Annotated in this window: 50 protein-coding genes and 1 pseudogene (1 of these 51 running past the window's edge); 43 read left to right on the top strand and 8 right to left on the bottom strand. The window is 37.1% G+C overall.

Annotated features, from left to right (window positions below):
* The 22 genes and pseudogenes from CYP51_RS03535 to CYP51_RS03640 form a co-directional block, all read left to right on the top strand.
* Window positions 1–252: pseudogene (locus CYP51_RS03535) on the top strand (UDP-2,3-diacylglucosamine diphosphatase); the annotation flags it as partial.
* Window positions 252–1,205, top strand: coding sequence for a chemotaxis protein (locus CYP51_RS03540; RefSeq protein ID WP_021091802.1), 954 nt, complete (start codon window positions 252–254; stop codon window positions 1,203–1,205). The pseudogene CYP51_RS03535 and the gene CYP51_RS03540, both read left to right, overlap by 1 nt.
* Window positions 1,206–1,213: 8 nt before the next feature.
* Window positions 1,214–3,568, top strand: a complete 2,355-nt coding sequence (locus CYP51_RS03545) for a hybrid sensor histidine kinase/response regulator (protein ID WP_103624410.1) — start codon at window positions 1,214–1,216, stop codon at window positions 3,566–3,568.
* Window positions 3,569–3,577: 9 nt separating this feature from the next.
* Window positions 3,578–4,075 carry a chemotaxis protein CheW gene (locus tag CYP51_RS03550; RefSeq protein ID WP_085658145.1) on the top strand — a complete coding sequence of 166 codons (498 nt, stop codon included), beginning with the start codon at window positions 3,578–3,580 and terminating at the stop codon, window positions 4,073–4,075.
* 8 nt (window positions 4,076–4,083) lie between these two features.
* Complete coding sequence (gene serB, locus CYP51_RS03555; protein ID WP_103624411.1) at window positions 4,084–4,710, top strand: phosphoserine phosphatase SerB; 627 nt, start codon at window positions 4,084–4,086, stop codon at window positions 4,708–4,710.
* 6 nt (window positions 4,711–4,716) lie between these two features.
* Entirely contained in the window at window positions 4,717–5,709 is a 993-nt protein-coding gene (locus CYP51_RS03560) for a transaldolase (protein ID WP_103624412.1), read from the top strand.
* 116 nt (window positions 5,710–5,825) lie between these two features.
* Window positions 5,826–6,362, top strand: coding sequence for a 50S ribosomal protein L25/general stress protein Ctc (locus CYP51_RS03565; RefSeq protein ID WP_021091684.1), 537 nt, complete (start codon window positions 5,826–5,828; stop codon window positions 6,360–6,362).
* An 11-nt stretch (window positions 6,363–6,373) separates the two neighbouring features.
* On the top strand, window positions 6,374–6,922 hold the full coding sequence (gene pth, locus CYP51_RS03570; protein ID WP_103624413.1) for an aminoacyl-tRNA hydrolase: 549 nt from the start codon (window positions 6,374–6,376) through the stop codon (window positions 6,920–6,922).
* Entirely contained in the window at window positions 6,919–7,983 is a 1,065-nt protein-coding gene (locus CYP51_RS03575; protein WP_103624414.1) for an LptF/LptG family permease, read from the top strand. The genes pth and CYP51_RS03575 overlap by 4 nt, the downstream gene beginning before the upstream one ends.
* 55 nt (window positions 7,984–8,038) lie before the next feature.
* Window positions 8,039–9,262, top strand: a complete 1,224-nt coding sequence (gene lysA, locus CYP51_RS03580; RefSeq protein WP_103624415.1) for a diaminopimelate decarboxylase — start codon at window positions 8,039–8,041, stop codon at window positions 9,260–9,262.
* On the top strand, window positions 9,246–10,325 hold the full coding sequence (gene pheA / locus CYP51_RS03585; RefSeq protein WP_103624416.1) for a prephenate dehydratase: 1,080 nt from the start codon (window positions 9,246–9,248) through the stop codon (window positions 10,323–10,325). The genes lysA and pheA overlap by 17 nt, the downstream gene beginning before the upstream one ends.
* On the top strand, window positions 10,325–11,422 hold the full coding sequence (gene hisC / locus CYP51_RS03590; RefSeq protein WP_103624417.1) for a histidinol-phosphate transaminase: 1,098 nt from the start codon (window positions 10,325–10,327) through the stop codon (window positions 11,420–11,422). Before pheA ends, hisC begins: the two co-directional genes overlap by 1 nt.
* 4 nt (window positions 11,423–11,426) lie before the next feature.
* A complete protein-coding gene (fliF, locus tag CYP51_RS03595; protein WP_103624418.1) occupies window positions 11,427–13,124 on the top strand; it encodes a flagellar basal-body MS-ring/collar protein FliF in 1,698 nt (565 codons plus the stop codon).
* A complete protein-coding gene (gene fliG / locus CYP51_RS03600) occupies window positions 13,124–14,155 on the top strand; it encodes a flagellar motor switch protein FliG (RefSeq protein ID WP_021091747.1) in 1,032 nt (343 codons plus the stop codon). Before fliF ends, fliG begins: the two co-directional genes overlap by 1 nt.
* Window positions 14,152–15,015, top strand: a complete 864-nt coding sequence (fliH, locus tag CYP51_RS03605) for a flagellar assembly protein FliH (RefSeq protein WP_103624419.1) — start codon at window positions 14,152–14,154, stop codon at window positions 15,013–15,015. Before fliG ends, fliH begins: the two co-directional genes overlap by 4 nt.
* On the top strand, window positions 15,008–16,834 hold the full coding sequence (gene dxs, locus CYP51_RS03610; RefSeq protein WP_103624420.1) for a 1-deoxy-D-xylulose-5-phosphate synthase: 1,827 nt from the start codon (window positions 15,008–15,010) through the stop codon (window positions 16,832–16,834). The genes fliH and dxs overlap by 8 nt, the downstream gene beginning before the upstream one ends.
* 72 nt (window positions 16,835–16,906) lie before the next feature.
* Window positions 16,907–17,317 carry a Fur family transcriptional regulator gene (locus CYP51_RS03615; protein WP_054197019.1) on the top strand — a complete coding sequence of 137 codons (411 nt, stop codon included), beginning with the start codon at window positions 16,907–16,909 and terminating at the stop codon, window positions 17,315–17,317.
* 139 nt (window positions 17,318–17,456) lie between these two features.
* On the top strand, window positions 17,457–18,863 hold the full coding sequence (locus tag CYP51_RS03620; protein WP_258032781.1) for a CYTH and CHAD domain-containing protein: 1,407 nt from the start codon (window positions 17,457–17,459) through the stop codon (window positions 18,861–18,863).
* 12 nt (window positions 18,864–18,875) lie between these two features.
* Complete coding sequence (gene ubiE / locus CYP51_RS03625; protein ID WP_103624421.1) at window positions 18,876–19,598, top strand: bifunctional demethylmenaquinone methyltransferase/2-methoxy-6-polyprenyl-1,4-benzoquinol methylase UbiE; 723 nt, start codon at window positions 18,876–18,878, stop codon at window positions 19,596–19,598.
* Window positions 19,591–20,757: an exodeoxyribonuclease VII large subunit gene (xseA, locus tag CYP51_RS03630; RefSeq protein ID WP_103624422.1), complete on the top strand. Its 1,167-nt coding sequence runs from the start codon at window positions 19,591–19,593 to the stop codon at window positions 20,755–20,757. The genes ubiE and xseA overlap by 8 nt, the downstream gene beginning before the upstream one ends.
* Before the next feature lie 2 nt (window positions 20,758–20,759).
* Window positions 20,760–21,839, top strand: a complete 1,080-nt coding sequence (gene serC, locus CYP51_RS03635; protein WP_103624423.1) for a phosphoserine transaminase — start codon at window positions 20,760–20,762, stop codon at window positions 21,837–21,839.
* Window positions 21,839–23,299 (top strand): class I SAM-dependent methyltransferase, encoded by a 1,461-nt coding sequence (locus CYP51_RS03640; RefSeq protein WP_103624424.1) that lies wholly within the window; start codon window positions 21,839–21,841, stop codon window positions 23,297–23,299. Before serC ends, CYP51_RS03640 begins: the two co-directional genes overlap by 1 nt.
* A gap of 31 nt (window positions 23,300–23,330) precedes the next feature.
* Here the strand turns inward: CYP51_RS03640 and CYP51_RS03645 are convergent, their stop codons facing one another.
* Window positions 23,331–24,071 carry a sulfite exporter TauE/SafE family protein gene (locus CYP51_RS03645; RefSeq protein WP_103624425.1) on the bottom strand — a complete coding sequence of 247 codons (741 nt, stop codon included), beginning with the start codon at window positions 24,069–24,071 and terminating at the stop codon, window positions 23,331–23,333.
* 152 nt (window positions 24,072–24,223) lie between these two features.
* Here CYP51_RS03645 and CYP51_RS03650 point away from each other — a divergent pair, with 152 nt between their 5' ends.
* A complete protein-coding gene (locus tag CYP51_RS03650; RefSeq protein WP_103624426.1) occupies window positions 24,224–25,495 on the top strand; it encodes an anthranilate synthase component I family protein in 1,272 nt (423 codons plus the stop codon).
* Here the strand turns inward: CYP51_RS03650 and CYP51_RS03655 are convergent.
* Genes CYP51_RS03655 through CYP51_RS03670 form a run of 4 tightly spaced genes read right to left on the bottom strand, consistent with a single transcriptional unit; the run spans window position 25,492 to window position 31,364 of the window.
* Entirely contained in the window at window positions 25,492–28,362 is a 2,871-nt protein-coding gene (locus tag CYP51_RS03655; protein WP_103624427.1) for a response regulator, read from the bottom strand. The genes CYP51_RS03650 and CYP51_RS03655 overlap by 4 nt on opposite strands.
* Window positions 28,352–29,107, bottom strand: coding sequence for a hypothetical protein (locus tag CYP51_RS03660; protein ID WP_103624428.1), 756 nt, complete (start codon window positions 29,105–29,107; stop codon window positions 28,352–28,354). Before CYP51_RS03660 ends, CYP51_RS03655 begins: the two co-directional genes overlap by 11 nt.
* Window positions 29,104–30,921: an excinuclease ABC subunit UvrC gene (gene uvrC / locus CYP51_RS03665; RefSeq protein ID WP_103624429.1), complete on the bottom strand. Its 1,818-nt coding sequence runs from the start codon at window positions 30,919–30,921 to the stop codon at window positions 29,104–29,106. Before uvrC ends, CYP51_RS03660 begins: the two co-directional genes overlap by 4 nt.
* Window positions 30,915–31,364, bottom strand: coding sequence for a hypothetical protein (locus tag CYP51_RS03670; protein WP_103624465.1), 450 nt, complete (start codon window positions 31,362–31,364; stop codon window positions 30,915–30,917). Before CYP51_RS03670 ends, uvrC begins: the two co-directional genes overlap by 7 nt.
* A gap of 30 nt (window positions 31,365–31,394) precedes the next feature.
* Between CYP51_RS03670 and CYP51_RS09790 the strand changes: the two genes are divergently transcribed.
* The 16 genes from CYP51_RS09790 to CYP51_RS03755 all read left to right on the top strand — a co-directional run bounded on the left by CYP51_RS09790 (window position 31,395) and on the right by CYP51_RS03755 (window position 51,271).
* The gene (locus CYP51_RS09790; protein WP_167496277.1) at window positions 31,395–31,562 is read left to right on the top strand and encodes a hypothetical protein; all 168 of its coding nucleotides are present in this window, start codon (window positions 31,395–31,397) and stop codon (window positions 31,560–31,562) included.
* A gap of 115 nt (window positions 31,563–31,677) precedes the next feature.
* The gene (gene nhaD, locus CYP51_RS03675; protein WP_087579090.1) at window positions 31,678–33,066 is read left to right on the top strand and encodes a sodium:proton antiporter NhaD; all 1,389 of its coding nucleotides are present in this window, start codon (window positions 31,678–31,680) and stop codon (window positions 33,064–33,066) included.
* Window positions 33,067–33,076: 10 nt separating this feature from the next.
* Window positions 33,077–34,609 carry a glutamine-hydrolyzing GMP synthase gene (gene guaA, locus CYP51_RS03680; protein ID WP_103624430.1) on the top strand — a complete coding sequence of 511 codons (1,533 nt, stop codon included), beginning with the start codon at window positions 33,077–33,079 and terminating at the stop codon, window positions 34,607–34,609.
* A gap of 370 nt (window positions 34,610–34,979) precedes the next feature.
* Window positions 34,980–35,372: a YbgA family protein gene (locus CYP51_RS03685; protein WP_103624431.1), complete on the top strand. Its 393-nt coding sequence runs from the start codon at window positions 34,980–34,982 to the stop codon at window positions 35,370–35,372.
* Window positions 35,369–35,737, top strand: coding sequence for a TIGR02328 family protein (locus CYP51_RS03690; RefSeq protein WP_072595107.1), 369 nt, complete (start codon window positions 35,369–35,371; stop codon window positions 35,735–35,737). The genes CYP51_RS03685 and CYP51_RS03690 overlap by 4 nt, the downstream gene beginning before the upstream one ends.
* A 551-nt stretch (window positions 35,738–36,288) precedes the next feature.
* Window positions 36,289–36,933: a cupin domain-containing protein gene (locus tag CYP51_RS03700; protein WP_103560414.1), complete on the top strand. Its 645-nt coding sequence runs from the start codon at window positions 36,289–36,291 to the stop codon at window positions 36,931–36,933.
* Window positions 36,934–37,046: 113 nt separating this feature from the next.
* Window positions 37,047–38,207: a multidrug effflux MFS transporter gene (locus tag CYP51_RS03705; protein WP_103624432.1), complete on the top strand. Its 1,161-nt coding sequence runs from the start codon at window positions 37,047–37,049 to the stop codon at window positions 38,205–38,207.
* Window positions 38,200–38,838, top strand: a complete 639-nt coding sequence (locus tag CYP51_RS03710) for a uroporphyrinogen-III synthase (RefSeq protein WP_103624433.1) — start codon at window positions 38,200–38,202, stop codon at window positions 38,836–38,838. Before CYP51_RS03705 ends, CYP51_RS03710 begins: the two co-directional genes overlap by 8 nt.
* A 233-nt stretch (window positions 38,839–39,071) precedes the next feature.
* On the top strand, window positions 39,072–40,316 hold the full coding sequence (gene purD / locus CYP51_RS03715) for a phosphoribosylamine--glycine ligase (RefSeq protein ID WP_103624434.1): 1,245 nt from the start codon (window positions 39,072–39,074) through the stop codon (window positions 40,314–40,316).
* Complete coding sequence (locus CYP51_RS03720; protein WP_103624435.1) at window positions 40,313–40,762, top strand: RDD family protein; 450 nt, start codon at window positions 40,313–40,315, stop codon at window positions 40,760–40,762. The genes purD and CYP51_RS03720 overlap by 4 nt, the downstream gene beginning before the upstream one ends.
* Complete coding sequence (locus tag CYP51_RS03725; RefSeq protein ID WP_103624436.1) at window positions 40,755–42,914, top strand: LPS-assembly protein LptD; 2,160 nt, start codon at window positions 40,755–40,757, stop codon at window positions 42,912–42,914. Before CYP51_RS03720 ends, CYP51_RS03725 begins: the two co-directional genes overlap by 8 nt.
* Entirely contained in the window at window positions 42,915–43,613 is a 699-nt protein-coding gene (locus CYP51_RS03730) for a hypothetical protein (RefSeq protein ID WP_021091548.1), read from the top strand.
* On the top strand, window positions 43,603–45,801 hold the full coding sequence (locus CYP51_RS03735; RefSeq protein WP_103624437.1) for a polyribonucleotide nucleotidyltransferase: 2,199 nt from the start codon (window positions 43,603–43,605) through the stop codon (window positions 45,799–45,801). Before CYP51_RS03730 ends, CYP51_RS03735 begins: the two co-directional genes overlap by 11 nt.
* Window positions 45,802–45,818: 17 nt before the next feature.
* Window positions 45,819–46,670 (top strand): universal stress protein, encoded by an 852-nt coding sequence (locus tag CYP51_RS03740; RefSeq protein WP_103624438.1) that lies wholly within the window; start codon window positions 45,819–45,821, stop codon window positions 46,668–46,670.
* 293 nt (window positions 46,671–46,963) lie between these two features.
* Window positions 46,964–50,581, top strand: coding sequence for a DNA polymerase III subunit alpha (gene dnaE / locus CYP51_RS03750; RefSeq protein ID WP_103624439.1), 3,618 nt, complete (start codon window positions 46,964–46,966; stop codon window positions 50,579–50,581).
* Between the two features lie 15 nt (window positions 50,582–50,596).
* The gene (locus tag CYP51_RS03755) at window positions 50,597–51,271 is read left to right on the top strand and encodes a DUF6882 domain-containing protein (RefSeq protein ID WP_103624440.1); all 675 of its coding nucleotides are present in this window, start codon (window positions 50,597–50,599) and stop codon (window positions 51,269–51,271) included.
* Here the strand turns inward: CYP51_RS03755 and CYP51_RS03760 are convergent.
* The 3 genes from CYP51_RS03760 to CYP51_RS03770 are packed head-to-tail and all read right to left on the bottom strand — an operon-like array spanning window position 51,268 to window position 53,749.
* Window positions 51,268–51,930 (bottom strand): cysteine hydrolase family protein, encoded by a 663-nt coding sequence (locus CYP51_RS03760; RefSeq protein WP_103624441.1) that lies wholly within the window; start codon window positions 51,928–51,930, stop codon window positions 51,268–51,270. The two genes, CYP51_RS03755 and CYP51_RS03760, sit on opposite strands and share 4 nt — an antisense overlap.
* A 2-nt stretch (window positions 51,931–51,932) precedes the next feature.
* Entirely contained in the window at window positions 51,933–52,916 is a 984-nt protein-coding gene (locus CYP51_RS03765; RefSeq protein ID WP_103624442.1) for a sensor histidine kinase, read from the bottom strand.
* Window positions 52,913–53,749, bottom strand: a complete 837-nt coding sequence (locus tag CYP51_RS03770; protein ID WP_103624443.1) for a DUF234 domain-containing protein — start codon at window positions 53,747–53,749, stop codon at window positions 52,913–52,915. Before CYP51_RS03770 ends, CYP51_RS03765 begins: the two co-directional genes overlap by 4 nt.
* Before the next feature lie 110 nt (window positions 53,750–53,859).
* Here CYP51_RS03770 and CYP51_RS03775 point away from each other — a divergent pair, with 110 nt between their 5' ends.
* From CYP51_RS03775 to CYP51_RS03790, 4 genes are all read left to right on the top strand, one after another.
* Complete coding sequence (locus CYP51_RS03775) at window positions 53,860–55,191, top strand: aminotransferase class V-fold PLP-dependent enzyme (RefSeq protein WP_103624444.1); 1,332 nt, start codon at window positions 53,860–53,862, stop codon at window positions 55,189–55,191.
* A complete protein-coding gene (locus tag CYP51_RS03780) occupies window positions 55,188–55,934 on the top strand; it encodes a hydroxymethylpyrimidine/phosphomethylpyrimidine kinase (RefSeq protein ID WP_103624445.1) in 747 nt (248 codons plus the stop codon). The genes CYP51_RS03775 and CYP51_RS03780 overlap by 4 nt, the downstream gene beginning before the upstream one ends.
* Window positions 55,927–56,532, top strand: a complete 606-nt coding sequence (thiE, locus tag CYP51_RS03785) for a thiamine phosphate synthase (protein WP_103624446.1) — start codon at window positions 55,927–55,929, stop codon at window positions 56,530–56,532. Before CYP51_RS03780 ends, thiE begins: the two co-directional genes overlap by 8 nt.
* A 68-nt stretch (window positions 56,533–56,600) precedes the next feature.
* A protein-coding gene (locus CYP51_RS03790) for an aminotransferase class V-fold PLP-dependent enzyme (RefSeq protein ID WP_103624447.1) crosses the window boundary here: on the top strand, window positions 56,601–57,671 show its 5' portion. 207 nt of this gene lie beyond the right edge of the window; 1,071 of the gene's 1,278 nt are visible here — the first part of the coding sequence; it begins with the start codon at window positions 56,601–56,603; its stop codon lies off the right edge, out of view.

Raw genomic sequence — 57,671 nt, forward strand, 5'->3', positions numbered from 1 at the left:
ATACTAGCCAAACTTACCAATAAAAATTTAGACTATAAAATTCCTAATTTTAAGGAGCTAATGAGCAAGCATTTGCAAGGATATGAGGCTAGTATTGTGATAGAAGGACACTATCATCAAGGCGAGCAATTTAACATTTACGATAAGTTTTATATAAATTTACCTTGTTTTGCATGTGAGCAAAGTTATTTTGTTGTAGAATACGCCCAGCAAAAATTAAATTTGCTCAAAATGAGTTTGAAAGGACATTGATGTTTGGAGATAACGTACTAAAAACGGACTCAAACGAGATGGAACTTGTTGATTTTCGTATCTTTAAAAAGACCGAAAACAAAGTATATGAAGGAATATACGGAGTCAATGTCGCAAAGGTGCGGGAGATCATTAAGATGCCAAATCTTACAGAGCTTCCAGGCGTTCCTGAGTATATCGAGGGAATTTTTGATTTAAGGGGCGTGGTGATCCCTGTCATAAATTTGGCAAGATGGATGAATATTATCGAGCCAACCGAAGGCGTAGTTATAAAGCCACGTGTTATTATTGCTGAGTTTAGCGGTATTTTGATCGGATTTATCGTCCATGAGGCAAAAAGGATCAGGCGTATAAGCTGGAAAGATATCGAGCCAGCAAATTTTGCTTCAGGTTCTGGCGCTTTAGACAAAGGCAAAATAACAGGCGTGACAAGAATAGAAAATGATGAAGTTTTACTTATCCTTGATCTTGAAAGTATAGTAGAAGAGCTTGGAATTTACTCACCAAAGATCGAATTTGATGTAACAGACGATCAAAAATTAAAAGGTGCTGCTTTAGTTTTAGATGATAGCTCGACTGCTAGAAAACTAGTAAAAGACGCACTTGAGAAGATGGGACTTAGCGTAGTTGAGGCTAAAAACGGCGTTGAGGGCTTGGAGAGAATGGAAGAGCTTTATCAAAGATATGGAGATAACCTATCAAGAGAGCTTAGAGTTATCTTAAGTGATATTGAAATGCCACAGATGGATGGATACCGCTTTGCTTCAACTCTTAAAAACGATGAAAGATTTAAAGAAGTTCCAATAGTATTTAACTCCTCATTGAGTAATGATTTTAGTGAAATCAAGAGCAAAGAAGCTGGTGGTGCGGCGTATCTTACAAAATTTGATGCAAGCATATTTTATCAAGAAGTGCTAAAAGTTATTGAAGCACATTCTAAATCTGCAAAATGAGGTGAAACATGGATGATATGAAAGAAATAATGGAAGACTTTTTAATAGAAGCTTTCGAACTTATTGAGCAGATAGATCATGACCTTGTTGAGCTTGAGTCAAACCCTGAAGATTTGGAACTATTAAATAGAATTTTCCGCGTTGCTCACACAGTAAAAGGTAGTTCAAGCTTTTTAAATTTTGATGTTTTAACAGAGCTTACTCACCATATGGAGGATGTTTTAAATAAAGCCAGAAAAGGCGAGCTAAAGATCACTCCAGACATTATGGACGTAGTTCTTGAGTCAGTCGATATGATGAAAGGCTTGTTAAGCAGCATTAGAGATCATGGAAATGATACAGCTGCTGGCATTGATATTAAAAATATTTGCGCAAGACTTACTCAAATTTCTGAAGGCGAAGCCCCAGTAGCAGCTCCTGAAGCTCCTGTCACGCCAGTAGCTGAGCCAACACCAGAGCTGGCAAAAGAGCCAGAGCCAACCGCGCCTGCTGAAGAAGCGCCAGAGATAAGCGATGCCGAGCTTTCAAAATTAAGTGATTCAGAAGTTGAAGCTGAGATAGAAAGACTCTTAAAAGTTAGAAAGGCTGAGGATCAAGCAAGGCGTGCTTCAAAAGGCATAGCTCCAAAATCTCCTAGCGAGATAGCTCCAGCTGCAAGTAGTACTTCAGCTCCAGCTGCAAAAGCAGAGAGTAAAGAAAAAGACGGAGATAAAAAGGTCCCAGCAGCAAGCAGCGGTGCAGTAGCGCAGGAACAAACTATACGCGTTGAAGTAAAAAGACTTGATCATTTGATGAATCTAATCGGTGAGCTTGTTCTCGGTAAAAACCGCTTATTAAAAATTTATGATGACGTGGAAGAGAGATATGAGGGTGAGAAATTCCTTGAAGAGTTAAATCAAGTAGTCTCAAGCCTAAGTCTAGTTACGACCGATATTCAGCTTGCCGTTATGAAGACAAGAATGCTTCCAATAGCAAAAGTCTTTAATAAATTCCCACGTATGATACGCGATCTTAGCCGCGATCTTGGCAAGCAAATCGATCTTGAAATTTCAGGTGAAGAGACTGAGCTTGATAAGTCAATCGTAGAAGAGATCGGCGATCCACTAGTTCACATCATCAGAAATTCATGCGATCATGGTATCGAGGATCCTGAGACAAGAAAGGCCGCAGGTAAGCCTGAAAAAGGCCTTGTTCAGCTAAAAGCTTACAATGAAGGCAACCACATCGTTGTTGAGATAGTTGATGATGGTAAGGGTCTAGATGCTGACATGCTTAAATCTAAATCTATAGAAAAAGGCATCATCACTGAGCGCGAAGCTGATGCGATGAGTGAAAAAGAGGCATTTGGACTTATTTTTAGACCAGGATTTTCAACTGCGGCAAAGGTTACAAATGTATCTGGTCGTGGTGTTGGTATGGACGTTGTTAAGACAAATATTGAAAAGCTAAATGGTATCATTGATATTGAAAGTGAAGTTGGAAAAGGCACGGTTATGAAGCTTAAAATTCCACTCACGCTTGCGATTATTCAATCACTACTTGTTGGAACGCAAGAAGAATTTTATGCTATTCCGCTTGCTAGTGTTCTTGAAACTGTTCGTGTGCCGATCGATGATATTTACACGATCGATGGCAAAAATGTACTAAGGCTAAGAGATGAAGTCTTGTCTCTTGTTAGACTTTCTGACGTATTTGGTGTAGAAAAGGCATTTGATGGCGGAGATCAAACTTATGTCGTAATAATCGGTGTTGCTGAAGCAAAACTAGGCATTATCGTCGATACTTTGGTTGGACAAGAAGAGATTGTTATTAAATCAATGGGTGATTATTTGCAAAATATCCCAGGTATTGCTGGTGCGACTATTAGAGGTGATGGCCGTGTGACATTGATTATCGATGTTGGTGCTATGATGGAGATGGCAAAAGATATCAAGGTAGATATTAGAGCCGAAATAGAAGATAGCACAAAAGCAAAGGAAAAACCAAGCGATTATAAAGTCTTGATAGTTGATGACTCAAAAATGGATAGAACTATCATGCAAAAAGCGCTTGAACCAACTGGGGTAACAATAATAGAGGCCACAAATGGTGTTGAGGCATTAAATATCGTAAAATCCGGAGAGCACTCCTTTGATGCGATCTTGATAGATATTGAGATGCCAAGAATGGATGGATATACGCTAGCTGGCGAAATTAGAAAATACTCTAAATACAGAAATTTACCACTTATTGCTGTTACATCAAGGACTTCAAAAACAGATAGATTACGTGGCGTAGAAGTTGGAATGACTGAGTATATTACAAAACCATATTCAGCCGAGTACTTAGAAAATGTCGTTAGAAAGAATATAAAATTAGCTTAGGGGTAAGGGATGAACAATAAACTAAATCAAGTTTTAAGCAAACAAAAACAGCAAATAAATGGTCCTGAGTTAAAAAATAATGAGGATATAGTTCAGCTAGTAGGATTTGTTGTCGGTGAGGAAGAGTACGCAATACCTATTTTAAATATTCAAGAGATAATCAAACCTATTGAATATACACGTGTTCCTAGTGTGCCTGATTACGTTCTTGGCGTGTTTAACCTACGTGGAAATGTTATTCCGCTTATTGATTTGCGTAAGCGTTTTTCACTAAATGTCACAAAACAAAGCCCAAGCACAAGATATATCGTTATGAAAGATGCGGATAATATCGCTGGCTTTGTGATAGACCGCTTGACGGAGGCTATCAGAATAGACCGCAACAGGATCGATCCGCCACCAGAGACTTTAGTAAAAGACAAAGGCATGATTTATGGTATCGGTAAGCGCGACCAAAATATCCTTACGATCTTAAAGGTCGAAAGCCTTTTAAAACGTGATTTTTAGGGTATAGCTTGATAAAACTTTGTGTTTTTGATTTTGACTCTACAATAATGGACGGCGAGACAATAGATATTCTCGCCGCCGCTAATAATGCTAGTGAAGAAGTAGCTAATATAACTAAGCGTTCAATGAATGGCGAGCTTGATTTTTTTGAAAGTCTTACAAAAAGAGTAAAATTTTTAAAAGGATTGCCACTTTTAAAAGTAAATGAAATTTGCAAAAATTTACCAATAATGCCAGGAGCTGGCGAGCTAATAGAAGCTTTAAAGCAAAAAGGTATCAAAGTTGTGGTTTTTAGCGGTGGATTTCACAATGCAACCGATGTAATGCAAAAAAAGCTTAATTTTGATGCAAATTTTGCAAATATCTTGCATCATAAAGATGGAATTTTAAGTGGTGAAGTTGGTGGAGAAATGATGTTTGGTAGTTCAAAGGGAGATATGATTGACCGCTTATGTGGACTATTAAATTTAGGCAAGAACGAGATAATGTGTGTTGGGGACGGGGCCAATGACATATCGATGTTTAGAAAGTGCGACCTTAGCATTGCATTTTGTGCAAAAGATATCTTAAAAAAAGAAGCGACACATTGTGTTGATGTTAAAGACTTGCGTGAAATTTTAAAATTTATAAGGTAGAAATTAATGTATGACAACGAAGCTAAATTCTCTCTTTGGTGTGATTTTATAGAGAGAAATTTTTTACAAAGCGAATTTAACTCTTTATTGGAAAATAATGTTATAAACGGCGCTACAAGTAACCCAGCTATTTTTAAAACAGCATTTTCGTCACCTGCTTATAAAAAGATAATAGAAACTAGCAATAAACGCCACCCAAAAGATCTTTATGAAATTTTGGCTACTCAAGATATAAAAATCGCCGCATGTAAAATGTTAAAAAATTATGCAAATGGCGATGATGGCTTTGTAAGCATTGAGGTTGATCCAAATTTAAGTGACGATACAGTTGCAACGATAGAAGAAGGTATCAGGCTACATAATCTAATATCAATGCCAAATGTTATGATAAAAATTCCAGCTACAAAAGATGGCTATGAGGCGATGAGTGCGCTTATGGCAAGGGGAATTAGTGTAAATGCTACGCTTATATTCTCGCCAGATCAGGCTAAAAACTGCCTTGAAGCTTTTAAAGAAGGCAGTAAGGCTTATGCAAGTCGCTTTATGGATACTACTATGCCAAAAGGTGTGATAAGTGTTTTTGTAAGTAGATTTGATAGAAAGCTTGATGAGGTTATGGCTGCAAAGAGCTTGCCAACGGGACAAATCGGCATAATGAATGCTGCAAATATATATCACCTGATTGAAGATTTTGGACTAGAAAATGTAAGAACGCTTTTTGCAAGCACAGGTGTAAAAGGTGGTAGTTTAAGAGGGGATTATTATGTTAGAGAGCTAATGTATAAAAATTCTATAAATACAGCACCAATAGAGACGATAAAAGAATTTATAAAAGAAAAAGCAGAGGCAAAAAATGTGCCTAGTAAAGAAAATATCTCAAGCTTTTTTCAGATTATAAAAAATAACGAGATAGATATAAATGTCGTTTATAAAGATTTATTAAGCGACGGTTTAAAGCAGTTTGTATCAGCATTTGATGATATTATGAAGTCACTTTAAATAAAGAACCCATGCTAATACATAAATAGAAAAAGTGATCATTCTCAAATAAGCTTTATGTGAAATTTATAAAGCATTGGATAAAATCAGCACCTATTTTTTATGAAAGGAAAACGATGTTAGAGGGTATCGTTAGAGAGAGTATCGGTAAGAAGTCTGCAAAGGCTTTGAGAAGAGATGGTTATCTAATCGCCAACATTTATGGCAAGGGATTAGAGAATGTTGCAGCTGCTTTTAAAGTAAATGACTTTATTAAAGAAGCACGCAAAAAAGAGAGCCTTGCTTTTGATGTAAAAGTAGGCGGAAAAGTTTATAATGTCGTTATTGTTGATTACCAAAGAGATGTTGTTACAAGCGATCTTAAACACGTAGATCTAAAAGTAGCACTTCCTGGTGTTTTATCAAAATATATGATCCCAGTTAAGCCAGTTGGAACACCTATTGGTCTTAAAAATAAGGGCGTTTTGATCCAATCAAAAAGACGTCTTTGCGTAAAATGTACGGCTGAAAATTTACCAAATTCATTTGATGTTGATGTAAGCAAACTTGACATCGATGATACTATTTTGGTTCGTGATATCACAGCTCCTAAAGGCGTTACTATTGTAGACGCTGACCGTGTTGCGGTACTTGGAGTTATTAAAGCTAAATAAAAAGGGCTTTTGTGACACTAATAGCGGGGCTGGGAAATCCTGGCTCCAAATATGAAAACACTAGACATAATATAGGCTTTATGCTTATAGATCTCCTACAAGACTCAAATTACAAAGATGTTAGCTCAGCCAAATTCCAAGGCGAAGTTTTTAAATTCAATGACATTATCTTGCTAAAACCAACAACCTTTATGAACCTCTCAGGACAAAGTGTAAAAGCAGTAAAAGACTTTTATAAACCAGATAGAATAATCGTAATACACGATGACCTTGATCTTAGTTTTGGTGCAGTTAAATTTAAAAAAGGCGGCAGTAGTGGCGGGCATAATGGTATAAAATCAATCGATAATCTAATTGGCAACGACTACGAAAGGGTGCGTGTTGGCATTGGGCACCTTGGTGATGCTAAAAATTTTGTCCTTGGAGAGTTTAGTGATGAGGAGAAAAAGGCTTTAGATGAAATTTTGGACTACACAAAAAATGCAGTTTGCGAGCTACTAAAGAGCGACATCAACGAAATCTCGCAAAAATTTACGATAAAAAAAGGTCTTATAAAATGAAACTATACGCCAGATACGTTGGCTGGGTCTATATAAAATCTTTTTTTATCGTATTTTTAGCGCTTGAACTATTTTATGTAGGCATTGATCTGCTTACAAATTTAAAAGATCTGCCGCCATCTGCAAACCTTCAGCTCCTTTATGTTGGGCTTACATCGCTTAGCGCTATTGGCTATGTTTTGCCGCTTTCGCTTATTTTTGCACTCATTATTTTACATGTAAATATGGTCAGATCAAATGAGCTAATCAGCTTTTATGCGCTTGGTATTAGTAAAAATAGTCTAATTTTTCCACCATTTTTTATTGCACTTTTTATAACTATTTTTTATGTTGGCTTAAATTTTACTCCATTTGCCTATGCACACGACTATCAAAAAAGTATCGCTAAAAATACGGCTTTCTCAAAAAGCACGACTGATTCATTTTTAAAATTTGAAGGCAAATTTATCTACATAAAGGAGCTAAATTCTGTTAATCAAATAGCAAATGATGTTAGAATTTTTGAGATAAATGGCACAAATTTACTCTCAACTACATTTGCAAATCATGCTAATTTTAAAGACAATGAGTGGATTTTAAAAGATGTTAATCAAACTCTTTTGCCTCAAATTTTAGAGCTTGGTGAAGCTGGTTTTAATAAAATACAAAGCGAGAGCTTAGATGCATTAAAGGGCTTTAAGCCAAAGAGTATTGAAAGTGCTGTTAGCGTTGAAAACTCAAAATTTAATATCCCAGATGCGATAAATTTTATAAAAACATTTAAAAATGAAGGTATTGGCCTTGATAGCGCAAAAACAGCTTTTTACAACCTTGCTATCGCACCATTTTTCGCACCATTTTTATTGCTCATTTTTTACTATCATTTGCCTGTAACTGGTAGGTTTTTTAATCTTGCACTTTCGACTTTTATCTTTGTTGTGATAACCCTTGTCGTTTGGGGGTTGCTCTTTATTCTTGCAAAATTTGCACAAACTTCTGTGATCTTACCAGAAATCGGCATAGTTTTGCCAGTCATTTTACTTTTTGTATATGCCATTTATCTCATAAAATCGCATCGTTAAGCCAAATTTTGGCAAGCTTTTTGTAAAATCAAGCCATTTTAATAAAGGCTATTTTATGGATTTTAAAGAGCTTGCAAGTAGATACAAAACCCCACTTTACATTTATGATTTTAACCACATAAAAAACCGCTATGAAGCACTAAAAAATGCATTTTTTGCTAGAAAATCTCTCATTTGCTATGCGGTGAAAGCAAACTCAAATCTAAGTGTTTTGAAATTTCTAGCCGACCTTGGAGCTGGATTTGATTGTGTTAGCATTGGAGAAGTAAAAAGAGCGCTTTTAGCAGGTGCGAAGAGGTATCAGATCATTTTTAGTGGTGTTGGCAAGAGCGATGATGAGCTAAAAGAGGCTTTAAAAAATGAAATTTTGCTAATAAATGTGGAGAGTTTTGCTGAACTTTTAAGACTTGAAAAGATCGCAAAAGGGCTAAACTTAAAGGCAAGAATTAGCATTAGGGTAAATCCAGGTGTCGATGCAAAAACTCACCCATATATCTCGACAGGACTAAATGAAAATAAATTTGGCGTTGATGCTGAAACAGCCAAAAGAATGTACATCCACGCTAAAGCTTCAGACTCTCTTGAGCCAACTGGTATACATTTTCATATCGGCTCTCAGCTAACATCACTTAGTCCGATAATCGATGCTGCAAATATCGTTAGTGAGCTTTTAAGAGAGCTAAGAGCACTTGAGATAGATATCAAATTTTTCGATGTTGGCGGCGGACTTGGCATCATTTATAACGATGAAAAAGAGATAAATTTATACGACTACGCACAGGGAATTTTAGGTGCGCTAAAGGGTCAAGACGCAACTATCGTTTGCGAGCCAGGGCGCTTCATTGTTGGTAATGCTGGCTACTTTGTCGCAAGTGTTTTATATGAAAAATTTAACGGCAAAAAGAGATTTGTCATCACTGATGGTGCGATGAATGATCTTATAAGGCCAAGCCTTTATGGTGCTCATCATGAAATTTTTGTTTGCGGAAAAGATAAAAATTTAGGTGTTTGCGACGTGGTTGGTCCAGTTTGTGAAAGTGGCGACTTTTTAGCAAAAAATATAGAGCTACCAGAGTGTGAAAGTGGCGATGTTATCGTGGTTAAAGGGGCCGGGGCTTATGGATTTAGCATGAGTTCAAACTACAATACAAGAAACAGAGCCGCTGAAGTTTGCGTGCTTGATGGCAAAGATAGACTCATAAGAAGACGTGAGAGCTTTGAAGATGTCGTGGCACTTGAGAGAGAATTTTTGGAGAGCGCTGATGCAAGAGCTAAATGAGCTTAGAAAAGAGATCGATGCGATCGATGATCTCATCTTAAATAAACTAAATGAAAGAATGATTTTAGTTGAGCAAATCGGCAAGCTAAAACAAACTAGTGGAACGCCTATATATCGTCCTGAACGCGAGCGAGCTATCATAAACCGCTTAACTAGTCTAAGTAAAGACAAAGCTTTAAATAAAGCTGCTATTGAAGCCATTTATCTTGAAATTTTTGCTGTGAGTAGAAATTTAGAGATGCCTCAAAAGATCGTATATCTAGGGCCTGAAGGCACCTACACGCATCAGGCGGCTCAGAGTAGATTTGGTGCGATGAGTTCATATTTGCCACTTGCGACCATCGAGGCGGTTTTTACAAAGCTAGCTCAAAAAGAGGCAAAATACGGCGTTGTGCCTATTGAAAACAACACCGAAGGCGCTGTTGGCGCTACGCTTGATTGTTTGAGTAAATTCAGTGATATAAAAATAGTTGCTGAGCTTTATGTGGATATCCATCACAGCTTTGTTAGCATAAATGAAAATTTAAAAGAGATAAAGCGAATTTATTCACATCCGCAAGGGTATAATCAATGCCGTAAATTTCTAGAAGATCATATGCTAAATGAAATTGAATTTGTTCCAGCAAAATCAACCGCAGCAGCTGCATATATGGCATCAATGGATAGAAACTCAGCCGCCATTTGCTCAAAGATCGCAGCAAAAATTTATAACGTGCCGATAGTTTATGAGACGATTGAAGATAATATGGCAAATAGAACGAGATTTTTGATTTTAAGCGATTTTAAAAACGCAAGAGTTGAAAACTCGAAAACTTCGATCCTTGCAAAGACTGACCACAGTCCAGGACGCCTTGCTGATCTGCTTTCTATCTTTAAAAATGAAAATATCAATATCACAAAACTTGAGTCACGCCCTATCAAGCAGCGCGAATTTAAGTCAATTTTTTATCTTGACTTTGAAGGGCATATCGACGATGAGAAGGTGCAAAACGCCTTTGAACTCGCAAAAGAGAGCGGCGCTGAGATAACGTGGCTTGGAAGCTATTTAAACGGAGATGAGTGATGAAATTTAATGACTTTTTAGATGATCTAGTAAATTACGAGGCTGGAAAGCCGATAGAGCTTGTAGTTAGAGAGTTTGGCATCGAGGCAAAAGATGTGATAAAGCTAGCTAGTAACGAAAATCCTTTTGGTACGAGCAAACGCGTAGAGGAGGCGCTAAAAGAGGTCGCTAAAAAAGCGCATCTCTATCCAGATGATAGCTACTTTGAGTTAAAAGAGGGGCTGGCTAAGAAATTTGGCGTAACTAGCAAAAATTTAATCATCGGCTCTGGAAGTGACCAGATTATAGAATACGCACTTCACGCAAAGGCAAATAAGCAAAGTGGCGTTTTGATGGCTGGCGTGACATTTGCGATGTATGAAATTTATGCTAAGCAAACTGGAGCAAAAATTTACCGCACAAAGAGTGTGGAGCATAATTTGAGCGAGTTTTTAGAAATTTATAATGCGCATAAAGATGAAATTTCAATAATCTTTCTTTGCTTGCCGAATAACCCATTAGGTGAGTGTTTGGACGCAGATGAGGTCTTTAAATTTATAAAAAGCGTTGATGAAAACACGCTTGTTGTGCTTGATTGTGCTTACAACGAATTTGCTAAATTTAAAGATAGCAAAAAAGAGATAAAGCCAAGCGAGGTGGTAAAATTTAAAAATACCATCTATCTTGGAACATTTTCTAAAGCTTATGCGCTTGGTGGTATGCGCGTGGGATACGGTGTGGCAAATGAAGAGATCATAGGCGCTCTCTCGAAACTAAGAGCTCCGTTTAACATCACAACTCTAAGCTTAAGAGCAGCGATAGTAGCACTTGGAGATGATGAGTTTGTGCAGCAAACCATGCAAAATAACTTTGAGCAAATGAAGAGATATGAAGAATTTGCAAAGCAAAATGGCATAGAATTTATCCCAAGCTATACAAATTTCATAACTTTTAAATTTAACGAGCCAAAATCAAGCCAGATATGCGAAAAGATGCTAAAAAAAGGTATAATTTTACGAGATTTAAAAAGCTACGCCTTAAATGCGGTGAGAATCACTATCGGTCAGGCATGGCAAAACGATAGGGTTTTTGAAGAGTTAAAGCAAATTTTAAAGTAGGGATATGGATTTTAAGGCATTACTTCATCAAATAAGTCAAATTTATCAAAAGCTTTCATTAAAGCAAAAAATCGTTGCAGCTAGCTCGATCGTCTTGGTCGTGGCATTTTTGGTATTTTTAACACTGTATAAAAGCAAAAATGAAAATTTTGCAGGCTACAGCGTCCTTTTTGAAAACATAAGCCCAAGCGACTCAGCCTTAATAGTCGATCAGCTAAACAAAGATGGCATTAAATATAAATTAGCAAACGAAGGCACTATCCTTGTGCCAACGAGCGATGTCTATAAAGAGCGTATCGCGGTTGCAACGCTTGGCATACCAAAAGAGAGCAAGATCGGTTTTGAAATTTTTGACAAGCAAGAATTTGGCGCAACAGACGCTGAGCAGAGAGTTAAATTTCAAAGAGCGCTTGAGGGTGAGCTAGCTAGAACGATCGAGAGCCTCTCATCTATCCAAAAAGCAACCGTAAGAATAGCCATACCAAAAGAGAGTGTTTTTACTGAAAGACAAGCACTCCCAACTGCTTCTATTGTCGTTGAGTTAAAGCCAGGCGTTAGTCTAAATGCGAAGCAAATTTTTGGTATTAAAAACCTTGTCGCCGCCTCTGTTACAAACTTAAGCACAGAAAATGTAAAGATCGTCAATCAAGACGGAGTCGCACTTGGCGATGAAGATGGTGAGTTTGATAGTGATGCTATAGCTCAGCAGATCCGCTATAAGCGCGAGTTTGAAAATAATTACGAGCAAAAGATCGTAAATGTGCTAGCTCCTATCGTGGGCGGAGCAGATAAGGTCGTAGCAAAGGTAAATATTGACTTTGACTTTGACAAAAAAGATACAAAAAGCGAAGTTTATGACCCAAATAACGTTGTAAGAAGTGAAAGCAATATCGAAGAAAAGCGTCAAGGCTCAGCACCAAATGAAGTAGGTGGCGTCCCAGGTGCGGTTAGCAACATTGGCCCTGTCCAAGGCCTTGATGATAGCACTTTAAAAGAGCAGTACAACAAAAGCTCACAGCAGACAAACTATGAAATTTCAAAGAAAGTAACAAGCATTAAAGGACAGTTTGCTAGCATAAATAGAGTGAGTGCAGCTGTCGTTATAGACGGACTTTATCAGAGTAAAAAAGATAGTGATGGCAAGCCAACTGGTGAGGTAGAATTTACCCCACTTTCTAAAGAGCAAAGAGAATCAATCACAAATTTAATCAAACAATCAATCGGCTATAACCAAAATAGGGGCGATGAAGTAAGCTTAGATAACTTTGAGTTTAAAACCGGTAAAGATATAAGCACTAGCGAGAAGATGGATGGCTTTGTGAATAACTATGTAGTGCCATTTATGCCGCTACTAAAATATATTTTTGCAGCATTGTTGCTCTACATCTTCTACAAAAAAGTCATTGTGCCATTTATGCAAAAGATGCTTGAAGAGACAAAAGAAGAAGAGGAGCAAGTTCAAGATGGTCTTGAAGATATTGAGGTAGATGCTGAAGATACGCTTGAGAAATTTAAAGCTGCTCGCAAAAAGGTCGAAGAGCAACTAGGACTTAGTGGCGAGTTTAATGAAGATGAACTAAAATACGATGTTTTACTTGAGAAAATGAGAGCGGTCATCACAGAGAGAAATGAAGAGATAGCAATGCTACTTCAAGATATGGTAAAAAATGACAGCGACTTTAATATGCGTAAGGAAATTTGATGTCAATAAAGCTAAATGACAAGCAAAAAATGATTTATGATGATCTATCGATGCCTGAAAAGATTGCTATTTTGCTGATTCAGCTTGGCGAAGAGGCAACTGCTCTTATATTTTCTCACATGGATGTTGATGTCATCACTGAAATTTCAGGCTATATCGCAACCGCAAAAAACATAGACAAACAAGTTGCAAGTGCCGTGCTAGAAGAATTTTACGCATTAATGCAGTCAAATCAATATATGAGAAGTGGTGGTTTAGAGTATGCAAAAGAAATTCTTTACCGCACATTTGGTCCAGAGGCTGCTCAGAAAATTTTAGACAAGCTTGCAAAAAGCATGGAAAACTCAAAAAGCTTTGGCTATCTTGATAAGATAAAACCACAACAGCTTGCAGACTTTATCATAAAAGAGCACCCTCAAACCATCGCGCTAATACTAGCTCACATGGACTCAACAAGTGCTGCTGAAACGCTTAGCTTTTTCTCAGATGAGCTAAGAAGCGAAGTTGTCATTAGAATGGCAAATCTTGGTGATATTAGCCCATCGGTAATTAAGCGTGTTTCAACTGTGCTTGAGGGCAAGCTTGAAAGTCTTACGTCATACAAAGTGGAAGTTGGCGGTCCAAGAGCTGTGGCAGAAGTACTTAATAGACTTGGGCAAAAAGCTAGCAAAAGCACGATCGAACGCATCGAACAAAGCGATGATAAGCTTGCAACAACGATTAAAGAGCTTATGTTTACCTTTGAAGATATTATCAACCTTAACGCAACTGCGATTAGAGAAATTCTTAAAAATGTCGATAAAAAAGACCTTATGGTCGCATTTAAAGGCTCAAGCGATGGCATAAAGGATAAATTTTTATCAAATATGTCTCAGCGTGCAGCAGAAGCCTTTAAAGAGGAGATGCAATATCTTGGTGCGGTGCGTGTAAAAGATGTTGAAGAGGCTCAAAGACGCATAGTAGAGACGGTGCAAACTCTAGCTGATCAAGGTGTGTTCCAAGTCGGCGAAGCAGATGAGATGATAGAATGAAAAGCAGCGTAATAACCAGTGAGACTTCTCCGGCTCACTTTATAGAAAATTACAGATTTAAAGTACTTGGAGTCGGAGAGCGAGCCACAGATAGTGCTCCTGTATTGATAGAAGAAAATAATCTTAGTGAAGAGCTAAGCGAGCAAAATTTTGGGCAAAAGGGTGAAAATTTTGCTCCTCAAGCTAGCCACCAAACGCAGACAAACTCACAAAACCACTTTGCTTCTCAGGCTCAAAGTCCACAAATACAGCAAACAGGTGAGTCGAGCTTTGTCGAAGAACTGCTTAAAAAAACAGATGAGCTAAGCAGCAACATCATCAAACTTCAAATGCAAATAGAAAATCAAGAGAGCGAATTTGCTAAACGCCTTGAGGCTGAAATTTCTCGTGCAAAAGAAGATGGCAAAAATGAGGGTATCGCCCAAGCAAATGCGGCAAATGAAGCAAAGATAAATGAGCTAGAGGCTAGATTTAGCGTTTCAGCTGCAAAGCTAGATGAGCAGTACGTTAAATTTGATGAGTTTTTAAAGAAGATCGAAGAAGAGCTTGGGCAAACTGCTATAAAAATCGCAAAAGAAGTAATCGATAAAGAAATTTCAGCCTCTTCAAATCAGATCGCTCATCATCTGGCAAGCTCGCTTATAAAAGAGCTAAGTAATGTTAAAAATATAGAAATTCGTGTAAATCCCGAAGATAGCGAATATATAAAAGAGCAATTTAGCAAGAATGAGCATGTCAAAATAAGCGCTGATGATGCTATAAGCAAAGGCGGTGTAGTTATTATAAGTGATGGTGGCAATATCGATGCGACTATGCAAACAAGGCTAGAAAAACTAAAAATGCTGGTAAATAATGAATAAAGACGTTAAAAGTTTAGATGTTGATGAACTAAACGCACTTTGTCATGACATCAGGGATAAAATTTTAGCCACCGTTAGTAAAAATGGCGGTCATCTTAGCTCAAATATCGGTGCAGTCGAGATCATTGTAGCGATGCATAAAATTTTTGATGTGACAAAAGATCCATTTATTTTTGATGTGAGCCACCAAAGCTATGCGCACAAGCTACTAACTGGACGCTGGGAGAGCTTTGATACGCTTAGGAAATTTAATGGTATCAGCGGCTATACAAAGCCAAGCGAGAGTAAATTTGACTACTTTGTGGCAGGACATAGCTCGACATCTATATCGCTTGCAGTTGGTGCTGCAAAGGCGATAAAACTTAAAAACGAAGATCGTATCCCAGTAGCTGTCATAGGCGATGGCTCACTAAGTGGCGGCATGGCGTACGAGGCGCTAAATGAGCTAGGCGATAGAAAATATCCTTGCGTCATCATCCTAAACGACAACGAGATGAGTATAAGCAAGCCAATAGGCGCACTTAGCAAGTATCTAAGCCAAATGATGGCAGGACAGTTTTATCAAAAATTTAAGGGCAGGGTTGAGCGCTTTTTAAGCTACATGCCAGATTCAGCCGCATATATGGCTAGACGTATCGAAGAGGGCATTAGACTTATTACTCCTGGCATGTTTTTTGAAGAGCTTGGGCTTGAGTACATTGGGCCAGTTGATGGACACGATTTAGGCGCGCTTCTTAGCACATTTGAGACGGCAAAAAGTATGAAAAAACCAGTCATCGTGCATGTGCAGACACTAAAGGGTAAAGGATATGAATTTGCTGAGGGGTGCTATGAAAATTGGCACGGAGTTGGACCATTTGATCTAAAAAGTGGCGAATTTATCAAAAGACAGTCAAACAAGTCAGCCACGGCGATCTTTAGCGAGCAGCTATTAAAAATGGCAAGAGAGCACAGCGATATCGTTGGTGTGACGGCCGCGATGCCAACAGGCACTGGTATGGACGCTTTGATACAAGAATTTCCAGATCGTTTTTGGGACGTAGCGATAGCCGAGCAGCACGCAGTTACCTCGATGTCAGCCATGGCAAAAGAGGGTTTTAAGCCATTTGTCGCGATATACTCAACTTTTATGCAAAGGGCCTATGATCAAGTCATTCATGACGCTTCTATTTTAAATTTAAACATCACTTTTGCGATGGATAGGGCTGGTATTGTGGGCGAGGACGGCGAAACGCATCAGGGTGCTTTTGATATCAGTTTTTTAAATGCCGTGCCAAACATGGTTCTTTTTGCCCCAAGATGCGAAGAGAGCATGAAAAATGTTATGGAATTTGCTTATGTCTATAAAGGCGTTAGCGCATTTAGATATCCGCGTGGGGCATTTATCTTAAGAGATGAGTTTGAAGCTAAGCCACTTGAGCTTGGCAAGGCTGAAATTTTAGCTGATACAAATAGTGATATTGCATTTTTAGGCTATGGTAACGGCGTTGGCAAGGCAAATTTGGTCAGAAATTTACTTGCTGGCAAGCTTGATGCGATATTGGTTGATCTTGTCTTTGCAAAGCCGCTTGATAGTGAGCTTTTACTGGATCTTGCAAAACGCACTAAAAAGTGGTACATCTTTAGCGATAGTGCCAAAAAAGGCGGTATTGGTGAGATAGTAAGTGCATTTTTACAAGAAAATAAAATTTCAAATATAAGTGTCATTAGCTTCGAGTATGAAGATAAATTTATCCCTCATGGTTCAACCGCTGAGGTTGAAAAGTACCTTGGTATAAGTGCTGAGCAGATTACCAAAAATTTACTAGAAAATAATTAATATCATTTAATAAAGTAACGTTTAATATTATTTTTGCTAGCATAAGCCAAAATAAAAACAAGGAAAAGCATTATGCAATACGTATCATTATTAAAGCAATCTGGGCTAAAAGTCACGCCACAACGCCTTAGCGTTTTAAGAATTCTTGATCGCCACACGCATCCAACGATTGATGAGCTTTATGATGAAATTTTAAAAGAGAGCCCATCGGTTTCTCTAGCAACGGTTTATAAAAATTTAAATACTTTAAAAGACGAAGGTCTTGTAGTTGAAGTAAATATCGTCAATCAAAAAGCTAGATATGACATATACGAATATCCACATATCCATGTTGTCTGTGAAAGCTGTGGAAGCGTTGAGGACGTGAGTTACGATGATGCTGAGCTTGGCAAATATCAAGAGGCGCTAGAAAAGAAGATCGGAAATATAATAGAACGTCTAAACATCGTAGCTAGCGTAAAAAGCTGTAAACACTGTAAATAAAATTTATGTTGCTATTTAGCAGCATAAATTTCATCTTTTTTCTTATAAAAATACTTTTAAAATAAGCCTAAATTTAGCATCTTTCTCATTGTTTTAAGCACTAACTTGCTAAAATGAACAAAAAATTTTGGAGAAAAATGTGAGTTTGGAGATAGAGCGTAAATTTTTACTCAAAAATTCTCAAATTCTAGATTTTTTAAAAGAAGCTGGAGTTGTCTTTAAGCATCTTGAAATTTCTCAATTTTATACCAAGATAACGCAAAATGAAGAGATCCGCTTTCGAAGTGAAGAGGATAAATTTATAAAAACTGTAAAGATTGGCAAAGGTCTAATCAGAGAAGAAAATGAAGAATTCTGCGAAAAAGCGGAGTTTAAAAAGGCTCTTAAAAACCGCATCGGTAGCGTTATCCTAAAAGATAGATACATTTTTAAACTAAATAACAATCCTTGCAATATTGATATTTTTAAAAATGAACTAAACGGGCTTTGTACATTTGAGATCGAATTTAGCGATGAAAATGAGGCCGTCTTTTTCAAGCTGCCACCATTTTTAGAAAATTTTTGCCTAAGTGACGTAACTTGCGATAAAAGATATAAAAATAAATTTCTTGCCATCCATGCTAATGAAAATGAACAAATTGACTACAAAAGAGCCTATAAGATCATAAAAGAAAAAGAAATTTTGCCAAATTTTGCTGCAAATCTAAAAAGTGGAGAGGCGCTAAGAATCTTTTTTGTTAGTATTTTTAAAGTAATAAAAAGGCTAAAAAGCCAGTATTTGATAGACAAAGATGAAGAAGTTTTGCATGAGCTTCGCGTAAATTTAAGAAAGGTTAGATCGATCCTTAAAATTTTTAGTGGCGCTTTTGATGAGAAAGTGACACTTTTTTTTGGTGAGAATTTTAAAATGTTTGCAAACTCGACAAACAAAAAGCGAGATTTGGATGTATTTTTGAGCTTTTTAAACGAGCAAAAACATGCAAACGAGCCTATCTTTTTTGTGCAAAAGGCTCTAGATTTAGAGTATGAAAATGTAAAAAGCTACCTTAGCGACGAAGAAAACTACGCATTTTTAAAAGAGTGGGAGATATTTTTAAACGAGGGTGAATTTTATAAGTCAAAACTCTTTGATGTAAGCCTTTCGCGCCTTGGTTCGTTTAAGCTTAGAACGCTTTTGGTTTTAGCTCAAAAAAGGCTAAAAAGCCTTAATCAAGACTGCCCAAATGAGAGCTTTCATGATCTTAGGATAGAGCTTAAAAAGATGAGATATACATACGAGTTTTTATGTGAAATTTTCTATTTTGAAGGGCTTAAAAAGTATGAAGTGAAGCTAAAGCAGATGCAAGAAATTTTTGGCAATCTTCAAGACTATGACGTCTGGCTCGGTATCCTTAAAAGACTTCCAGAAATGCCAGATAAAGAGAGACTCGAGAGTAAAATTTACAAGCAAATTTATAAAAGTAGAGAAGAGATACTAAAAAAGCGTCTTAAATTTATAAAAGCAACTCGCAAAATTTCAAGAAATTTAAAAATTTACTACATATAAAAGGGCAAATTTATGCAAAAACAAGAAAAAATCGTTGATATGTTTAACCAGATCGCTCCGACTTATGATGTCGCAAACAGAGTGCTAAGTCTTGGTGTGGACGTGAGTTGGAGGAAATTTGCCTGCAGATATATGCTAGAAATTTTTAAAGAAAGAAGCATAAATATTGTAGACGTGGCTTGTGGTACTGGCGATATGATGGGGCTTTGGAGTGAAATTTCAAAAGAATTTGGCGTGCAGATAAAAAGCCTCACTGGCATCGATCCCTCAAGCGGCATGCTAAAAGAGGCGAAGGCAAAATTTCCAAATTTTAAATTTATAGAGGCCTACGCTGACAACACTACGCTTGCAAGCGGAGAGGCTCAAATTCTAAGCATAAGCTATGGCATCAGAAACGTGGTCGAGCGAAAGGCTGCGCTTAGAGAGTTTAACAGAGTGCTTGCTTTAAATGGCTACGTTGTCGTGCTTGAATTTACAAAACGCCAGAAAAAGGGGCTTATAACCTCGCTAAGAGATTTTTACCTAAGTAAAATTTTGCCAAAGATTGGCGGCTTTATCTCAAAAAACAAAGAGGCATATGAATATCTGCCAAGCTCGATCGAAAATTTCTTGGACGCAAAGAGTTTTTGCGACGAGCTAGCCGCTGCTGGCTTTGAGATAGAGCTTTGCAAGGGCTTTAGCATGGATATCTCGACACTATTTATCGCTAAAAAGGTAAGAGAGATCAATGCTTAGCGTATCTGAGCTAAACGAAAAAGCAAAGGCACTGCTTGAAGCCACACTTGACTATGTCGAGGTAAGCGGAGAAATTTCGCGCCTTACTAAGCACGCTTCTGGGCACTGGTACTTCACGCTAAAGGACGAAAAGTCAAGCATCTCAGCTGTGATGTATCGCATGAACAACCAAAAGGTGAAATTCTTGCCAAAAGATGGACTAAAAGTAAAAATTTATGGCAAAGTGACCATTTATTCGCCAAGCGGGTCGTATCAGCTAGTGGCTAGTGCGATGCTGCCTGATGGCGAGGGCGAGCTTGAGCTTGCGTTTAGGCAGCTTAAAGAAAAGCTCGAAAATGAGGGGCTTTTTGATATCGGCGCAAAAAAAGAGATACCAAATTTACCTAAGAAAATAGCCCTTGTCACAAGCGCCACTTCAGCTGCACTTCAGGATATGCTAAAGGTAGTGACGAGTCGTTGGAAATTAAGCGAAATTTATATCTTTGACGCCTTAACTCAAGGTGAAAATGCCCCAAGCTCGCTCATAAAGGCTTTACGAAGAGCCGATAGATACGGCGTTGATGTGATCGTTTTGGCTCGTGGAGGTGGTAGCAAAGAGGATCTTTGGTGCTTTAACGACGAGGGCTTAGCACGTGAAATTTATGCCACCAAAACGCCAGTCATAAGCGCTATCGGACACGAGATCGACTATGTTATAAGCGACTTTGTAGCAGACCGCAGGTCGCTTACGCCAAGTGCAGCTATGCTTGATCTTTTGCCTGATGAAGAGGCTTTTTCCCAGTATCTTGATAGGCTAAGTGATGATCTTGATAGCGCTTTAAGCTTAAAAATCACTAAAAAGCAAAATTTATTAAATTTACTACTTTCTAAATTTTCATCAAACGCCATAAAAGCTAGGATCGAGCTAAAATTTAGCGAGGTAGCAAACAAGCAAAACGTCCTAACAAACGCCGTGCAAAGAAAGATCTTGCTTCTTGGCTCAGCTCTTGGCTCGCTAGAGAAGGCTTATGAGATGAGGGAGCTCTTTTTTGAGAGCACAAAAGGGCTTATCGAGGTTAGAAAAGATGGCAAGAGAGCTGATCTTAGGGATTTAAAAATAGACGATGAGGTAGAGCTTATCTCGCAAAATACACATAAAAAAGCAATTATCAAGGAGTAAAAATGAGTAGAAAAATCAACTTTAGCGCAGGCCCAAGCGCGATACCACTAAGCGTTTTAGAGCACGCAAAGGCCGAATTTACCGATTACAGAGGCGAGGGCTACTCTATCATGGAGATCAGCCACAGAAGCAAGACCTTTGAGGAGATCCACTTTGGCGCGATGGATAAGATAAGAAAGCTCTATAATATCGGCGATGAGTATGAAATTTTATTCTTGCAAGGCGGCGCACACTTGCAATTTAGCATGATACCGATGAATTTATATCAAGGTGGCAAGGCGCAGTACGCAAATACTGGCGTTTGGACAAACAAAGCCATCAAAGAGGCAAAAGTGCTTGGCATAAATGTAGATGTCGTAGCAAGCAGTGAGAATGAAAATTTCTCTTACATCCCTGATGTTAAATTTAGTGACGATGCCGATTACGCATACATCTGCTCAAACAATACAATCTACGGCACACAGTATAAAACTATGCCAAAGACCAAGTCGCCACTTGTGGTTGATGCATCGAGCGATTTTTTCGCTAGACCGCTTGATTTTAGCAGTATCGGCTTGCTTTACGGTGGCGCTCAGAAAAATGCAGGTCCAAGTGGCGTAACTATCGTCATTATAAGAAAAGACTTAGTTGATCGCGTGAGTAGCCAAAATATCCCTATGTTTTTACGCTACAAAACGCACGTAGAGGCAAATTCGCTCTATAACACACCGCCAACTTTCGGAATTTATCTTTTAAATTTAACCATGCAGCACCTGCTTGATCTTGGCGGACTTGCAGAGGTTGAGAAGATAAATGCCAAAAAAGCAAGCACGCTTTATGACATCATAGATAGCTCAAATAGCTTTTACGTGGGCCATGCCAAAAAATCAAGCAGATCAGATATGAATGTGAGCTTTACGATACCAAAAGATCAAGCACTTGAGCCAGTTTTTGTAGAAGAAGCACTAAAAGAGGGCATGCTAGGGCTAAAAGGTCACAGACATCTTGGCGGCATAAGAGCCTCTATCTACAATGCCGTTAGCCAAAGTGATGTTGAGAAACTTGGCGAGTTTATGAGAGAATTTGCAAGAAAACATAGCTGATGAATAAAACAAAGAAAGCTTACGATGAAATTCCTTATTTCTCGGCTGCATTTAGCGACTGCTCGCCAGTTAGGATAGAAGCGGTTGCTAAATTTCTGGGGCTTAAAGCAGCTAGCCTAAAAGAGGCTAGAGTGCTTGAGCTTGGCTCATCATATGGTGGCAATATCTTGCCATTTGCCATTTTGCATAAAAACGCAAAAGTCGTTGGTATCGATATCTCAAGTCATCAAGTGGCTGAAGGCAACAAGGTAGCAAAGCAGATAGGTTTAGAAAATTTTACTCTACTTGAGCGAAATTTTTTGCACATGAACGAAAGTGATATAAAAGAGCTTGGGAAATTTGACTATATTATCGCTCATGGCGTTTATAGCTGGGTGAGCCCAAACGTGAGAGACGCGCTACTTGCAACGATTAAAGCACTACTTAGCGAGGATGGCATCGCTTATGTTTCGTATAATACCTATCCTGGTTGGAAGAGTCTTGATATTCTAAGAGATTTTATGCTTTTTGTAAGCTCAGGTAACGACAGCAAAGAAGCACTTGCTCATGTGAAAGATGAGTTAAATTTCTTGCAGGATTATTTGAAATTTAGCCTGCAAAACCAAAGCGATGTCGTATACAAAGATAGCATGAAGCTTCTTCTAACGCAGTTAAATTTCTTGCAAGGCATCATTGCAAAGGGTAATGATTATTATATATTGCATGATTTTTTAGAGGCAAGCAACGAGCCAATCTACTTTCATAAATTTGCTAAGCATATCGACAAACACGGACTTTGCTACGTTATAGATGCTTCGCTAAATGACATCTTCGCAAGCTCGACTGGGATTTACCGCTTTGATGCACATATCGAGCAAAATTACAACTCTCGCATCAAAAAAGAGCAGCTAAACGACTTTTTGTTTAATAGATCATTTAGAAAAAGTCTCATCTCTCATAAGGAGAGGCTTGGCGGTACTGAGGACTTTGATGCAGTGCTTGGAGAGAGCGAGCTTGATAAGATTTACTTTGCATATTTTAGCGAGCAGCCAAGGACAAAAACGCAAGAAATTTTAAGCAAAAGCTATCCACAAAGCTTAAATTTAAGTGAAGTAAAGGCTGCACTTAGCGAGAATGCAAATGAAGCTTTTGTGGGACTGCTTGAAATTTTAAACGATCAAAACACTAAAATCTCTTCTTCAAAACTCAAAGCACTTATCTATGAGCCTGGTAAAACTAGACTAAAGCCTAGAGCTGCTGCGTATCTTGAGTATTTTTTAAATGCTAGCTCACCAGTTATCTCTTTGGCAAATGAGCTAAATGGCAAGCTAAACTTAAGCCATGAAGAGATCAAGGCCGCTTTAAAATTTGATGGCAAAGCTAGTTTAAAAGATATCGTAAAGAGCGTAAATTTAAGTAAAGATGAGCTAAAAGAGCTTGCTTTTAAACTAAGTGAAGCTTACTTTTTTGAAGAAATTTAAAAAAAAGAGCGTGGCAAATTTAGCCATGCTCTTACTCAAAAAACATATCTTTTAATATCAAACATATCATCGCTATGTAAAAGACCAAAAACCATTTTTTAAGTGTTTTTTTGTCGGTATTTTGCGTCTTTTTAGTGCCAAAGTATGCGCCTATTAGCGAGCCAAGACCTAAAAATATGCCCTCAGCGTATGAGATGTGACCATTTAGTGAGAGTGAGATGAAGCCAGCAATGGCTGCAAACATAACGAAAAATACGCCCATAGAAACGGCTTTTTTCAGCTCATAACGCAAAAAGCCAACCAAGATAGGAGCGATAAAGACGCCTCCACCGATGCCGATGCTAATGGCAAAAACGCCAACAAAAACACCAACTAAAAATAGCAAAAAGAGCGAACTATTCGCATTTGAGCCGTCGCTGTTTGGTGAAAAATATAGTTTTATAAGCGAAAAGACAAATGTCGCAAGTAGCATAGACTCAAGTAAAAGTGCAGGCGCGTGCGATACGATGATGCCGCTAAAACTAGCTCCAACTAAGCCCCCAAGCCCTAAAACTACGCCACGATTTAGTTTTAAAAGGCCAGCTTTGTAGTTTAGATACGAGCCAAAAGTCGCACTAAATATCATTTGCATGACGCTTATGCCAATAGCGGTTTTTATGTCATATCCAAAGGCAACCATTATAGGAACAACGACTGTGCCGCCACCGATACCAAAAAAGCCAGCGATGTATCCAACGCCGATACCGATTATAAAAAGTTCAACAAAAAGCATAAATTTCCTTTTATGAGTGCCAAATTTTAGCCAAGCGGTGTTAAAAAAATAGTAAAAAGGTGAAATTTGGGCATAAATTTAGAAATTTGATAAAAATTTTAAAAACTAAAAGCGAACTTTTTTTATAATCATCAAAAATTTAAAGGAAAAAAATGCTCTTAGAACAACCACTGTTTTATTATGAAGTGATTAGAGAAAAATTTAAAAATAGCTACCTAGCTGAGGATAAGACGCAAACGATTATAGGCATTGATTGCGAATACATCGATGAAAAGGATATGGATTTTTATGGGCTTAGAAGTTATTTTGATACAAATCGTAATAAATCTTTAGCTCCATTTGCGGGACTCTTTGGTGTTTTTGCTTATGATGGTGTGAGATATTTTGAATATATCGGAGAAGAGAAAGCTAAAAAGTATGAATTTCCAAAATTTATCTATGCCGATGCAAAGGCCTATCTACACTTTGATAAGATGAGTAAAATTTATACATTTTATGGAGATAAGAATAAATATTATGACTTTTTGCTTGATGCGAAAGTTGAAAACAAAAGTAAAGAGCAGAGTAGATTTAGTATAAAAACTGATCTTAATAAAGAAAAGAAACACTTTGAGGATATGGTTGAATTAGCAAAAGAGTATATAATAAGCGGCGATGTCTTTCAGGTGGTGCTTGGTGAGTTGCTTGAAATTTCAACGAATATGAGCAGTTTGGAATTTTATAAAAAGCTCTCACTTACAAATCCAAGCCCATATATGTTTCATTTTCCTACACCTTATGGCGATGTGGTTGGCTCTTCGCCAGAGCTTGTTTTTGAGATGAAAAGTGAGCAAATTTTTGTGGCACCAATTGCGGGCACAAGACCTAGAGGAAGTGATGCAAATACAGATGCGGCACTTGAAAATGAGCTATTAAGCGATGAAAAGGAGCTGGCTGAGCACAAGATGCTAATTGATCTTGCTAGAAATGACATCGGCAGGGTTTCGGAACCAAAAAGTGTATCTGTAAAAAATGCGATGCATATCCAAAAATATGAAAAAGTAATTCATATCGTAAGCGATGTCTATGGCAAGTGCGCAAAGGGGCTTGATCTTTTTGACGTCTTAGCTAGTATTTTCCCAGCTGGCACATTAAGCGGAGCCCCAAAAATAAGAGCTATGCAGATAATCAATGAGCTTGAAATTTCTGAGCGAAATATCTATGGCGGTGGCATTGGATTTTTGCATTTTAATGGCGATGCTCAGTTTGCTATTCTTATTCGATCAGCCATATTTGTGCCAAGTGAAAATGGCTTTAGTGATGTATTTGTGGGGGCTGGAGCTGGTATAGTTTATGACTCAAAGAGCGAAGGAGAATATGCTGAAATTTGCCATAAGCGAGCAAGCGTGCTAAATGTATTTAAAAATAACGCAAAAGAGTTTTAGGCGTTAAACTTAATAAATTCATAAGAGCTTTTAGCGTAGCTAGTGCCCATAGAATCGATTTGCTCTCTTACGGTAGCTGAAAGCTCTGCTTTTGTGATATTTTTGGCTAGCACTTTTACAAAAGGAAATTCACTTCTTTCTTGTGCGCCAAATATCAGCACTCTTGTATCAACCTTTTTGCTTTGTCTTATCTTATCAACAACTCTTGTTAGCTCTTCATAGTTGAAGTCTTTTACATTTTCATCTACAAGAACGATGCCGTAAGTTTTGGTTTTTATTTTTGTTAGTAGCTCATCAAAGCTATTTGTGGTTTCAAGTGTGTTGTAAAATTCTCCTAAAGCTGAGCTAAATATTTTATTTTCCATTGGCGATTTCTTAAATAAAATAATATTTTCGCTTTTTGCTAGATAGCTTTCATCTATTGCAATCTCACCAAAATTTGGCAAAAATTTTCTAAAAATTTGAGCTAGTTCGTCGCTATTTATTGGCGTTTTTATATAGGCATTGAAGTATTCTTTGACGCTGTCTCCATCTATATTTGAAGTATTTGAAAGCATTAGTATAATTGGAATTTTCGCATTTTGTATGGCTGCTTTTATAAGATCAAGATTTTTTTGAAGGCTATTTTTTTCAGCTTCGAAAAATTTCGAGCCAACAAAGATAAGGTCAAAATCGCCTTGCTTTATGGCTTGTTTTAGATCTTTTTTATTGCAAACTCCAACAACTTCACAGTTAAATTTACTAAAACCACTTGCTGTTATATCTATGTAAATTTCATTAGTATCGCAGATTAAAATTTTTGGTTTATCGTTTAAATTTTTATTCATAATATCAGCTTCGCCTAAGCAAAGTAGCCTTGTGATGCTTAATGGAGTTAATGGATCTTTTAAAATGAGCGGATTTTTAACATCCTGACCTTGCTTATTGGTGTTTCTTAAAAATATAGCATCATAATTTTTTGTAATAGATGGGCTAGTGCTTGTTAGCATATCCACTTTGAGCCCAAGGTCTTTTGTAGTCTGCTCAAAAGCTTCGTTGTAAGCGATATTTACATCTTGCAAGAATGCTAATTTATGATTGCATTTTATATCAAAGTCTTTATAGTTTGATGTTGTTTTAAAAATGACTACAAATTTAAACTCATTGCCAATACTTTGAAACGAATTAATCTCCAGCTTGCTTTCTAAATTTTTTAAATAAATTTGAGCGATTTTTAGATAAAACTCGCTCTCATCATTATTTAAGCTATTCTCATCATCTGAAAATATATCTGAAATTTGCTTTTCACTCATGGCAGCTGAGCTATTTTTTATGCTAAAGCTTACAGAACAAAGTCCGCTTCTATCAAACTCTTTTTGAACTTTTTTGATAGTGATGATAATGTTTTGATGTCTTAAAGACATTGATAAAGATGCCAAAAAGATAGAGTTAAATGCGGTTTTTAATGAATTTAGATTTCCTTCTAGTTCATTTGTAAGGCTTGGATCAAGGTAGCTTATAAAATTTATCTTTTTGCTTTGCGAATAGACAATATTTGCTTGCAAAATTTCTTCAAAGCTTTTTTGAGGATCAAATATCTCGGTTTTATTGCATTCGCTATATTTTTTAACATTTGAGATATTTTTAGCATTGTTATAAAGCGAAGTCATGATATTTGCATTTTTTTCTATCGTGTCTATAAATACTTGCTTTTTGCTATTATTTGTTTCTATTTTTAAAGCCGCGGTCGATGTAAAAATTTCTTTATTAATGGACTCTAGCTTCTTGCTCACTGATAAAATATATCTATCTTTTATCTGAAAAAAGCTGCTATCTTTTATATAGGCTTCTTTTAGATCTTCATAAGTTTTTATGAGCTTTGATATCGCATTATCCGCACTTGTCTTTTTTGATGATAGGATATAGTTTGATATGTATTTTGACTTATCGATAAGCACCTTTAAAAATTTCAACCTAGCAGAAATACCAAGCAAAGATAAAATGAGCAAGCCACAAAGCAAAAACTCAAAAAAGGTCTTTATGCCAAAGCTTATTTTCTCGCTCTTAGTAAGTTCTAGTAGCTCATTTTTTATGTTTATGGCACTATCTAATAAAAGTATAAATTTATCATCTTCATACTGTTTGATTAAGATAATATCTTCGATATTTAGCTTCTCAGAAAATGCGATCTTGGCTTTAGCTTCTCTTATTTTTTTAGCTTGATAGTTAGCTTCAAACTGATTAAAGTCCTTATAAATATTTTCTTTTAGCTCACTTTTTGGAAGCATATCAAGATTTGGCGCGTTATCTTTTACGGAATATATATTTTCTCTCACATTATTGTTTATTGAAAATAAAGGGCCATTTATAAAGATATTTTTTACGTAGTATTTAGTGTTGTTTGCTAAAGAGAGTTGATTGTAAATTTTACTTAAAGTTGCGGCATAAGCTTTTATTATAAGCGGGAAGTCTCGGTCTAAATCTTGTTTAAAATCGCTATCTATTTCTCCATTTATATTTTGGAAAAATTCGTAAAATAGTTCATCAAATTTATCATTTTGGTTGAGATTTGCTAGCAATTCTTTTAATTTATTTATATTTCGTATCTCAGTGCGATCGTCTTTTCTTATAGAATTTATAAATTTCTGTGTATTTTTTAAGGTAGTATCTCGCAACTTTTTTATATCTTCTTGGCTTTTGCCTATTAGCGTATCGTGCTCTTGTATAACGGATTTTATAGTTTGAAATACTAAGGATTGTTTATATAGTTTTTCATTTAGATCTTTTAGATCTGTAAATTTTTTATAGCTTTCATTTCCGCTATATGCGAAAAAGATCGCTGAAATTATTATTGGCGCTAACAATATATAAAATTTATTATTTTTCATGGATACTCTTTTTGCTATATTTTTTGACGATATTTTCTATCTCAATTAGTCTTTTGGTAAAAAGAGACATCTCTTTCATTTTTCCATTTTGATTGTTATCTAAAAGAGAGTTAAGCTCATTTGCAAGGCTATTAAGCTTTAAATTTAATGCAGCTTCCCTTATCTCATCTACGTATTTTTTGAGCATTATCTCGTCTTTTGCGATTATGGCTGATTGGATTTGGATAAGAATTTCTCTTGCGTTGTGCAAAAATATATTTAAATAGGATGCAAAATCTTTTTTATTTAAATTTAGTATTTTAAGCGATGTTTCAAACCAGGAATCATCGATAAGTGATTGTGTCTGTGTGTCAAAAAGATACCATGCGTTTAGTTTAAAAACAGGCAGCCTTAATGTAGGTTTTACTTTTACTGCTGCTATTAGATTTTGGTTGTTTATTATGTCTTGCTTCTCTAAAAGAACGATAAAAAATTTTTCACCATTTTTTAAAATGGCATTTTGCAATCTCGCTTCTAGTAAGATCGCACCACCATCTTTTCTTTTTAAATTTACTCTAGCGCTATTATCTTTCGTATTTTGTAAAAATTCCAAGAAGCTGTAGTTTGTACTTTCTTGGCTTGTTATGACTAGCTCGCTTATATCTTTGTATTGCAACAAAAAGTCATCTAAACTATCAAAACCCAATAGCTCAAGTGAATCTTGCGTTATCGCAGATATTTTTAAATTTTCATCATATATTATCACTTCAAATTTCCTTCTTTGAGTACTGCAAGCTTTTCTGCTACGCTTTTATTTGTTATTTTTGCCACTTCTTCTAAATTCGCTTCGCTGATTTTATCAAAACTTCCGTAAAAGCTGATTAATTTCGCGATACTTCCTTCAGATACGCCAGCTTGCTTTAGAATTGATCTTTGCATATCGTTTTTCTGCCTTGTTTTTCTATGAAAGCTAATGACAAATCTATGGCTTTCATCACGCATTTTTTGGAAAAACTGAAGCTTTTTATCACTCGTGCTTAGGCTAAAGCTGCCATTTTTTGTGTAAATTTTATCCTTTGCCTCGCCCTTTGCGCGGTGAGCTTTGGCATCGATCTTCTCTTTTGAAATGGCTATCACATCGACGTTTGCACCACTACTTGCTAAAATTTCGCAGGCTAAGTTTAAAAGTACTTCACCACCATCAATGACCCAAAGATCAGGCGGGCTAAGCTTGTCAAATCTAAGCGCTCTAGCTGTTAGGCTCTCTTTCATCTGATCGTAGTCGTTTTTGGAATTTAAGTGCATGTGGCGGTAGTTTTGCTTCGCCCACTCTCCATGTTCATAGCGCACCATCGCCCCGACACTTGCCTCGCCAAAAAGGTGCGAGTTGTCGTAAGCCTCGACCACGTAAGGCGTGTGAGCTAGGTCAAAGTACTCTTTTATCTCGTTTAATAGCACGTTATCGTGCGTTTTTAGATATTTTTCGATGCTAACTTCAGCGTTTTTTGTAGCGATTTCACAAATTTTACGTTTATCGCCTATCTTTGGGCAAGTGATGCTAAATTTACGTCCAAATCTCTCGTTTAAAATTTCCTCCACCAGCTCGCTATCTTCAAAGCTCTCATGCACAAAAATTTTGGTGCTAATTATCGGCTGTCCAGCTATGAAGCTTTTTAAAATAGCCTGCTTATAAGCTTCGTTTATCTCGTCTTTTTGAGCGTTTTTAGCTTGCGTGATGTCAGTTTTTACGCCTGTTATCTTTCCACTTTGCACGCTAAATCTCACCGCACAGATCATATCGTGCACGCAAGCGACCGAGTAGGCCTCGAAGTCCTCAAGTTTAGCTAGATCAACTTCAACTTTTGTTTGCATATTTTTAAGTGTTTGTATCTTATCTCTAGTCGCGGCTGCTTGCTCGTAGTCTTCGGCCTTGGCGTAGTTTAGCATGAGTTCTTCAAGGCGAGTGATGAGTAAATTTGGATTTTGTAAGGCCGCGATAGCTTCGTTTACGATCTTAGCGTAGTTTTCTTTTGAAATTTTGCCTTCACACGGGGCATAGCAGCGTTTTAGCTGATAAAAAAGGCAGGCTTTTTTGCCTTTGATGCAGGATTTTTTCTGAACGAGATTAAAATTTAGATAAAGTGCCTCAAGCAGCTCGCTAGCTCCACTAAAATATGGCCCAAAATAGCGGATATTCGAGCCTTTTACCACCTTTCTAGTGATCTCAAATCTTGGAAAATCATCATTTAAATTTATAAAGATATAAGGATAGGTCTTGTCGTCACGAAGCAAGATGTTGTATTTTGGCTTAAGCTGCTTGATGAAGGAATTTTCTAAGATAAGCGCGTCTGCCTCGCTTGGCGTGACGATGTATTCAAGATGCACGGCCTCGCTTATCATCTTTGAAATTCTCGGGCTTAGCTTTTCAGCTGGAGCTAGACTTGGGGTAAATTTAAAGTAGCTTTTGACCCTATTTTTTAAAATTTTGGCCTTACCAACGTATAAGAGCCTATTTTGTGCGTCAAAATACTGGTATACGCCAGGCTCGTTTGGAAGCGTTCTGATCTCGTCTATTAGCATCTTGCCTGCTCATTTTTCTTGAGCAAAATTTCTCTTAGCTCTTCAAATTTTTGGTGTATTTGCTCGTCTTTTGCTAAATTTTCAAACTCACCTTTGCTAGCTGGCGTATAAAAGATGGCACTTTGCTCTTTTTGATTAAAAAATTTTAAAAATTTGCTCACGACAAATCTTATATTTTCTTCCTTTTTATTCTTTGTATAGTTGATTTCGTTAATAGGTTTTGGAGTAAGAATGCTGTTAAAAACGCTATTTTTATTAAATTTGCAAAAGGTTTTTAATAACCTTTTTATATCATTTATACTACTATCACGCCTAAGCTCTAAAAGCCCAGTGGGATGAGTAAGAACAAAGGTCAAAACACCTTCTCTAACGTAGCAAAAAGCTATATAAAATCGTTTTGCTTTCCCCATAAGCTCTAAAAGCTGTTGGCACTCATTTGCCATGCTTAATTTTTCTTTATACAAAGGATTTTCGTGAATAGTATTTATCAAAAATTTAGCGTTTTTCATGGGCTTATCTTATCATTTTTTATTTTAATTTTTACTCTTTTTGCATTTAGCGGTTGTGGCTATAAAGATGATCCATTTTATGGAAATGCTCCCGTAAAAGAAAAGAAAACTGACAAGATAAACAAAATCTAGTAAAATTTTCGTATTTAAATAAAAATGTAATGTAAGCTTAATAATTTTAACTAACCTAATTTTTAGGCTCATTTAAGTAATATACCAAGATTTTTTATTCTACAAGGAGAGTATAATGAGGTTTTTTGGACTTCTAGGCTTGTTTTTCGCGATGGCTTTTGGTGCTGATGGAGAAACCGCAGCTATTGACTTAACTACTACATGGGCAGGAATTTTATCGCTTATAATTTTTGTTGTTGGATATTTTTTCATAGCAGCAGAAGAAAATTTCCATATCGACAAAGCAAAACCTGCTATTTTTATCGGTACGTTTATGTTCCTACTTATCGGTGTTTATATGCTTATAAATGGCATGGATGTGCATTCGCTTGAACATGAGGTAAATCACCTGATTTTAGAGATTGCTCAGATCGTATTTTTCTTGATGGTGGCGATGACATTTATCGAAGCACTTATCGAAAGAGACGTATTTAATGCACTTAAATATAATCTAGTATCAAAAGGCTATACTTATAGAAAGCTATTTTGGCTAACTGGTATTTTGGCATTTTTTATAAGCCCAGTAGCTGATAACCTAACAACAGCGCTTATACTTTCAACCGTTCTTCTAACGATAGATAGAAATAATACAAATTTCTTAGTAGCTGGCGCAATAAACATCGTCGTAGCAGCAAACGCAGGTGGAGCATGGAGTCCATTTGGCGATATCACTACGCTTATGGCTTGGGCTGCTGGGAAAGCACCATTTGTCGACTTTTTCGCACTTTTTCCAGCATCTATCGCAGGTTGGTTTGTAACGGCATTTTTACTTTCTCGCGTGGTGCCAAGTACTGCACCGCATTTTGATGTGGCAAACGAGCCAAAAGTGGTTATGAAAAAGGGCGGTAAAGCGGTTATTTTTATAGGTGCATTTACTATCTTTTGTGCAGTTATGATGCATCAGCTTTTCCACTTGCCAGCGATGTGGGGAATGATGTTTGGTTTCTCACTACTTAGTCTTTATACTTACTATTTCAAAAAAGCTCACAAAAATGAAGAGCCAATGCATGTATTTCACTATATGTCAAAGATCGAAAACAACACACTATTTTTCTTCTTCGGAATTTTAGCTGCAGTTGGCGCTCTTCATTTTGCTGGATTTTTAAATTACGCTGTATCACTTTATGATAAATTTGGCTCAACTGCTGTAAATATCGGCGTTGGATTCCTTTCAGCGATCGTTGATAACGTCCCTGTTATGTCAGCTGTTTTGAAAGCAAATCCAGCAATGGGAGCTGATGCAGGCGAGGCAATGAGTCAGTGGCTACTAGTGACACTAACTGCTGGTATCGGTGGTTCGATGATCAGCTTTGGCTCAGCAGCTGGTGTCGGAGTAATGGGTAAATTAAAAGGAATTTATACCTTTGGTGCACATATGAAATACGCTTGGATGGTGGTTCTAGGATATATCGTATCGATCATTGTTTGGTATGTGCAGTTTGAAATTTTTCATATCTATTTTTAAAAGGTTATAAATGAACAATACGATTATAGTTTTGGATTTTGGTTCGCAATACACTCAGCTAATAGCTAGAAGGTTAAGAGAAGAGGGCGTCTACACTGAAATTTTGCCATTTAATGCAAAGCTTAGTGAGATAAAGGCGAAAGAGCCAAAAGGTATCATCTTAAGTGGCGGTCCAGCTAGTGTTTATGCTAAAGATGCTTATTTTTGCGATAACGGTGTCTTTGAGTTAAACATCCCCATTCTTGGCGTTTGCTACGGCATGCAGCTACTTGCTCACACACATGGGGCTGAGGTTTTAGCCGCTGATCACAAAGAGTACGGCAAGGCTGAACTTAGCGTCGTAAAAGAGCACGATCTTTTTAAAGATACACCTTCAAAACAAATCGTATGGATGAGCCATAGCGACTATGTAAAAGACCTGCCAAAGGGCTTTGAGGCGATTGCGGTCAGCGAAAATTCGCCTTATTGCGCTTTTGGCGATGATAAGCGTAAATTTTATGCGATCCAGTTTCACGCAGAGGTGCAGCATAGTGAGTATGGCACGCAAATTTTAAAGAATTTTGCTAAATATATCTGCGGCTGCGAGAGCACATGGAACATGGGAAGCTTCGCTAAAAATAAGATAGAAGAGATAAGAAAAACAGTGGGCACTCACAAGGTGCTTTGCGCAGTTAGTGGCGGCGTGGATAGCTCTGTAACTGCGGCACTTTTAGCAGCTGCTGTGCCTGAAAATTTGATCCTTGTCTTTGTTGATAACGGACTTCTTAGAACAAACGAAAGAGAGCAGGTTGAGGCTACATTTAGAACAAAGCTTGGCGTTGAGCTAGTTAGCATAGATGCGAGCGAGATCTTCCTTGGCCGCTTGGCTGGTGTGGTTGATCCTGAAAAAAAACGTAAGATTATAGGCGAGACCTTTATAGAAATTTTTGAGAAAGAGGCTAAAAAGCACGGCGATGTGAAATTTTTAGCTCAAGGCACTCTCTATACTGATATCATCGAAAGCTCCGTAGTTGGCTCAAGCAAGACGATAAAGAGCCACCACAACGTTGGAGGTTTACCTGATTGGATGACATTTGAGCTAATAGAGCCACTAAGAGAAATTTTTAAAGATGAGGTTAGAAAGCTAGGTCTTGAGCTTGGGCTAAGCCGTGATTTAGTATTCCGCCATCCTTTCCCAGGACCAGGCCTTGCTATCCGCATAATGGGTGAAGTAAATAAACCAAGCCTAGAACTACTTCGAAAAGCGGACGTGATCTTACGCGATGAGCTAAAAAGTAGTGGCTGGTATAACAAAACTTGGCAGGCGTTCTGCGTACTTTTAAATGTAAATTCTGTTGGTGTTATGGGGGATAATCGTACTTATGAAAACGCTGTTTGTGTGCGTGTGGTCGATGCGAGCGATGGCATGACTGCAAGTTTTTCAAGGCTTCCTTATGATCTACTTGAAAACGTAAGCCGCCGCATCATAAACGAGGTAAACGGCATAAACCGCGTAGTTTACGATATCTCAAGTAAGCCACCTTCAACTATTGAGTGGGAATAGAGTAAAAAATATTTTTGCTGTAAAATCATTGAAGATACAATATTGCAACGGTTTACGGAAGCAAAAAGCTCTTTTGATACTAAAAATGAGAAAAAGTAGGTTTAAAAGAGAGTTTTAAATTTAGATAAATTGTTTAGAAAGCCTTCCATTATTTTGGTGGTAGGCTTTTGTGGAAACAGTGGTTAATAAATTTGAATAGGTTATAGTAATAAAAATCCTTTGTATCTGAGCCCACTTTAACATATAGCAATGCGGGATATTCATTTATACCTGACCTAAATAAAAATTTAAATGCTATTAATAAATGCTTAAATGGTGGTACATTATATGGGATTTATTTTAGTTTGAATATTTTTAAAGAGGTGTCAATATGAGACACAAAGATACAAGAATAGAATGTGAAGAGTTATGGGCAAAAAATAAATATTTTGTACTAAGCAAATCGCATAAAGCATATTTGGAGATAAGGGCGTATTTGAGGGAAAAAGAACTGGATGTTTTATGGATAAATAAAAAAATACAGGAAGCAAGAGATATGAAGGAGAGTAAAAAAGATTTTAGTAATGCCGTTCTTCACATATGGGGATATTTCAAAAAAGACGCTAGTACAATTGAAAAACAGGCATTATTTGATATATTAAATGGATATATGGAAGGGAAAAATAATCAAGATGTTGTAATTGAATGCATTAACACCTTACTAAAGAAATACCCTAGTGAATATTTAGAAAAATCAACTTTGTTAACAGTAGAACAATTATGAGACTATGGCATGAAAAACTTATCCACTTGTTGCCCAAAAGTCAGCTTCTTGGGCAACATAGGGAATGTTGTGCTCTGAGGGGCAATGGATGGAAAAAGAAACATAAAACTGTAGACTATGTGTTTACATATTCCCCATATCATCTTTTTATTTACCATGTATTGGTTATGGAGGAGATGGAAAAAAGGGGATATAATGTTTCTGTGGAATGGAAAGATAAAAATTATAGAGGAAGGACGGCAGAAAAGTACAATAATCTTAAAGAGGAAATTATAGGCAGTCCAATTTACAAAGAGCACAATATCGAATATCTAGCTGATTGCATAGAAAATTTAAGAAACAAAGGTATACATTTAAAAGTATAGAAGTTGTGGAAGAGTAAATTGATATAAAAATAAAAGAAGTTGAAGATAAATTAGAAAAGTAAGCTGTGTCAAGAGAAATATTATATGACCTTTCAGAATGGTTTAGAATACCAGAAAGCACAGAAGAGTATATTCGTGATTCACGGTAAAAGCCTTTTCTCGCTTGCCATATGAATGATGAGTCGGTTGGTTTTGTTGTATTAAATGAACCGACAAGGATTGTACAGATATTTTTGTAATTGGTATAAAAAATTCCATCAAATGGGTATTGGATCAGTACTTAACGAAGCTTACAAAACTACGGCAAGGAAGCCGGGTTATGCATATTAAAAACAGAAACTAAAAAGATACCGTTATAGAATAAAAGAAACAAATATGATATGGTAATTATTGAGTGGGAGTAGACACAAAAATCCCTTTATGAAATTTTCTGTAAATGGAACTTCTTTATACGCATTGGTTTTAATTAGGATATATTTTATCTTTTTATTAACATTGGTCAATGAAATTTAGTTCTTAACCTTTTATAATTTTGCAAAAAAGGATATAAAATGAGTAAAATTTACAATCTAAACGCCGACACGAAAGTCGTCGCAAAAAGCGTTGTTAGCAAGAGAATTTTTGATTGCGAGAATGCTCATGTCGATGTATTTGCTTTTGATACGGGCGAGGAGCTAGATCATGAGATGTTATTTTGTGACAGCCTCGCATGGGTTGTAGAAGGCGGTGCTAGCCTATACTACGGTGAAAAGCAGATGCATATAGGTAATGAGCAAGCTTGTCTGATAGAGAAAAAAGTGTGGCGCAAGCTAGTTTTTAACGAACCAACGAAATATATTTCAATTGATTTTAAGGAGGATTTAATGATAGATCATTTACCTAAGGCAGCTATTTTTAGCTTAGTTGATGCAGTCGAATACGAAAAAGGCAAAATCGTTAGCAAAACGCTCGTAAAGAACGAAAACGGCTCAATGTCATTACTTAGTTTTGACACAGACCAAGAGCTCTCAACTCACGCAGCACCAGGTGATGCACTACTTATCGCACTTGATGGCGAGATGAAGCTAACTATTGGTGATGAACATTTTGATATCAAAAAAGGCGATACCATCGTGCTTCCAGGTAAAATACCACATGGATTAAAGATAAAAGATAAATTTAAAATGCTTTTAATCGTCACTAAAGACAAAATGTAATACTAAGCCCTATTTTTAGGGCTTTTATATTTTATAAATCACGTTAAATTTACCCTTAATAACCCAAAAAGCAAAGTCATAATATAATCTCTTTTAAAATTTAAAGAAAAACTATGAAAAAAGAAAATTCCAAGCTATTTTTATTGCTATTTTTAGGCGCTCTCTCTGCCTTTGGACCATTTGTTACAGATCTTTACTTGCCAGCACTTCCGGCTATTACCGAGTGGTTTAAAACAAGTGTTACAGCTACGCAATTAACGATCACGACATCAATGGCAGGCTTAGCCATAGGTCAGCTCATAGTTGGCCCAATAAGTGATAAATTTGGCCGAAAACTGCCCCTTACCATCTCGCTCATCGTCTATACGATAAGCACTATTTTTATATTTTTTGCGCAAAATATCCAGTTTTTTATCTTTATGCGCATCATCCAAGGGCTTGCGAGTGCTGGTAGCTTAGTCATCTCAAGAGCCGTTGTGAGCGACCTTTATAAGGGTCACGAGATGACTAAATTTTTTAGCCTTATGATGGTCGTAAATGGTCTAGCCCCGATACTTTCACCAATTGGCGGTAGTTTGCTGCTTAAATTTACCGACTGGCGTGGCATCTTTATGGCGCTTACTATCATTGGCATTTTGCTTTTTATCGCAAATTTTTATTTCAAAGAGAGCTTAAGTCAGTCAAATCGCTTAAAAATGCCTTTGCTAGTGACTTATAGTGTTTTTGGCAAAATTTTAAGAAAGAAAAAATTTATGCTTTTTGTAAGCATTCAGACATTTGCGATGGGTGCGATGTTTGCTTATATAGCGTCATCTTCGTTTATCTTTCAAGAATTTTATTCTCTAAGTCCAGTAAGCTATAGCTTTTGCTTTGCTTCAAATGGTTTAGGGCTTGTTATAGGAGCAAGGCTTGCTAGTCTTTTAAATGAGAGAAAAGCGCTCAAAACCGGGCTTTTTGGCACCTTGTTTGCTAGCATTTTTATTGCTTTCATGCTTTGTTTTAAATTTGAAGTGATCGGCGTCATTATCGCATTTTTCTTATTGCTTCTTTTTACAGGATTTATCTTGCCAACTGCTTCATCGCTAGCCATGAATGAAGGCAGAGAATACGCAGGCTCAGCCTCAGCGATACTTGGATTTTGCCAATTTTTCTTAGGCGGCGTAGTCTCTCCGCTAGTTGGGCTTGGTGATATATTTTATTCGACTTCTATTGTTATTTTAGCTTGCACATTATTTGCTTTGATATCATTTTTTAGGTTAAAAAGAGTTGCGTAAAATTTATCTTATTTCAAATACAAAAACGACTGATGAGAGCGTTGTAAATTTAAGCGTTAGCAAGATAGAGTTTTTGAAATTTGAGATAAATTTAAGCGAATTTGACGCGCTTGTAGCAACTTCTAAAAATGCTTTTAATGCATTAAAATTTAACAATATAAAAGCTATAAATTTGCCAGTCTTTGCCATCGCAAATAGTTGTGCGGCAGCCGCAAGAGAGTTTGGATTTAGTGAAATTTATACCGGAAAGAACGCTCACGGAGATGACTTTGCAAGAGAAATTTTGCCACTTTTAAAGGGCAAAAAGGTTCTTTATCTAAAAGGTAAAGATAGCGCTTCAAATTTCTTAGAAATTTTACAAGATGGCGGCGTAAATATAAAAGCGATTATCGCCTATGAAAATGTCTTAAATCCTTGCAAAATGGAGCTAAAACCGCTAAAAAATAGTATCTTGATCTTCGCTTCTCCACTAAATGTCAAAAATTTTCTTAGTAATTTTGGCTGGGATGAGAGCTATCAAGCGATAAGCATTGGAAAGGTCACTGCAAAAGAGCTAAAATTTACCGAGCCAATAGTAAGCCAAAGTCAAGATATAAACGCCTGTATCGCACTTGCCAAAACATTACTTTAAGCAAAGAATTTATATAATTTTATTGCCTGAGTGAAGCGAGTTAGCATTTTACGGGGTCCAACACTTTTTTGTTAGCGAAAAGGTATGGGTGTCTTGTGATGTGGCTTCGTTTGAGTCTGAAAAGGCGAGAAGTTGCAACCGTTTGGTATCCATCTATTTGCAAGATTGGCTTTGTTTATGGGCCACTCTTCTATGCGACGCTCACTCGGGTTTTTTAAATTTACGGAGATAAAATGAATATTCTCATAATAGGAAGTGGTGGCCGCGAATACGCCATTGCTCTAAAACTAAAAAACGAAAAAAATATAAATTTATACTTTGCGCCTGGAAATGGTGCGACCTCACGCCTTGGCGAGAATTTAAAGATAAAAGATTTTTATGAGCTTGCAAAATTTGCTAAACAAAATGATATTGCTCTAACTATCGTAGGCCCTGAAGTGCCGCTTAGTGAAGGCGTAGTGGATATCTTTAAAAAAGAGGGCTTGCTTATATTTGGACCAAGTAAAGCAGCTGCTAGACTTGAAGCTAGTAAGGCCTATATGAAGGATTTTCTGGCTAGAAATAATATAAAAACCGCAAGATATCTAAATACAGATGATAAAGAAAAAGCATTTAAATTTATTGATACCTTAAGCGCGCCGATGGTCGTAAAGGCCGATGGTCTTTGCGCTGGAAAAGGCGTGATCATCGCAAATTCCAAAGAAGAAGCCAAAGAGGTAGTTAGCGACATGCTAAGTGGGGCTAGCTTTGGCGATGCTGGTAAATTTGTGGTGGTTGAAGAGTTCTTAGACGGCTTTGAGCTAAGCTTTTTTGCCATTTGTGATGGCGAAAATTTCGTAAGCTTGCCAGTGGCACAAGACCACAAACGCTTGCTAGATAACGACGAAGGTCCAAATACTGGCGGCATGGGCGCTTATGCTCCAAGTCCGCTTGCTTCAAAAGAGCTGATAAAAAGTGTCGAAGAAGAGGTTGTAAAGCCAACTTTAAAAGGGATGAAAAACGAAGGCAGTCCGTTTTGTGGAGTGCTTTTTGTAGGGCTAATGATCGTGAAAAATGAGCCTTATGTACTTGAGTTTAACGTAAGATTTGGCGATCCTGAGTGCGAGGTATTGATGCCATTAATTGATGGAAATCTAAGTGAAATTTTACTAAATGCTGCAAAGGGCGAGCTAAAGCCTATTAGCTTAAAAGATGAATTTGCAGTCGGTGTTGTGATGGCTAGTAAGGACTATCCGTATAAAAGTAGTCCAAAAGCTAAAATTTCAGTTTTAAATGATGTAAAAGATGCTCACATTGCTTATGCTGGTGTTAGCGAGCAAGGCGGAGAAATTTATGCAGATGGTGGCAGAGTATTAGTCTGCGTGGCCACTGCGAAGAGTATAAAAGAGGCACGTGATAGAGCTTATGAGCTTTGCGAAAATGTAAAATTTTACGGAGCACATTATAGAAAAGATATTGCCTGGCAGGCATTAAAATGAGTATGCAGATAGTTGAAAAACTTGAAAAAGAAGAAATTTCGCTAGCACCATTTTCAAAAAGAGTCCTAGCTTACTCAATTGATGAATGTATCGTTTCTTTTTTGTTTTTGATCATTTACTGGGATACCTTTTTGTCGGTTATGAGCTATGATGAAGCCAGAAATTTGACCTTAAATTTCTTTTGGCAAATAGTCGCACTAAAGATTATTTATCATGCATTTTTTATTTGGTATTATGGTGCGAGTCTTGGGCAAATGCTAACAAAGACGATGTGCATTAATGTAGAAATTTTAGATAGACCAAATTTTATTTCAAGCTTGGTAAGAGCGATTTTTAGGTTAGTTAGTGAAGCTTGTTTTTATCTTGGTTTTGCATGGGCATTTGCAAATCCAGCTAGGCAGACTTGGCAAGACAAAATAGCAAAAACAGTGGTGATAAATGCGTAAAATTTTATTTTTAGTTCCGGTTTGTATTTTAAATCTAAGTGCAGCTGTGCAAGATGTGCAGCTTTTGGCTGATGATGTAAAGCAAGATAAAGGCATCGTAACGGCAAACAAAAACGTCGTTGTATATTCACAAGACTACCTTGTGACAGCTGATTGTGCTGTGTATGATCAAAATAATTCGATTATCGAGCTATTTGGTAACGTCAATATGATGAAGGGTAAGAGCGAAGTCTCTCGCTCAAACTATGCAAAGCTAAATTTAAAAAATAATGACACTGCTTTTGAATCGCTTTTTATGATGAATAAAGATATGGAAGTGTGGATGAGAAGCGATGAGAGCAGCTCTGACAGCGAGTACTATAGAGTAAAAAAAGCGATGGTTTCAAGTTGTAATGTCCAAGATCCTGACTGGAGTATCACCTCAAGCTCAGCTATGCTAAATAAACAAAGCAAATTTTTACATCTTTTTAACCCAGTCTTTCGTATAGCTAATGTGCCAGTTTTTTATTTGCCATATTTTGGTTTTTCAACAGATACCACAAGAAGAACAGGCCTTTTACCGCCTGAGCTTGGATACGGAAAATCTGAAGGTTTTTATTACAAACAGCCGATTTATTTTGCACCTTATAATGAGTGGGACTTCGAGCTTGATCCGCAGATAAGAACAAACAGAGGTGCCGGAATTTATGGTGCGTTTAGATTTACTGAGTCGCCTGATTCAAGGGGCGAAATCAGCTTTGGCTCATTTACTGATAAAAACAGCTACCAAGCCAAGCAAAAAGGAGAGACTTCAAATAAGGCCGAACTAAAAAATAAAACACATAAAGGCATTGGACTAAAATACGAAAGAGATAAGCTTATAAGATACCTTAGCGAAGCGGATTTGCAAGAGGGAATTTGGATAGATGCAACAAAGCTAAATGATATAGATTATTTAAATTTAAAAGGCAGGGATGATGATTATGATTCGCTTGTAACTTCTAAATTTAACTATTTCATCGCAAACGACGATCATTACTTTGGTGCTTATGCAAAATATTACATAGACACTGAAAAAATTGGCTCAAAAAACGAGAACAAAGATACACTTCAAGAGCTTCCATCGCTTCAGTATCATAAATTTACAAATGATTTATTGTTGCCAAATGTCTTGTATTCGCTTGACCTTCAGTCACATAGATATGATAGAAAGATAGGCGTTAGAGCGACTCAGTATGAATTTATGCTTCCAGCTTCAGTGCATGTGCCACTGCTTGATGATAGCTTAACGCTTTCATTTTACGAGTATCTATACGCATCAAGAATAAATTACGAGAATAAGATAAATTCATTTGATGATAAAAGAGAAGATAAGCATACAAATTTTGTAAATAATTACCACAAATTTACCATTCACACTGACCTTGCAAAAGCGTATGAAAGCTTTTATCACACTCTAAATTTTGGGGCCGAATACCTACTGCCAGGCTATAGAAAAGGAAATTTAGATGATGAGTTTATCTATGATAAAAATCTAAATGAGTATGAAAATTTCTTGACTCAAGAGCAGAGTAAGGAAGAAATTTCTGGTTATCTGACTCAGTATTTCTTTAACTCTAATGGTAGAAAGATTATAAAACATAGTATTTCTCAAGGATATTACACAAAAGAAGATGAATATTCGAATTTAAAAAATGCTATCTATCTATATCCATTTGAAAATTTAAGCCTTTATAATAAACTTGAATATTCACACAAGAGCAAAGAGCTTAAAAAGATACAAAGCGGATTTTCATACACAAATGATCTATTCTGGCTAAATATGCTTCACACCATGAAGAAAAATGATAGCAAAATAAAAAATAGTGCGACAAAAGATAGCTATTTTACAAGTGGTCTTGGAGTAAAATTACCTCATCAATACAGCCTTATTGGCGGCTGGCAATATGATATTGAGCGAAGCTACACAAAAAGCTGGAGAGTTGGCGTACTTCATCAAAGAAAATGCTGGAATTACGGAATAATTTATCAACAAGATGTCGAGCCAACAACAACAATAAATGGCTCGGCTTCAACTAGAAAAAATGGTATTTATTTCACGATAAATTTCTATCCAATGGGCGGTTTGCACTATGACTTTTCGCAAAGCAGTACAAAATCGAGTGCCAACTAAATGATAACGGCTAAATTTAAGGATCAATTAGAAGCAGCTAGCAAGCTAATTGAAATTTTGCCAAAAAAAGAGCTCGTAGATAAAAAGACGATAGTTGTTTGTATGTCGCTTGAGTCAGTTATACTCACAGATGCGGTTTGTAGAAGTTTAAATTTAAGCTACGAGATGCTCTTTAGCGAGCCAATACCTGCACCAAATAATAGCGAATGCGACGTTGCAATAGTTAGTGAGACAGAAGATATAGTATTAAACGATAAGCTTATAAAAGCTTTTAATATAAGCTATGACTATATTTATGGCGAAGCGCATAGAAAATACGAAGAAAAAATTTTAAAAAACGTTTATAAATACCGAAAAGGAAATTTGATAGGAGAGCTAAAAGATAAAAATATTTTACTAATCGATGAGGGGTGCGAGACTGGTATGACGGCACTTATTTGCATAAAGACGTTGCTTGATGTGAAGGTAAAATCCATCTCATACGCAACGCCAGTGATTGCTACTGATGTCTTTACAAATTTAAATGATATGGTTGATGAAATTTACACGATAAACAAGATCGTTGATTTTATCGATGTGGATTCGTATTACGAGAAAAAGATCGAAGCTACGAGTGAGCGTATCATGTCAATATTAGAAGAGAGCCCTTATTATTTGCCGTTACAAAAACAACAAGGAGATAAAAATAATGCAATATAGTATAGAAGTCAATAATCAGGTTGAAATTTTTGACCTTAATAAAGTAGCAAAACAAGCTAGCGGAGCGGTACTTTTAAGGGTGAAAAATACCGTAGTTTTAGCAACTGTTGCAAGAGAGGATACGCAAGTTGAGGAGGATTTTTTACCTCTAACGGTGCAGTACATCGAAAAAGCTTACGCCGCTGGTAAAATTCCTGGCGGTTACGTTAAGCGCGAGACAAAGCCAGGCGACTTTGAAACGCTAACAGCTCGCATCATCGATAGATCTCTTAGACCGCTCTTTCCAAAAGGTTACGCATATCCTACTCAAATAGTGGTAATGGTGCTTTCAGCTGATCCTGAGGTTGATTTGCAAGTTGTAAGTCTAAATGCAGCCTCAGTTGCACTCTATCTTAGTGATATCCCAGTAAATCGCCCAGTTTGTGGCGTTAGGGTTGGCTACATAGATGAAAAATTTGTGATCAACCCAAGCAACTCTGAACTAAAACAAAGTGCGATAGACCTATATGTGGCTGGCACAAAAGATGAGCTTTTGATGATCGAGATGAGAAGCTTACCTCAGCAAACTACGCAGCTTATCCCAATGGTCGCGATCGAGCCGATGATAGATCCGAGCTTAAGTGATAGCATGGCTCAAAAACAGCTGATGAATGAATTTAGCGAAGATATGATGGTTGAGGCGATTGATTTTGCTGGTAAGGCGATACTAAGAGCTAGCAGTGCTTACGAAGAAGCTTTCAAAGAGCATAAAAAAGAGGATGCTGCGCTTGAGTTAAAACCTGAAATAGAAAATGAAAATATCGCTATTTATATCGATAAATTTTATAAAGCTGAAGTCAAAAATGCGATCAACCAAATGGCAAAAAGCGAGCGTGCGAGCGAACTTAGCAAGATTGCAAAACAAATTTCAAGCGATGAGGTGGCTCAAAAAGAGGGCTGGGATGAGGCTGTCATCACAAATGTCCTTGGTAAATATAAAAAGAAAATCGTTAGAGAGCAGATCATAAACGAGGGCGTAAGAGCTGATGGACGTGGTCTTGAAGAGGTTAGGCCTATTAGTATCGAAACAAATGTGCTTCCAAATGCACATGGCTCATGCCTCTTTACAAGAGGACAGACACAAGCCCTAGTTGTCACTACTCTTGGCACTGACAGTGACGCTCAAATGTATGACATCCTCACTGAAAAAGTACCTTTTGTAGAAAAATTTATGTTTAACTACAATTTCCCAGGCTTTAGCGTAGGTGAGGCAAGCCCATTAAAAGCTCCTGGTAGACGCGAGCTTGGACATGGAAATTTGGCCAAACGTGCCCTTGCGCCAAGCATTGATCTAGCATCACCATACACAATAAGAGTCGTTTCAGAAATTTTAGAGAGTAACGGCTCAAGCTCTATGGCTAGCGTTTGCGGCGGTTCGCTCGCACTTAGAGCAGCTGGCGTAAATACTTTAAAACTTGTTGCAGGTGTCGCTATGGGATTAATATTTGAAGGCGATAAACACGCAGTGCTAACAGATATCATGGGACTTGAAGACCATGACGGCGATATGGACTTTAAAGTAGCGGGCACAAGCGATGGTATCACAGCACTTCAGATGGATATTAAACTTGGTGGCATTAGCTTAGAAGTGCTAAAAGAGGCACTTTATCAAGCAAAACGTGGTAGAGAGCATATCTTATCTTTGATGGTAGAAGCGGATAAAAATATAAAAATAAATGAAGATGTGCTTCCAAGGCTTGAACTATTTAGTGTTGATCCAAGCAAGATCGTAGACATCATTGGACAAGCTGGAAAAACCATAAAAGAGATCATTGAGAAATTTGAAGTCTCAATAGATCTTGATAGAGAAAAAGGGGAGGTAAAAATCGCAGGTGGAGCAAAGAAAAATGTCGATGCCGCAAAAGATTACATCATCTCTATCACTTCAAAAGACAATGGACGTTCATTTGGCAAAAAGCCGTTTAAACACGACAAAGAACGTTCAAAACCAAATTTTAATATCGGTGATGAGTTTTTGGGAACTGTAAAGAGTGTGGTTGATTTTGGTGTGTTTATCGAGCTAAAAGATGGTATTGACGGCTTGCTTCATATCTCAAAGATAAAAACTCCATTAAATGTAGGCGACCAGATCAAAGTATGTGTGAGCGAGCAAAAAGGAAATAAAATTTCGCTCTCTTTAGTCGAATAAATTTTAAAGGATAGATGATGAAATACAAAAAGTTGCTTTTTCCAATAGGAGCTGGAGACGATATCGAGCCAAGAATTTATGGTGCCCTAAAGGTTGCTCAGTGGTTTAACACACATATGGAAATTATGACTTGCCAGCTTGACCCAAGCGTAGTTTATAATATGAAAATGACGCTTCGTGGAGGAGTGCTTTTTGAGGAATTTCTAAAATCAGCTAAATCTGAACTAGCTGTCGAGCATGAAGAGAATGAGAAAATTTTCAATAAAATTTGTGCTGAGCTTGGCATAAAAGTAACTAGTGAAATCATTGAAGATGTTTGCACTGCAAATTTTACGATTCACAGTGGTAAAAGAAGCGCGATAGTGGAGCAAGAGAGTAAATTTTGCGATCTAGTAGTGGCTGCTGTGCCACTTGATGGAAAGATCACTGGTACATTTGAGTCAGCTGTTTTAAAAAGCGGTAAAAATGCGATTGTAATACCTAGAAAAATGCGTGAGTTTAAAGCCGATAATATCCTTGTTAGCTGGACTGGTACGACGCAAAGCTCAAGGGCATTAACAGGCTCGATCGATCTTTTAAAAAAGGCAAAAAATGTTCAGTGCATTACCTCAAAAGCAAGCCTTGGCGATAATGCCGAACTAAATCTTAAAAAGCTTGAAGAGTACTTCAAAATTCATGGCATATCAGCCACTTTTGAAGTGATCGCTACCACGATGATACCTGGTGAAGCGCTTTTAAAAGCAGCTATTGATAGAAATGCTGATCTAATCGTTGCTAGCAGATATGGTGAAAATGGTCTTATGGAAATGGTGCTTGGTGGCACTTCAAGATTTTTCTTAGAACACACAAATATCCCAGTTTATCTATAATGGATTGCGGCTTAGTCCGCGATCTAATTCTTTTAAATTAATCTAATTTTTACTCACTCATAAGAATTGACTACTAAATTTTGGCTTCACTGACCGCTTAACTCAAATTTTAGAGCCGAAATTACTTTTAAAATTTACAAGACCTTAATAGCATAGTGCGTCAGATGATAGCGCGCTTCGTTCTTAGCCACAAACTACAAATTCTATAATTTTTTAAAGCTCCCATTAAGATTTCATCAAGCACCTTATTAGCCAAAATTTTGTAAAATCCACTCATTAAAAAAGGATAAAAAATGAGTGAAAATTCTAGCTTTACACACCTACATTTACACACCGAATACTCCCTTCTTGACGGAGCGAACAAGATAAAAGAGCTAGCTCATGTGCTTCATGATAGAGGTGACACAGCAGCGGCGATTACTGATCACGGCAATATGTTTGGAGCGATAGATTTTTATAAGGCGATGAAAAAAGAGGGAATAAAACCACTAATTGGCATCGAAGCTTATGTGCATAACGGCGAGCAGCTTGATGACAAGAGTACTAAGCAGCGCTTTCACCTTATACTAATCGCCAAAAACGAGACTGGCTATAAAAATTTGATGTATCTTAGCTCCATGAGCTACATCGAGGGCTTTTACTACTATCCTCGTATAAATAAGAAAATTTTAAAAGAGCACAGCGAGGGCTTGGTTTGTAGCTCAGCGTGCTTGCAGGGCGAGGTGAGTTGGCATCTAAATTTAAGCGATCGTAACGTCAAATTTGGCGCAAAGGGCTACGAGAGAGCAAAAGAGGTCGCACTTGAGTATAAAGAAATTTTTGGAGATGACTTTTATCTTGAGATCATGCGTCACGGCATCGGCGATCAAAAACGCATTGATGATGATATTTTACGCATCGCTAAAGAAACTGGTATAAAGGTCATCGCCACAAACGATACTCACTATACTTTTAAAGAGCGGGCCGACGCACATGAGGTTTTTATGTGTATCGCGATGAACAAAACTTTAGATGATCCAAACCGACTTCGCCACAGCGTCCATGAGTTTTTTGTCAAAAGCAAAGAGCAGATGAGTGAGCTATTTTTAGATATCCCTGAAGTGATAGAAAATACCCAGGAGATCGTGAATAAGTGCAATCTTGAGATCAAGCTTGGCAACCCAACTCCGCCAAATTTTAAATTTACACTTGAGTATGCTAAAGAGAGAAATTTAACACTTCCGGAGCCAGAAAATAGATATAGCTTTAAAAATGATGCTGTGTTTTTTGAATATGAATGTAGAAAGGGGCTTGAAGAGAGGCTAAAATTTGTCCCTGAAAATTTACATGACGAATACAAAAAGCGTCTTGAGATAGAGATTGGCATAATTAATAAAATGAATTTCCCAGGCTATATGATGATCGTTTGGGACTTTATAAATGAGGCCAAAAGTAGAGGTGTGCCAGTTGGTCCAGGACGTGGTTCTGCGGCTGGTAGCTTGGTCGCTTATTCACTAAAGATCACCGACCTTGATCCGATCCCATACAACCTACTTTTTGAGAGGTTTCTAAACCCAGAGCGTGTTAGCATGCCAGATATCGACGTGGACTTTTGTCAAAGTAGGCGTGGCGAGATAATTGACTATGTTACGCAAAAATATGGAAAATTTAACGTTGCTGGCGTTATTACATTTGGTAAATTGCTCGCAAAAGGTGTTATTAGAGATGTTGCTAGGGTTTGTGATATGCCTTACGCCGAAGCCGATGCGATGGCAAAGCTAATACCTGATGAACTTGGTATTACGCTAAAAGATGCTTATGAAAAAGAGCCAAAGATAGCTGAGCTAATAAACCAAAATCCAAAGGCAGCTAAAATTTGGAAATTTGCACTTGATCTTGAGGGGCTAAATAGAAACGCTGGCCAGCACGCAGCAGGTGTCGTTATCTCAAATGAGGAGCTATGGAACAAAACTCCGCTATTTCGTCAGCCAAACAGCCCAGAAGATCGATATGTTACGCAGTATAGCCTTAAATATCTTGAGGATGTGGATTTAATTAAATTCGACTTTCTTGGACTAAAAACACTAACGGTTATCGATAATGCCATAAAGCTGGTAAAAAAACGAACTAGCAAGGATATCATTTGGGAGCAGATCGATAAAAACGATTCTAATGTTTATAAAATGATACAAAGCGGCCAAGCGATAGGAATTTTCCAAATCGAGGGCGAGGGCATGAGAAAGCTAGGAACTAGCTTGCGTCCAGACTGCTTCGAGGATATCGTCGCGATGCTAGCGCTCTACCGCCCAGGACCGATGGAAAGTGGTATGCTTGATGACTTCGTCAAAAGAAAACATGGTGAGGCGGAGATAACCTACTCATTTAAAGAGCTTGAGCCGATCCTTGCGCCAACATACGGTGTCATCGTCTATCAAGAACAAGTTATGCAAATCGTTCAAGCTATAGGCGGCTTTAGCCTTGGCGGGGCGGACCTTGTGCGCCGTGCGATGGGTAAAAAGATCAAAGAAGAGATGGACAGGCTAAAGGGAGAGTTTGTAAAAGGTGCTGAGGCAAAAGGGCTAAATGGACAAAAAGCAGACGATCTTTTTGAGCTAATTGTAAAATTTGCAGGATATGGTTTTAATAAATCTCACTCCGCAGCTTACGCCTACGTCACATTTCAGACGGCTTATCTTAAGGCCTATTACCCGGCTGAATTTATGGCGGCACTTCTTACAAGCGAAGAAAGCAATGTCGATAAGATCGTTCGCTATATCGATGAGATAAAACGCATAAATATAGACACTTTGCCACCATCTATCAACAAATCAACTAAAGAATTTAGCGTCGTTAAAAATGGCGATCATGACGGCATTATCTTTGGGCTTGGTGCGATTAAAGGTGTTGGCGGAGCGGCTATTGAAAACATTATTACTGAGCGTGAAGCAAATGGCGAGTTTAAGAGTATGGATGACTTTGTCTCAAGGATCGATCCATTTAAAGTAAATAAAAAGGTCTTTGAAAGCCTTATAAAAGCTGGTTGCTTTGATGAGTTTGGCTTTAGTCGCAAGATGCTTATGCAAAATGTAGAAAATATCATAGAAGCTTGCAAAAGTGCTGCTCAGATCCGTAAAAATGCAGTTGAGAGCTTGTTTGGCGAAGATGAGAGCATGAACGGTGTGAAGATAAATTTTGTCACGATAAATGATGAATTTGACATCAAACAAATTTTAAAATTTGAGCAAGAGAGCGTTGGTATCTACCTCTCAGGCCACCCGCTTGATGATTATAAAGACGAGATCAACAAGATAAAATATACTCTAAGCTCAGAATTTGAGAGTTTGCCACAAAGTGCTGAAATTTTAGTAGTTGGTAAGATCGAGGACTTTAGCACAAGGATAACCAAAAGTGGCAAGAAAATGGGCACTATAAACGTCCTTGATTTTCACGGAAATATCGAGATCGCAGTCTTTGAAAGAGAGCTTGGCAACATCGAAGATATAGTAAAAGATGAAGCAAAACGCGACCTGCCTTATGCTTTTAGGATAAATATCACAAAAGATGATCAATTTGTAAGGACAAATTTAAACGAGGTTTATAGCCTAGAAGATGCGCAAAATTTAGACTTTAAAACAAGAAAACTAAAACAAAACTCTAAATTTTCTAAAAATGAAGAGACGAGCTCCCCTCAAAAAGTAAGAGAATATGCCGAGCTAGAGGTGCTTTTATGCCTTAGTGAGCTTAGCAAAGATAAGATCACTAACCTTTATAATCTTGGCTATAACGAACATATAAAAAGTGGCACAAACAACGATAAACGTCTTGTTATTAAGATAAAAAATGAAAATACGGCTCAAATTTTTGTCTATAAGACAAAATTTGTTGTAAATGACAGCTTTAAAGAAAAAGCACTTCAAGCAATAGCTTGCTAAGACCTCGGTGAAGCGATGTTTTTAGATAAGCTTGGCGTAGATAAAAGTAACTGGAGTGAGCTTTTTAGCGCATGTGTTGGCAAAGCGACATTACTTCAAAAACGTACATTTAAGCTACTTGTTGAAGGTAGCAACTGGCAGGTTGATTTTGATAGTGGCAAAATTTACTTTGATGAGCGTGAGTTTGACATCCAGTTTATCGGCTCTGAAAGCTTCTCGTCAAATACGTGGCTTTGGGGTTATGAAAATATAAATGGCTTTGATGAGCGTTTGCTCGAGCTTGCAAATAAAGCACGGGAGTTTGGCGAGAAATTTGGACTTAGTGCATTTAGCACGCCACGATTTGAGCTGGATGAAAATTTTAATGGTCACACGATTAGTATGGTTCTTTGCATCGCTTTTGATGAGCAAAATTATTATAGGATAGAGTACGAGGGAGGAGCGGCGTATGTGGCATTTAGAGCGGATATAGTCTTTGAAGAGCCAGTGCTAGCAAATGAGATTTTGAGCGTAGTAAATGAGTGTTTAAGCAGTTACGAGCTAGATCACAAAATCTTTATAAAAGGACTTTTGCTAAGCTGTGATATGAAATTTAGCGAAAGTCCTAATGAAATCGTAGCGAATAAATACGAGCTTAGCTTTAAATTTGACGAGCTAAATAGGCTCATAAATATTTCAAGCAAGCTTTAAAATTTAATACTCTTTACCACATCAGCACCAAGTGCTAGCTTCATATGAAGAGAAAACATCTCGTGGTAAAAATCGCCATTATGTCCTGGTATATCGTACGTTTGCGTAAGATCAAACGGCACGATAACTCTTGCTTTTTTATTGTATTCATTGGCTCGTAGTTTAAGATAACTAACACACTGATAAACGCACATATCAGTGCAATCCCCAGTGACTATAAAGGTGTCTAGCTCCGGATGCTCTTCTAAAAATTTCTCAAATTCTTTATTGAACGCAATGCTTAAAGAGTTTTTATAAAATGCTTTGATCTCTTTAAAAAAGCTTAGATTTTCTATCTCTTTTACAGTTTTTATCTCGTTTGTATCAAGCACTGCGTGAGGTAAAAAGGTCTCAAATTCTTTTGAATCACTGGTGTGCCTATCTTCTATAAGGATAAAATTTCTAAAGCCAAAATCTTTCCACGCTCTATCAAAAAGTGTTGCGATCCCTTTTGATAAGGCAGCTACTCTTTGACTAGAGAGCGCACCACTGCCAGCAAAAGCCTCTATCATATCTATGCAGATAAATGCAACGTTTTTTGCTCCATCGTTTGAAATTTCTCTCAAATCAAGCGTTTGAAGAGATTTTTTAAAAGCCTCAAGTTCGTTTTGTATGTTCATTCTTACTCCTTTATTGGTAAATTTATGCAAAATGTTTTTGGATTTAGTGTGATCTCGATACTGCCTTTGTGAGCCTGCACGATCTGCAAGCAAAGGTGCAGTCCAAGGCCGTTTCCTTTTAGCTTGCTACTTTTAAATGGCTCAAAAACTATGGCTTTGTCTTTGATGGGCTCACCACTATCATAAATGATAAATTTATGCTCACTTGGTGTTTTTTCATAGCTTAAAATGATCTCTCCCTCGTCGTCTTCGCTCTCTTCGATAGCATCAATGGCGTTAAATAAAATATTCTGAAAGACGATGGCTAGTAGATCAAGATCACCCATATATTTGCCATCTGGAAATTCTAGGCTAAATTTAATATCCTTTGAATAGTCGTAAAAATTTATAGCCTCTTCACACTCTTTTTTAAGCTGCGAAAAGTTAAAAATTTGCGAATTTATATTAAGGCCTTTTGTAAAAAGTAGTGTAGCTTTGATTATGCGTTCGACTCGCCATGTAGCTTTTTGTATTTGATTTACGATAGGCTTTGTGCGCTCATCAGCTCTTTTAAGTAGAGTTGAAGCTAAAAGTGAGATAGAGCCTACCGGATTTCTGATCTCGTGGGCTAGGTGAGCTGCTACTTGGCCCATAGATGCAAGACGCTCGGTGCGTTTTTCTACTGTTATGTTTGTTGCAGAGATTATTAGTTTATTGTCTTTAGAGCTTGTTTTAAAAAGATAAATTTGCCCATCTACATTTATCTCACCCTCTTTTTTTGGTATCTCTTTAAAAATTTTACCAAGTCTTACTGCTTCTGAGTTTTGTAAAAAAATCTCATCATTTTCATCTAACACCCAGATAGCATTTGGCAGAATTTCCACAATATCTTTAATGAAATTTTGCAAGTTTGCATAAGACGATGTTAAATTTTTATATTCGTTTTCTATCAGATAAGTCTGCTCTATCAGGCTTTTTAAGCCAGCTTGGATATCGTGTTCGTTCATTTTAAAAGTTCCTCAAAATCGCTAATTTCATAAAGCCTTAGCCTTTCATCCTTTAAATTTCTTAGCTCGCTACTAAATCCACTCTTTGAAAAAAGAGCAATAATATCTGGATTGATATTTAGTTTTTCACATTTTTTTGATAGTAAATTTAGCACATTTTTACAAACCTTTCTCTCTTTGTATTTTGCCTCACCGACTATGATCTTGCCATCTATATTTAATAGCATATCAAGCTCTATGTTTTTGCTCCAAAAGCTACTTAAAAATATGCCATTAATCAGAATTTTTTTTGCCATAAGCTCACCGCATAAAATTTCAAATCCAAGGCTTGCATATTCGTCAAATTCCTTTTTTATAATGGCTAAAATTTCATCATTTTTACCAGCTTTTAGCAAGCTTAAATTTGGCTCTATAAATCTAAACCAGAACCTTGAAAAATGGCTATTAAAATGTATTTTATCCTCAATTTTATAGCCCCTTTCTTCCTTTTTTAGCATTTGATTTTTTGATCTTTTTGGAAGTACTTCTCTACTTTTTTCAATCAGTAAAAAATTCTTTTCAAAAAGCTTTGCGTAAACTTTGCTAGCTAGGCTTTGAGGTAAAATTTTATGTACGTTAAATTTTTTTCTATCACTTCGTGCGAGTTTTATGAGGGCAGATTTTATAGCATCGTTTGTATCGGACTCGAAGTAAAATTTTGGCATCAAGGCTAAGAAGTTGTTTAAAATTTCAACCTCGATCGCCTCAAAAACATCATAATACGAGTGCTTTAAATCAAACTCATCAAAGACGAGATGAAATTTAATAAGCTCATTTATATCAAGGTGTTTCATTCGCTCAAATGTTGATTTTAAAGCTTTTATATCGGCTCCTTTATTTGGGCATTTTAGTATATTTTAGCTAAAGTAATCTATAATGATACGCAAAAAACAAGGGTTGTGGTTTGGTAAATTTAGAGCATATTAGAGAAAATATAATTTTAAAAAATGGCATTTATTATTTTGATTTTACAGCTTCAGGACTAGCTTATAAACCTATCGAAGATGAGATGGCAAAAATACTCCAAACATACGCAAATACGCACTCTATCAGCTCATCAAACGCCTATAAAACTGCTCAAATTTATGAAGATTCAAGACGTGAATTAAAAAGTTTGCTAGGACTTGATGAGAGCTTTTATCTTTTTACTTGTGGCAATGGAGCTACTGGAGCGATAAAGAAATTCCAAGAAATTTTAGGCATTTATGCACCACCAGCATTAAAAAAAAGATATGCGTTAAAGCCAAATGAAAATTCTCCGCTTGTGGTGCTTGGCCCTTATGAGCATCATTCAAATGAGATAAGCTTTAGACAAGCACTTTGTGAGGTTGAGCGTATCAGGCTTGATAAAAATGGAGAAATAGATTTTAATCACTTGGAGCAAATTTTAAGGATAAATGTTGGTCGTGAGATCATCGCAACTTTTAGTGTGGCTTCAAATGTGACTGGGGTTTTGAGCGATTATAGAAAAATTTATACTCTTATAAAGTCTTATGGTGGCATTGTGGCATTTGATGCGGCAAGCTTTAGTGCTTATGGAAATATTGATTGCGACTATTTTGATGCTCTTTTTTTATCGCCACATAAATTACTTGGTGGAGTAGGGAGCTGTGGGCTTCTTGCTATAAAAAAGATACTTGCAAACTCAGATGAGCCGACATTTGCTGGTGGTGGAACGGTAAGCTATGTCAGCAAAAACTATGCTATATTTGTAAAAGATAGTGAACAGCTAGAAGAGGCTGGCACACCGCCTATTTTAGGACTCATAAGAGCAAATTTGGCCTATAGACTGAGAAATGAGATAGGATTTGGGACGATATATGAAAACGAGAGCGAGCTTGGAGAGTATTTTGAGAAAAGACTAGCAGAAATTCCTGAGCTTACTTGCTATCATCCAAATAATGCAAAGCGTTTGCCGATATTTTCTTTTAACGTGACTGGTGTTTCGCCTTATGAGTTAGCTAAAGTTTTAAGCAAAGAATATGGCATTCAAACGCGTGCAGGATGCTCTTGCGCTGGGCCATATGGACATGATTTGCTTCATTTAAAGGAAGACGCACTCTTTACTCGCAAGCCAGGCTGGGTCAGAGCTGGACTTCACTATACGCATACGCTACAAGACGCGGATTATCTAGTGGACGCATTAAAAAATAGCATTAAAAAGTATTCAAGTAGTTGGAAGGTCGATGATCCTTTTAGCGTTGATAAAATTTCAGGTTGTATGGGAGATAGATGAAAAATATATTAATCATTGCAGGAAGTGATAGTGTTGGTGGTGCTGGTGTGCAGGCTGATATTAAGACATGTGAGGCATTTTCTTGCTACGCAGCGACGGCTATCACGGCTTTTACGGCACAAAATACAAATGGCGTTAGCAATATCTTTGCTACAAATGCTACAAACCTAAATGAACAAATCAAAATGGTAGACGAAGAGCTAAACATAGATGCCATAAAGGTTGGTATGCTTTTTAATAAAGAGCTTATATCTTGTGTTGGTCCTTGGCTTGAAAAATTTCATAAGCAAGGCATTAAAATAGTAATAGATCCAGTTTGCGTAGCAAAATCAGGCTCAAAGCTTCTTGAAGATGACGCGATAGCAAGCTTAAAAGAGCTTTTTAAATTTGCAGACATTATTACACCAAATATCGATGAAGCTAAAGTTTTGGAGCTTGATAGCAAAAATTTGCCTTGCGATATGATCTTAAAGCGAAGCATGGTTGCAGAAATTTGCGAAGATACTCTTTTTAAAAAAAATGGTGATGTGCTGAAATTTAACGAACCTTTGATAAAGCCAGAGATCATGCATGGAGCTGGATGTAGCTTTGCGAGTGCGCTGGCTTGCTTGCTAGCAAATGGACGCACAAAAGAAGAGGCTATAAAACTAGCCAAAAAATACATTTTAAATGCTATTAAAAATGCAATTACGACAAAATTTGGCAAACGTCTACTAAATCATAAAGTCGGTATAAATGGCTGAAATTTACGCGATTAGTGACGATGTGTTGATGCCTGAAAATTTAGCCTTGCAATATACTAAAGAAATTTTAGAGTGTGGGGTGAATTTTTTTCAATTTCGCTCTAAAAAAATACCCAAAGATGAGAGGCTGGCTAGTGAAATTTTCAACCTATGCGAAAAATTTGGAGCCAGATTTATCGTAAATGATGATATTTTATTTGCTGCTCATATAGGGGCAAAGTCCGTGCACTTGGGAAAAGATGATGCGAGCATAAAAGAAGCGTTTGAAATTTTAGGGGATGACGCTTACGTGGGGGTTAGCTGCTATGATAGCTTGGAGCTTGCCCTTAGGGCAAAACAAAATGGTGCTAGCTATGTGGCTTTTGGAGCAATGTTTAAAAGCCTGACAAAACCAAATGCACCGCTTTGCAAGGCTCAAACTATATCACAAGCAAAAAAAATGGGAATGAATGTGTGTGTCATAGGAGGTATAAATGCTAGCAACATTGTAAATGTCGCTAGAGTAAAGCCAGACATGATCGCCTTAATATCCGCTATCTATAAAGATGGCACGATAAAGAAAAATATAGAAAATTTACAAAGAAATTTATTACTTTAAAATGCTTGTTTTGCAAGATTTTTTATGAAAATTTAATTATAATCCCTGCTTTAAATAAAAGGAAAACATTGCTAAATATCGATGAAGTAAGAAAAAATATCATTTTAAAAGAAGGCCTTTACTATTTTGACTACACGGCTTCAGGTCTTGCTTATAAGCCCATTGAAGATGAAATTTTAAAATTTTTAAAAACCTACGCAAACACTCACTCAGATAGTAGTTCAAGCGCAGTGCTAACGCAAAAATGCTATGAAAATGCAAGAGCTGAGCTAAAAAGCTTATTGGGCCTTGATGATAGTTTTTATCTTATCGCGACTGGTCAAGGAGCGACGGCTGCGATAAAGAAATTTCAAGAGCTAATGGGAATTTATCTCTCACCAGCTACAAGAGCCTTGATCGGTGAAGCAAATTTAAGAAATTTAAACTTGCCACTAGCGATCATTGGCCCTTATGAGCATCACTCCGTTGAAGTTAGCTTAAGAGAAGGGCTTTGTGATATAAAACGTATAGAGCTTGATGAAAACAATGAGATAGATTATGCGATGCTTGAGAATACATTAAAGCAAAATGCAAAAAGAAAGATAATAGCTAGCTTTAGTGCCGCCTCAAACGTCACTGGCGTTAAAACTAATTATAAAAAAATTTACTCGCTAATTAAAAAATATGATGGCATTTTGGCACTTGATGCAGCCACTCTTAGTGCTTATGAAAATGTTGATTGCAGATATTTTGACGCACTATTTCTCTCGCCTCACAAGCTGCTTGGCGGAGTTGGGAGTTGTGGGCTTTTGGCTATCAAAAAAGAGTTTTGTAAAAATTTGCCTACATTTGCAGCTGGAGGCACAGTCAAGTACGTAAGTAGGACATCGCATATTTTTACTAGTGAAGTTGAAAATTTAGAAGAGGGCGGCACGCCACCGATAATGCAGCTAATCCGTGCAAATTTAGCCTACAAGCTAAGAAACGAAATCGGACTTAATAATATCAAAGTAGCTGAATGTGAGCTAGGTGAGATGTTTTGCAAAGAGCTAGAAAAGATAGATGAGGTGATAAATTATTGCCCTGAAAATTTAGACAGATTACCTATTTTTGCATTTAATGTAAAAGGCATTTCGCCTTATGATTTTGCTGCTAGTTTA

The sequence above is a fragment of the Campylobacter concisus genome (genome assembly GCF_002912895.1).
Taxonomy (GTDB): Bacteria; Campylobacterota; Campylobacteria; order Campylobacterales; family Campylobacteraceae; genus Campylobacter_A; species Campylobacter_A concisus_G.

Excerpts from the sequence above, each read along its gene's own strand:
- xseA (WP_103624422.1), top strand. The coding sequence starts at position 19,591 with ATGCTTAGCGTATCTGAGCTAAACGAAAAAGCAAAGGCACTGCTTGAA.
- lysA (WP_103624415.1), top strand. The coding sequence starts at position 8,039 with ATGGATTTTAAAGAGCTTGCAAGTAGATACAAAACCCCACTTTACATT.
- CYP51_RS03640 (WP_103624424.1), top strand. The coding sequence starts at position 21,839 with ATGAATAAAACAAAGAAAGCTTACGATGAAATTCCTTATTTCTCGGCT.
- ubiE (WP_103624421.1), top strand. The coding sequence starts at position 18,876 with ATGCAAAAACAAGAAAAAATCGTTGATATGTTTAACCAGATCGCTCCG.
- thiE (WP_103624446.1), top strand. The coding sequence starts at position 55,927 with ATGGCTGAAATTTACGCGATTAGTGACGATGTGTTGATGCCTGAAAAT.
- fliH (WP_103624419.1), top strand. The coding sequence starts at position 14,152 with ATGAAAAGCAGCGTAATAACCAGTGAGACTTCTCCGGCTCACTTTATA.
- CYP51_RS03730 (WP_021091548.1), top strand. The coding sequence starts at position 42,915 with ATGATAACGGCTAAATTTAAGGATCAATTAGAAGCAGCTAGCAAGCTA.
- CYP51_RS03740 (WP_103624438.1), top strand. The coding sequence starts at position 45,819 with ATGAAATACAAAAAGTTGCTTTTTCCAATAGGAGCTGGAGACGATATC.
- CYP51_RS03760 (WP_103624441.1), bottom strand. The coding sequence starts at position 51,930 with ATGAACATACAAAACGAACTTGAGGCTTTTAAAAAATCTCTTCAAACG.
- CYP51_RS03725 (WP_103624436.1), top strand. The coding sequence starts at position 40,755 with ATGCGTAAAATTTTATTTTTAGTTCCGGTTTGTATTTTAAATCTAAGT.
- CYP51_RS03540 (WP_021091802.1), top strand. The coding sequence starts at position 252 with ATGTTTGGAGATAACGTACTAAAAACGGACTCAAACGAGATGGAACTT.
- CYP51_RS03705 (WP_103624432.1), top strand. The coding sequence starts at position 37,047 with ATGAAAAAAGAAAATTCCAAGCTATTTTTATTGCTATTTTTAGGCGCT.
- CYP51_RS03700 (WP_103560414.1), top strand. The coding sequence starts at position 36,289 with ATGAGTAAAATTTACAATCTAAACGCCGACACGAAAGTCGTCGCAAAA.
- CYP51_RS03650 (WP_103624426.1), top strand. The coding sequence starts at position 24,224 with ATGCTCTTAGAACAACCACTGTTTTATTATGAAGTGATTAGAGAAAAA.
- CYP51_RS03690 (WP_072595107.1), top strand. The coding sequence starts at position 35,369 with ATGAGACTATGGCATGAAAAACTTATCCACTTGTTGCCCAAAAGTCAG.
- CYP51_RS03765 (WP_103624442.1), bottom strand. The coding sequence starts at position 52,916 with ATGAACGAACACGATATCCAAGCTGGCTTAAAAAGCCTGATAGAGCAG.
- guaA (WP_103624430.1), top strand. The coding sequence starts at position 33,077 with ATGAACAATACGATTATAGTTTTGGATTTTGGTTCGCAATACACTCAG.
- purD (WP_103624434.1), top strand. The coding sequence starts at position 39,072 with ATGAATATTCTCATAATAGGAAGTGGTGGCCGCGAATACGCCATTGCT.
- CYP51_RS03645 (WP_103624425.1), bottom strand. The coding sequence starts at position 24,071 with ATGCTTTTTGTTGAACTTTTTATAATCGGTATCGGCGTTGGATACATC.
- CYP51_RS03670 (WP_103624465.1), bottom strand. The coding sequence starts at position 31,364 with ATGGCAAATGAGTGCCAACAGCTTTTAGAGCTTATGGGGAAAGCAAAA.
- serC (WP_103624423.1), top strand. The coding sequence starts at position 20,760 with ATGAGTAGAAAAATCAACTTTAGCGCAGGCCCAAGCGCGATACCACTA.
- fliF (WP_103624418.1), top strand. The coding sequence starts at position 11,427 with ATGGATTTTAAGGCATTACTTCATCAAATAAGTCAAATTTATCAAAAG.
- CYP51_RS03720 (WP_103624435.1), top strand. The coding sequence starts at position 40,313 with ATGAGTATGCAGATAGTTGAAAAACTTGAAAAAGAAGAAATTTCGCTA.
- CYP51_RS03735 (WP_103624437.1), top strand. The coding sequence starts at position 43,603 with ATGCAATATAGTATAGAAGTCAATAATCAGGTTGAAATTTTTGACCTT.
- CYP51_RS03685 (WP_103624431.1), top strand. The coding sequence starts at position 34,980 with ATGAGACACAAAGATACAAGAATAGAATGTGAAGAGTTATGGGCAAAA.
- CYP51_RS03615 (WP_054197019.1), top strand. The coding sequence starts at position 16,907 with ATGCAATACGTATCATTATTAAAGCAATCTGGGCTAAAAGTCACGCCA.
- CYP51_RS03770 (WP_103624443.1), bottom strand. The coding sequence starts at position 53,749 with ATGAAACACCTTGATATAAATGAGCTTATTAAATTTCATCTCGTCTTT.
- CYP51_RS03755 (WP_103624440.1), top strand. The coding sequence starts at position 50,597 with ATGTTTTTAGATAAGCTTGGCGTAGATAAAAGTAACTGGAGTGAGCTT.
- CYP51_RS03565 (WP_021091684.1), top strand. The coding sequence starts at position 5,826 with ATGTTAGAGGGTATCGTTAGAGAGAGTATCGGTAAGAAGTCTGCAAAG.
- pheA (WP_103624416.1), top strand. The coding sequence starts at position 9,246 with ATGCAAGAGCTAAATGAGCTTAGAAAAGAGATCGATGCGATCGATGAT.
- dnaE (WP_103624439.1), top strand. The coding sequence starts at position 46,964 with ATGAGTGAAAATTCTAGCTTTACACACCTACATTTACACACCGAATAC.
- CYP51_RS03545 (WP_103624410.1), top strand. The coding sequence starts at position 1,214 with ATGGATGATATGAAAGAAATAATGGAAGACTTTTTAATAGAAGCTTTC.
- CYP51_RS03550 (WP_085658145.1), top strand. The coding sequence starts at position 3,578 with ATGAACAATAAACTAAATCAAGTTTTAAGCAAACAAAAACAGCAAATA.
- nhaD (WP_087579090.1), top strand. The coding sequence starts at position 31,678 with ATGAGGTTTTTTGGACTTCTAGGCTTGTTTTTCGCGATGGCTTTTGGT.
- CYP51_RS03575 (WP_103624414.1), top strand. The coding sequence starts at position 6,919 with ATGAAACTATACGCCAGATACGTTGGCTGGGTCTATATAAAATCTTTT.
- CYP51_RS03780 (WP_103624445.1), top strand. The coding sequence starts at position 55,188 with ATGAAAAATATATTAATCATTGCAGGAAGTGATAGTGTTGGTGGTGCT.
- fliG (WP_021091747.1), top strand. The coding sequence starts at position 13,124 with ATGTCAATAAAGCTAAATGACAAGCAAAAAATGATTTATGATGATCTA.
- uvrC (WP_103624429.1), bottom strand. The coding sequence starts at position 30,921 with ATGCTAATAGACGAGATCAGAACGCTTCCAAACGAGCCTGGCGTATAC.
- CYP51_RS03560 (WP_103624412.1), top strand. The coding sequence starts at position 4,717 with ATGTATGACAACGAAGCTAAATTCTCTCTTTGGTGTGATTTTATAGAG.
- CYP51_RS03655 (WP_103624427.1), bottom strand. The coding sequence starts at position 28,362 with ATGAAAAATAATAAATTTTATATATTGTTAGCGCCAATAATAATTTCA.
- dxs (WP_103624420.1), top strand. The coding sequence starts at position 15,008 with ATGAATAAAGACGTTAAAAGTTTAGATGTTGATGAACTAAACGCACTT.
- hisC (WP_103624417.1), top strand. The coding sequence starts at position 10,325 with ATGAAATTTAATGACTTTTTAGATGATCTAGTAAATTACGAGGCTGGA.